Below are 52,701 nucleotides of genomic sequence, written 5' to 3' on the forward strand. Positions count from 1 at the left end.
TCCTTTCCTCGGTCGTTCCGAACAGACATTGCCGCTTCCCCAACCGCTCGGCGACGATTTGCGAAATGACACCCGACTCGGAGATCTCCTGCCCATCCATCAGGAGCGTCGGAAGCTTGTGCGAATGAACCACGCCGTGTTCACGCATTTGCGGGCCGTATGGTTCGCCAGGCCGCAGCATACAGACCTCGAAATCGATGTCGCCAAGCTCCTCGAGCAGCCAGATGCATCGAAACGCCCGGGATTGCGCAAACCCCGGAACGGTAACGTGGAACAGTCGGGGTGGCGATGCCATTCGCGCCTTCCTTCAGAAACAGGATGGCAGGCTAATCGGCGACGTCGCTGCGGGACAACCCGTCCGGACACGCGCGTTTGGAATATCGCCTAGTCCAAACTCTCATGGACGATGGGGTGCCTTGGCCCGGCCCGCCGCCTTCAGCGCAGCTCCCGGATCACGTGCAGCGCCCCCATCACGTCGTCGCGCGTGCAATCCCAAGTCCCGCAAGTGAAGCGGATGACGAACCGGCCCGCGTGTTTCGTTTGCGTCAGGTAGATGCGCCCATCCGCGTTGATCCGTGTCAGCAGGGCTTCGGTCGCTGCATCCCCCTCGGTCAGCGCGAAGGTGAACAGCGACAGGCGCGGCTCGGTCACGATGTCGATGCCCGCCTCGGCGCGCAGCATTTCGCATAACTCCCGCGTCCAGGCGACGTGATTGCGGATCCGCGACCGCACCCCGTCCAGCCCATGCGCCCGCAGAACGAACCACAGTTTCAGCGCCCGCATCCGGCGACCCAGCGGCACCGTCCATTCGTTAAAATTGACGACCTCCTCGGCCTCCAACGTCTCCAGAAACGACGGGCGCAGTCCCATCGTGCGGATCTGGTCCACGGGGTCGCGGATGAACTGAACCGCGCAGTCGAACTGGGCACCCATCCACTTGTGCGGATTGAAGACGAGCGAGTCGCACGCTTCCGCGCCCGCCATAAGGGGGTGAAACTCGGGGCAGACCATGGCAGACCCGGCCCAGGCGGCGTCCACATGCGTCATCAGGTCGTGCGCACGCGCCACGGGCAGACAGGCCGCGATGTCGTCAAAGGCCCCGACCGCAGTGCCGCCCGAACAGAACACGATGCCTGCGGGCACATACCCCGCGCTCAGGTCGGCCTCGATGGCCGAGCGGAGCGCCTTCGGATCCATCGACAGATCGTCGCGGGTCCCGACCTTGACCAGATTGTCCTGCCCGATGCCTGCCAGTCGCACGGCCTTGTCGACCGACGTGTGGGTCTGTGCGCTGGCATAGATCCGTAGGCGGGGCTGCCCCGACAGACCCTCGGTCAGGCCCGCGAAGTTCAACGCCCGTTCCCGCATGGTCAGCACGGCCGACAGGGTTGCGGTTGTCGCGCTGTCGTGGATCGTGCCGGTCCAACCCTGGGGCATGTCCAGCGCGCGCAGCAACCAGCGGATCATGCCCTGCTCAAGTTCGGTCGCGGCGGGCGACGTCTGCCAAAGCATGCCCTGCGCCCCGATTCCCGAGATCAACTGCTCGGCCAGTATCGAGGCGGGTGCCGCGTTGGCAGGAAAATAGGCAAAGAAGCGGGGGTGCTGCCAGTGGGTCAGCGCGCCGGGGATCAGGGCCTCGAAATCGGCGAAGATCGTCTCGGGCGGCTCGGGCGCGTCGGGGGCCGCCTGAGGCAGTTGCGCCAGAACCTCGCCCGGCACGACGGGCGCACGCACCGGCCTGTCACGAAGCCCGGCGTGATAGACCGTGATCCAGTCGGCAGCGCGCTTGGACCAGTGGTTCAGATCATCGTGGTTCATTTCACCCCTACCTTGCACCGTCTTCCAGATAGCCGTCCACTTCACCGCTGCCGATGCCGCCAAGTTTGGTAAAGTTGCCCGCGCCGAACATGTCGTGCGCGGCATCGCGGATCGTCTGGTGCGTCGCCCGCGCCAATGCGGACCCCAAGGAAATGCGCGCAACACCGGCGGCGGCGAATTCGTCGCGCGTGGTCTGCGTCCAGGGTCCGGCGGCCAGCGCGTTCACTGGGGCGGTGACAGCGGCGCAGATCCGCGTCAGCCCCTCAAGTGTTTCAGGCATCGGTACATAGAGGACGTCCGCCCCCGCCGCTTCGAACGCTTGAATGCGGGCAATCGCCTCTTCGATGTCATACGCCCCGGTCATCACCCCGTCGGCGCGGGCGCAGAAGACGAAATCATGGTTTGCCCGCCGCGCCTCGGCCACTGCTGCTTTCACCCGCGCAACGCTTACCGTCAGGCCATAGGCCGCGCCGTCCGCGTCCACATCCTCGATACAGCACCCGGCCAGTCCCGCACGCGCGGCTTCAGCAACGGTGTCGGCGGCATCCGACGGCTCGGGGCCGAAGCCATCCTCAAGATCGGCGGAGACCGGGCACTTCAGATGATTGGCCAGATCCTTGGCATGCGCTATCGCTTCCGTTCGGGACACGCGCCCACCGTCAGGTAGGCCCCGTGTGAAGGCAAATCCGGCCGAAGATGTGGCGATTGCCTGCGCCCCAAGCGCCCGCAGCATCCGGGCCGACCCGACGTCCCATGCGTTGGCAAGAATGAACGGATTGCCGGGTTGGTGCAGGGCACGGAAGTCACTCATGTCGTCGTCTCCTTGGCGAAGGTCAGAAGGGTGTCGAGGGCGATCAGCAGTTCGTCGCCGGGCCGGGTCAGGGCAAGCCGGACATGACCGGTCGCCGCCTCGCCGAAACTCTCGCCCGGCATGACAGCGATGCGGTGCCGATCCAGCAAGGCGCGCGCAAAGGCGGTCCCAGTCATGCCGCAGGCGCGGACGTCCAGTATCAGGTACATCGCCCCGCCGGACGGTATCACGCCCACGGTCTGTTGTCGCGCCAACCGCGCCAGGCAGGCATCCCGACGGTGGCGGAAGGGCGCGGCGATCCGCGCTTCGAACGCATCGCCCAAGGCTAGCGCGTGCAATGCCGCGCCCTGTATGTAGCCGGGCGGCCCATAAGTCGTCGTGTTGCACAGGTCCGCAGCCCCGGCGATGGCATCGACCGGCCCTACCAGCCATCCCAGACGGCTGCCCGTCATTGCATGACCCTTGGACATCGACCCCACTACCAGCCTACGCGCCGCCATATCCGGCAAGGCACGCGGGCTAAGGTGCGGGCCGGTCCAGACCTGTGCGTCATACACCTCGTCGGAAATGAGCCAGAGGTCGCGCGTGCGGGCCAGGTCGGCGGCACGCGGCTGAAACCCATCCTCGGGGCGCGCGCGCACCGGAACCGGAACCAGGCCCGCAGCACGAGCGGTCGCTGGGTTGGAGGTATAGAAAGGATCGGGAAACAGGACATGCGCCCCCGGATCGGCGATCGTCATGCAGGTGGCGAACAGCGCGAACTGCCCGCCCATCGTGAGGGCCACGTTGTCGCGCGTGGTTGTCACACCGGTCCGGGCCTGCACCCGCGCCGCGATCGCATCGCGCAGGGCAGGTGTCCCCGTCAGGGGCGCGTAACCGGTGTGGCCCGCCCGCGCCGACGCCGCCAGCGCGTCCAGGATCACCGGATTCGTCCCCGTGTCATGTTGCCCCACAGTCATGTCGATCACGGCCGCGCCTGCATCGCGCAGCGCACGGGCGGCGGAATAGATGGCCCAGCCGTCCCGGGTCTGGGCGATGCTGCGAACGCGGGTGGACGTCATGCTCATGGCCAGCATGGGGACACGGGCGCGCGGTGACTGTCAAACCCTGAACGCCTCGTTCTGGGAGGCCGCGCTCTTGGCAGGGTCTGAGGGGCGTGCTAGGGCGCGCCCATGGGTATCACGAACTGCATTATCTGCACGCACCGAACCCGCTGAACTGATTTCGGCGGGCCGCGGGCCTGCCGTGTCGAACCGGCTGCCCCTCCGCCACTGACAGGAGCCGCGCCGATGAACGCGCCGACCACCATGCCCACGATCCGCCTACGCAATTCCCTGACCCGCGAGGTCGAGGATTTCGCACCGCTTGATGCGTCGAACGTGCGCCTCTACCTCTGCGGGCCGACGGTCTATGACCGCGCGCATCTGGGCAATGCGCGCAACGTGATCCTATTCGACCTGCTCACGCGCCTTTTGCGCCATGACTACGGTGCCGACGCTGTCACCTATGTGCGCAACGTCACCGACGTCGAAGACAAGATCAACGACCGCGCCGCCGAAACGGGCCGCGAAATCCGCGACATCACCGACGAGACGCTGGGCTGGTTTCACGATGACATGGGCGCCCTGGGCAACCTGCCGCCCGACTTTGAGCCCCGCGCGACCGAATACATCGGCGAGATGGTGGAGATGATCGAAGGGTTGATCGCATCGGGCCACGCCTATGCTGCGGAAGGCCACGTGCTCTTCTCGGTCGCGTCCTACGACGGCTACGGCAAGCTCTCGGGCAGGTCCGTCGATGACATGATCGCCGGTGCGCGCGTCGAGGTGGCCCCCTACAAGCGCGACCCGATGGATTTTGTATTGTGGAAACCCTCCGGCGACGATGAGCCGGGGTGGGAAACGTCGCTGGGCTACGGTCGTCCCGGCTGGCACATCGAATGCTCCGCCATGTCCAAAGCGCTGCTGGGCACCTCCTTTGACATCCATGGCGGCGGTAACGACCTGATGTTTCCGCACCACGAGAACGAGCGCGCGCAATCGTGCTGCGCCGATCCCGGCGCGGGCTTCGCGCAGGTCTGGCTCCACAACGAGATGCTGCTGGTCGAGGGCAAGAAAATGTCCAAGTCCCTCGGCAATTTCTTCACTGTGCGTGATCTGCTCGACAAGGGGGTGCCGGGCGAAGTGATCCGCTTCGTGTTCCTGTCGTCGCACTATACTAAGCCGATGGACTGGACCGAGGAAAAGGCACGCGAGGCCGAAGTCACGCTGCGCAAATGGCACGCCATCGCTGAACCCGGTGGCACGCCCGATGCCGCCGTTTTGGCGGCGCTGCGCGACGACCTGAATGCGCCGGGTGCCATCGCGGAGCTGCACCGCATCGCCAAGGCCGGTGACGGCGCGACGCTGATGGCGTCGGCGGCGCTTCTGGGGTTGCTGGAAGACGGGATGGGCGATTGGCTCGACACGGGCGACGATACGCTGGTCGAGGCGGTACTCGCCGCGCGGCTTGCCGCGCGCGCTGAAAAGGACTGGGCCCGCGCCGACGCGCTGCGCGACGCGCTGCTGGCTGCGGGCGTCGTGGTAACCGACGGCAAGGGCAAGGGTTGGGAGGCCGGGCCGGGCTTCGACCCCGCGAAATTGGAGGGTCTGGTATGATCACACCAACGTCCGACGTGGATCACCCGTGGATCACCCGTTCTGAACACCTCGGCGGATCGGCGCTATGACGGAACGGCTCTACCTTTACGACACCACCCTTCGCGACGGTCAACAGACGCAAGGCGTTCAATTCTCGGCCAGCGAAAAGGTCGAGATCGCGAAGATGCTCGATGCGCTGGGCGTCGATCATATCGAAGGGGGGTGGCCCGGTGCGAACCCCACGGACAGCGATTTTTTCGCCGCTGCGCCAGAGACTTCCGCGACGATGACGGCCTTCGGCATGACCAAGCGCGTGGGCCGTTCTGCGGAAAACGACGACGTCCTCGCCGCCGTGATCAACGCGGGCACGCCCGCCGTCTGCCTTGTCGGCAAGACGCATCCCTTCCACGTCCGCACAGCGCTGGGCGTGACGCTGGAGGAAAACCTGGGTGCCATCCGCGCCTCCATAGAACACCTCGTAACCAAGCGACGCGAAGCGCTTTTTGACTGCGAACACTTCTTTGACGGATACAACGAAGACCCCGATTACGCTGTCGCCTGCGCCAAGGCCGCCCTTGATGCCGGGGCACGTTGGGTCGTGCTGTGCGATACCAACGGCGGCACGATGCCCGCCCGCATCGCTGAAGTGGTGCGCGCCGTGATTTCCGCCGGAATTCCCGGGGATAGGCTGGGTATCCATACGCACAACGATACCGAACAGGCGGTCGCCGCATCGCTCGCCGCGATCGAGGCGGGCGCGCGGCAGGTGCAGGGCACGCTGAACGGCCTGGGCGAGCGCTGCGGCAACGCAAACCTCATGTCGCTGATCCCGACACTGCTCCTTAAGGAGCCGTTCGCCAGCCGCTATGAGACTGGTGTGAATAGGGAAAACCTTCCCCACCTGATGAAGGTCTCGCAGCGGCTTGACGATATTCTGAACCGCGTGCCACGGCGCGAAGCGGCCTATGTCGGGGCTTCGGCCTTCGCGCACAAGGCGGGGCTGCACGCGAGTGCGATTTTGAAGGACCCGACCACCTACGAACACGTCCCGCCCGAGGCGGTCGGCAACGCGCGCATCGTTCCAATGTCGAACCAGGCGGGCCTGTCAAACTTGCGGAAAAGACTGACCGATCTAGGGCTTGATGGTGCCCCGGATCAGTTGCGCCGTATCCTGGAGGTCGTAAAGGCGCGGGAAGATGCGGGCTACGCCTACGACATCGCACCCGCCAGTTTCGAACTGATCGCACGGGAAGAGCTGGGCCTGATGGTCGAGGCCTTTGAGGTCAAACGTTACCGCGTCACCGTGGAGCGGCGGAAGAACAAGTACGACCAGATGGTCACCGTCTCGGAGGCGGTCGTGGTGGTGAAGGTTGACGGCGAGAAGCGCCTGTCGGTCTCGGAATCGATGGACGAAACCGGAAGCGATCGTGGCCCGGTCAACGCTCTGTCCAAGGCGCTGGCCAAAGACCTTGGGCCATTGCAGGAGCGTATTGCCGACATGCGCCTTAAGGATTTCCGCGTGCGTATCATGCAGGGCGGAACCGAGGCCGTAACCCGCGTCATCATTGATCATGAAGACGACGCGGGCCGCCGCTGGTCCACCGTGGGTGTATCGCCGAACATTGTGGACGCCAGTTTCGAGGCGCTGCTGGATGCGGTGCGCTGGAAGTTGTGCCAGCCGGACTAGGTCAGGATCATGGATATTGACGAACAGATTTCCGCCTGTGCCGGACTGGTCCAGCGCGGCGACCCGGACCGGTTTCGCGCCGTCATGGCGGCACCCGTCGGGCTGCGCCGGATGCTTTTCCCGCTTTACGCATTCAATCTGGAAGTAGCTCGCGCACCGTGGGTCACGAAAGAGCCGCTGATCGCGGAGATGCGTCTGCAGTGGTGGCGCGATGCGCTGGGCGAGATTGCGGGCGGCGGCAACGTGCGGCGTCATGAGGTTGTCACACCGCTCGCACAAGCGCTGGACCCGCGAGCGGCGCGAGATCTGGATGGTCTGATAGACGCGCGGCGCAAAGATATCGAAGGTCGCCCCCCCGCGTCCGTCGATGACCTGACCCGCTATCTGGACCGCACGGCGGGCACCTTGCTGTGGACCGCTGCCCGCTTGGCCGGAGCGGCGGATGCGCCCGCGATCAGGGATGCCGGGCTGGCTTACGGTATGGCCGCCTGGTTGAAGGCCGTGCCCGGTCTTGTCGAAAAAGGTCGCCAACCGCTGCCCCCCGGAGAGCCGCACGACGTAATATCCGGGTTGGCGAAAGCGGCACTGGACGCCCTGGATCGCTTTGCCCAGTCAAAGGTCGAAAAACCCGCGCGCGCGGTCCTTCTGGTGCTGAGCGATACACGGGCAGAATTACGCGCCTTTGCCGCCCATCCCGGCCAGACGCCGCAGATAAATCCTGCGATCAGCCGGATCAGGCTGGGGTGGCACGCAGTGCGGACCTGACTTCCCGTAGTCCGCCAACCGCTTGTGGCAGGGACGGCTTGTTCAGGCGGGATGGGTCTTGAGGTAGGATCGCATGCCGTAGATCAGCGGCGCGCCTTCCTCCGAGACCTGAACCGCCCGGACCGAGCCGATGATGACGTGGTGCGTGCCCACCAGACTTGTTGACTGAACCTCGCAATCGAAGCTTGCCAGCGCGTCCAGTACCGGCGCGCCTGTCACGAGGCCGCGCCACTGGCCCACGGCGAACTTGTCGTCCCCCGGCGCACCAACGCGACCGGCGAAGATGTCGGCCACCTTTTGCTGCTCGCTGGTCAACACGTTCACGGCGAACCGCCCGTTGGCCAGGATCGGGTCAGCGGCCGAAGCCCCCTTGTTTACGCAGATCAGGATCGTGGGCGTGTCGCCGTCGGCGGATACGCTGGTCATGGCGGACACGGTCACGCCTGCGCGCCCGGCTGGGCCGTCGGTGGTCACGACGCTGACCGTCGCGGCGGCGCGGCTCATGGCGTGGACGAAATCGGAGCGGAGCTGTGTATCTGGCATTATGCGTCACCTAAACCATGCGCGCCCCGTGTCGAGAGGCTTTCGTCCGCCGCGACATCATGGTCAGGTCAGGCAACACAACGGAGGCGAAGATGGCACTACAGGATGCGCGCGATCAGGTGGACGGGGCGGTAACGCGAAGCGATCCGCGGGGATTGAACTTCGAGAACGCCTTTGGCGGCGCAACCTCGGCGTTTCGGCGCCAATACACCAAGGACCTGGCGGGTTTTGACCTAGCTATCACGGGCGTGCCGTTCGATCAGGCGGTGACACACCGCCCCGGCACCCGCTTCGGTCCTCGCGCCATCCGGGAGGCGAGCAGCCTGCAAGTCTTCGATCCGCCATATTACTGGGATTTCTCGCCCCTCGATGCCTTCGCCATCGCGGATTACGGCGACGTGGGGTTCGACTATGCCAAGGTCTCGGATTTTCCAGCTGCGCTCAAGGCGCATATCGCGGGCATCCTTGGGCAGGGGGCGGGTTGCATCGCGATGGGGGGCGACCACTACATCAGCTTTCCGATCCTTCAGGCCCACGCCGAGAAATACGGCCCCCTCTCGCTGATCCAGTTCGACGCCCATTCCGATACCTGGCCTGATGACGACATGAGCCGCGTGGATCACGGCACGATGTTCTACAAGGCGGTGAAGACGGGGATCATCGACCCCACGACAAGCGTTCAGGTCGGCATCCGCACGGTAAATCCCGACACGCTGGGCGTGACCACGATCGACGCGCGCGCCGTGCACGAAGCCGCCCCGGGCGAAGTGGCGCGGCGGATCAAGGCAATCGTCGGCGACCGTCCGACATATGTGACCTTCGACATTGATGCGCTGGATCCGGCCTTTGCGCCCGGCACTGGCACGCCGGTCTGGGGCGGTTTGTCCAGCGGGCAGGCGGCGGCCATCCTGCGGGATCTTGCGGGTATCAACATGATCGGCGGCGATGTGGTCGAAGTCTCGCCACCCTATGACACCACCGGGGCTACGGCGATCGCGGGCGCGCATGTGGTGATGGAGTTGATGTGCCTTTGGGGGTTCACCCGGCGCTAGGGGTGATACATCAGACACTTGGCCGCGACGGGCAGGCGCGGAACGCTTCCACCTTTGCTGCTGCCTTCGACAGATCGATGGCAAGGGACGTCTGCCCGAGGATCGCAGTTGCGGTCTGGTTCGACTCCAGCCCTGCCAGGACGTTGCCGAACCCGCGATCCGTGACGGTCAGGCGCGTACCCTCGATTCGGTGTCGGGTGGTCGAAATGGTCAGCGGGACAGGGCCGTTGAACTGCAGCACGAAAACCGGGAACGCGCGCCAACCTGCGGCGCGGTCGATGTGCAGCGAATAGATCTGGCTATCCGGGTCGAATGTCACCTGAATTGTCGACTTGCCCCGTATCTGCTCCATCGTGCAGATCGGCACAGGCGAAAAGGTCCAGGCTAGGGCGGGCCAAGGCAGGGTGCAGAGACAAAGGGAGATACGCAATATCATGCTTCCAACCTATCGCGAGTGCCGGGCAAATCCAGTTTTGGTTTGCATCCTGCGCATAGCCCCCTGCGGCCCCGCGCCACTGGCGCTGCCAATGCATATCGCTTACATCGTGGGAAACAGCCTTCGGAGGCAAAGACATGCGCGACCTAAAAATCCCCGCTGAACGCCATCCCGAAAAGGCGCGGCGCCCAGATAACCCGCAGCCGAAAAAACCGTCGTGGATCCGGGTGAAGGCCCCGGTCGGCGAAGGCTACAAGCAGACGGCCAAGATCATGCGCGACCACAAACTGGTCACCGTGTGCGAGGAGGCGGGCTGTCCCAACGTCGGCGAATGCTGGTCGCAGGGGCATGCCACGATGATGATCATGGGCGAGGTTTGCACCCGTGCGTGCACCTTCTGCAACATCGCCACCGGCAAGCCACCAGAAGCGCTCGATGTGTTCGAGCCGGGGCGCGTGGCGGACGCGGTTCAAAAGCTGGGGCTGAACCACGTGGTCATCACGTCGGTCGATCGCGACGATGTAGAGGACGGCGGTGCAGAGCATTTCGCCCAGACGATCCGCGCCATCCGCAAACGATCCCCCGACACCACGATCGAGATCCTGACGCCCGACTTCATTAAATGCGCGCCCGAAGCGCTGGAAGTCGTCGTCGCGGCCCGGCCGGACGTGTTCAATCACAATCTGGAAACCGTGCCGGGCCTGTACCCCGAAGTGCGGCCCGGCGCGCGGTACTTCCATTCGCTGCGACTGCTGCAACGGGTAAAGGAGCTGGACCCGACGATGTTCACCAAGTCTGGCATCATGGTGGGTCTTGGAGAGAACCGGCAATCGGTCGTGCAGGTCATGGATGACATGCGGGCCGCCGACATCGATTTCCTGACGATCGGGCAGTACCTGCAACCGACGCCCAAGCATCATGCGGTTGACCGTTTCGTGACGCCCGAAGAGTTCTCGGCCTACGAGAAGTCGGCCTACGGCAAGGGCTTCCTTATGGTCTCCGCCACGCCGCTGACCCGGTCATCGTACCACGCGGGCGACGATTTCGCCCGTCTTCGGGACGCGCGGATGAAAAAGCTCGGCCAAGGGTGAAGGCAGAACGGATCAGACGGCGATCCTGGCGGCGGCAGACGAAATTTCTCCGGGATATCCGAGCAGATATCCTTGGCCGTAGTCGATTCCTAGCTGGCGCAACATGTCCCGCTCTTCCGGGCGTTCGATACCTTCTGCGGTCAGGCGCGAATTGGTCTCGGATGCGAAATGAACAAGCGCGGCGGCGAGAGATCGTCGCGCCGGGTCAAGATCGAGGTTGCGGACAAGCGACATGTCGAGCTTGAGGATATCCGGGCGTAGTTTCAGGATTTGCTGCAAGCCGGCGTAGCCCGCACCGACGTCGTCGATCGCGATGAGTGCACCGGTTGCCCGTACATTTGCGACGGCGCGGGCGAGGGCGGCGAAATCGCTGGAAGATTGATGCTCCGTGACTTCCAGGGTCAAGCGATGACCGCCTGCTGCTCCAAAGAGAGGCAGAAGCCGGCCGCTTGCGACAGTATCGGGCGAGGCATTGACCGACATGCGCAGGTTCGGGGGCAAATCCTTAAGCCTTGTCAATGCCGCTTCGACGGCGCAGGTCTCCGCCTCGGCAAGCCGGCCCGCAGTCTCCGCGTCGGCAAACCACTTGTCGGGCGTGCGGTAGGGGTCGGACCGAAAGCGTGCCAACGCCTCGAAACTGGAAAGCGCGCCATCCGTGAGGCGGTAGATCGGCTGATAGGCGATGTCGAACGCCCGGTCGCGCAGCGCCGCGGCGATCCGCGCGGCGGCGGCCGATGTGTCCCCGTCCGCGACCAGTCTTGCGCGTACCTGCTCGGCCGCAAGATTGGCAAACAGGCGCATGACCTTCAGGTCCCGGTCGTTCAGGCTGGGCTTGGGGGTGGGGGAGAGGCAGCAGAACATGCCGTAGACCGACCCATCCTCCCGATGGATGGGCATGCTGACGTGACTGCCGATCGGGGCGATTTGGGTGATCGGCATGTCGCGCGCCAGTGGAATGGTGGAGGTATCCGCAATCAGTTCGGGCAGTTCACCGCTTAGGATGAGGCGGCAATACACCTCGTCCAAGGAGCGGCTGGCCCCGGGGCGGATCAGATCTTCAAGGCCGGGGGCGCTGACGTGCCGGAAGATCGTCTCCTCGCCGACGAACTCAGACAGGTAGGAGATCGGCATATCGAGGTGTTCGCGCACGGCCGCGAGCGCACGGTCGATCGTGTCTTCCAAAGTGGTGCCGTTCACGGCGATCGCGCTCTTGGTGTCGACTTTCTTCTGATGCATCTCTGTCTCCGGTTTACATCGGATGTGTCGCACCCAAACATTAACAGAAAGAAGCACGCTCTCCGGCTGAATACTGAAAAATCAAATGATCCCGGTCTCCGGGATTGGCGCGTAGCGCATGCAATCATTCAGGAGTCAAAGGTGTTGTCAGGAAATCAGGGCTGCGCCGATTTCGGGCTTGGCAGCGCCTTGAGGTAGGCGGCAATGGCTGCGCGGTCCGTTTCGGCCAATTGCGCGGTATTGGCTATGACCTCCACCATGGACCCGCCCGTGCTATCGTAATCGGGCGTGAAGCCGTCAGTCAGGTAGGCGGCGATTTCTTGGGCGGACCATGTCATTCGATCCGGCGTGAGCGCGGGGATGGTGCCCTTGCCCGACGGATTCGGGGCCCCGGCCAGCCACCGGTCCCGATCCAATCCGCCGAGCGCGTCGCGTGGCGTATGGCATTCGGCGCAATGGCCGAGCGCCTGAACAAGGTATTGGCCGCGCAACACCTCGGAATCGCCCTCGATGGCCGGTGAAAACGCATTCGGCATATAGAGCGCTTTCCACAGGCCGAGCCCGCGCCGGATGGCAAAGGGAAAGCCCAGGTCGTGCGACGCGCTTGCGGCGTCGGACGGCGGAAGGCTCTGCCAGTAGGCCCAGAGGTCAGCGATGTCCTGCGGGTCGGCCAGCGTGTACGCGGCATAGGGGAAAACGGGGTAGTAGTGCGCCCCGTCCGGCGAAACACCACGCTGTGTTGCATTGGCGAAGTCCTGCATCGTCCAGGCCCCGATGCCTGCGGTTGGATGCGGCGAGACATTGGGTGCCAGGAAGGTTCCGAAGTCCGTCACGAAACGCTGCCCGCCCGACAGGATCAGACGGGCTTCGCCCTCCGCCCCCGGTGCGGCATGGCACGCGGCGCAACCGGCTGCATGGAACACCGTCTCACCAGCGATCGCATCGCCGGTGAGAGCGGCGAAAACATCTTCGGAAATGCGGGTCGGGGCCGTCAGCCAAAGGCCGGCGGGGAGAGAAATTGCCCCAAGCAGTCCGATAATGATCGCGAACCGCCGCATCCGGGGTCAACGCGTCAGGCGGTAATCATCGTGGCAGGCCTTACAGACCTGGCCAAGTTCTCCGACGGCACCGCCAAGTCCTTCGATACCGCCCCCGGCAACCGCCTGAAGACCGGCGGCGGCGGTGTCGAAACGATCCCAGATAGCAAGGAAGCCAGCGCGATCCTCGCCGATCTCGGTCAGGGCGCGACTGCCGTCGATGCCAAGTGTCGGTTCTGGCCAAAGGTTGTCGTGCTGGATCATGCCCACGCCGACCAGACTGTCGGCGGCAGCCTGCGCGGTGGCGGCGTCATAGTCGTCTTTGCCGCGCACCATGTCTCCGATTGTGCCGAAGTTGATCGAGATGATGTTCATCAGGCCCTGGCGGGCTTTGACCTCTCGCGGGGTTTCGGCGTGGCTGGCGGCAAATGCCACCGAGACGGTCACGGTTGCGACGATGGCAAGAGTCGGAATGGTACGGCGCATGGCATTCTCCGGGATGGGTTGAAACGGGTGTTTTAACCGTGCAAGTCGAATCTGTTTCGGTCAACAGCGTAACGGGCGTGCCGCGCGTCGTCGGCAGAAAGTCCGCGCCGGGCGGGGTTGGCCGCGCGCAGTCAGGCCCCGCGTGCCGCTAGCCACGCGGCCCAGGCCTCGGGCGTGTCAAGGTCGGTCGTCGCGGCCTTGCCCGGTAGGGGGCAGTTTTCCACATCGTGCCGGGCAATGATGTCGCGCGCGCCGATATCGCCGGTCAGGGCCAACAGCTCGGGGAACAGGTCGCGGTGAAAGATGACCGGCTGTCCGGCCGTGCCGTCCGCATCGGTGGCCCGGAGGATCGGCGCGCTGCCTTCCATCCACGCGGTGGAGAGTTTGGCCAGGGCGCGTGCGTCGATCTCGGGCATGTCGGCGAGGTGGATCAGGACAGCCTCAGCGTCACAGGCCGCGACGCCCGCCCGGATAGATGCGGACATCGCGCGATCCGGTACCTCGACGATGCGGGCGGCCGTGTCGCCCAGCCACGCCCGTCGATCGGAATTCGGGGGCAGGGCAAGTATGACATCGCCTGTCACGCCAAGTGCCGCCCGCGTCGCGCGCAGGATCAGCGGCGTCCCGTCGATCTCCACAAGCAACTTGTCGGTGCCGCGCATCCGGGAGGAGGATCCTGCGGCCAGGATCAGGATCGCGGGGGGTGCGCGCATCAGGACTCCCCTAGATAGGTTTCAATGCGGGCGACCTCCTGGGCCGAGCCGAAGATAAGCGGCGTTTTGGCGTGGATGTCGTCCGGCGTCAGGTCGAGGATCGGTCGCGTCCCGTCCGTCGCTGCCCCGCCAGCCTGTGCCATCAGGAAGGCGGCCGGGAAGGCTTCATAGAGCAGGCGCAAGTGCCCGTCGGCGTATCCCGGCCGCGTGTCGGCAGGATAGAGGAACACGCCGCCCTGCATCAGGATCCGATGGAGGTCGCCCACGGCGGCGGCGATCCAGCGCATGTTCGTGTTCGACCCGCGCGGCCCGTCTTCGCCAAGCTGCGTATGGGTCAGGTAGCTTTGAAGGCCTTTCGACATGTTGCGCATGTTCGAAGCGTTGAAGGCGATAAGCTTGGTCGTTTGTGGCACGGTGACGTTTTCGCGCGCGACGCGCCAGCTCTGGTCGCGCGGGTCCAGCGTGAAGATCGTCACGCCCCGGCCCAACGATAGTCCCATGTCGATACTGTGCCCGAAGTTGATGTAGCCCGCCGCGACGATTTCGGTGCCCTTGCGGCGTTGGTCGGCGGCGGCGGGAAAGATCGCGAACAGCAGGCCAAGGGGCGCACCTATGCCGATGCTGCCAGAGCCGTCGATTGGGTCGATGGCAAGATCGTAGGCTGCCCCTTCGGTCATCCGGATCGGCTCTACTGCTTCCTCGGACACGAGGGTCGCGATCGCGCAGTCGCGCAGCGCCGCGAGGATGTGGTCGTGCGCGGCCATGTCCAATGCCTTCTGCCGGTCACCGCTGTCGTTCGTGCCCACGACGGCCGCCGGGTCGCCCGGAAGGCCCGACAGCGCCAGCCGCCCGGCTAGCGGAAGCGCGGCGGCGGCGATGGCGCTGACGATCTGGGCAAGCGCGGGGTCTGAAGGTTGCGCGGCGGCCCAATCGTTCAGGGTCGGGATCGCGTGCGTGGGTGTGTCGCCGGGCAGAGTCATGCAATCGGTCATCACGTATCCTTGGCTGCGGTCCGGTGACCGGGGGCATTACCTGTTACGATCACCAGCGAAAAATCACAACATCATGTCACAATGTCACAAATGTCATGTTGAATATCTCACGCAGTCGATTACAAATAACACAGTGGGCCGGGAGAGTCCCGAAAGGATAACAAGTGAAGCCGGAAGACCGCCGCCACGACATCATCGAATTGCTTGTCGACGTCGGCTCGGCGACATTGGAAGACTTGGCGCAGCGGTTCGGCGTGTCGCGCATGACGGTCCACCGGGATCTGGACGAGCTGGAGGAGGAGGGTCTTCTGCGCAAGGTGCGCGGCGGGGCCACGATCGAGGCGTCCGGACAGTTCGAGAGCGACTTTCGATATCGCGCGCGCCTCGCCACCGATGAGAAGCGTCTTATCGCCGAACGCGCGGCAATGTTCCTGACCCCCGGAACCAGCATTATCATTGACGACGGCTCCACGTCGCAGATGCTGATGCCCCATTTATTAGACAAGCGGCCGCTGACGGTAATCACCAACAATCAGGCAGTAATCGAAACGGCGGCACAGGTTTCTGGAATCGATCTGATCGCGCTTGGGGGAACTTATTCACGAAAGTTCAATGGGTTCTTCGGTGTTCTCACGTTGCAGGCGCTGTCGAACCTGCGGGTCGACATGGCGTTCCTGTCGACCTCGGCCATCCAGGGCACCAGCGCGTTTCACCAGGATCAGGAGGTACTGGAGGTCAAGCGCCGCATGATCTCGTCTGCGGCGCGAAAATACCTGATGGTCGATCATCGCAAGTTCGGGCGGCCCGCTTTGCACTACATGACCGACCTGGATGTCTTCGACGGGATCGTCACCACGCGTGACCTTGATCCGCGAACGGCGTCCGATCTGCGTGCGCAGGGCGTCGAAGTGCATTTCCCCGAGGAGAGCGAGACATGACAAGCAATCCTAAGGCCTGGATCGGGACCAGTTGGAAAATGAACAAGACACTGGGCGAGGCGATTGGCTTTGCCGGTGGCCTCAAGGCGGCAGTTGCCCCCGATGGGGCGCAGCGTTTCGTAATTCCACCGTTCACCGCAGTTCGGCAGGTCAAGGTCGCGCTGGCCGGGACGGACGTGCTGGTGGGCGCGCAGAACATGCATTGGGACGATGCGGGGGCCTGGACGGGCGAAATTTCCCCGATGATGCTTACGGACTGTGGGCTGGATATCGTCGAGCTGGGCCATTCCGAGCGTCGCGCGCATTTCGGCGAAACCGACGAGACCGTGGGCCGCAAGGTGCAGGCGGCTGTGCGTCATGGGCTGACCCCGCTGATCTGCATCGGGGAAAGCGGTGCCGACAAGGACGCGGGGCGCGCCGCCGAAGTGCTCTCGGGCCAGGTGCGAACGGCCTTGGCGCGACTATCGGAAGACCAGAAGGCGGCCCCGATCCTGCTTGCGTATGAGCCGGTCTGGGCCATCGGCACCGGTGGCACGCCCGCAACGCCAGATTATGCCGACGCGCGTCAGGCCGAAATCGCCGCCGTTGCGACGAAGATGCTGGGGCGAAAAATACCCTGCCTCTATGGCGGCAGCGTGAACCCCGAAAATTGTACCGATCTGATCCAATGCCCGCATATCGACGGGCTGTTCATCGGGCGTTCGGCCTGGGACGTCGGAGGATACCTCGACATCCTGGACCGCTGCGCCGACCACATCTGAGAGGAGACCAAGATGAAAATCGCGATCGCCGGCGACAGTGCCGGAAAACCTCTGGCTGACGCATTGGTCGACCATCTGGGTAAAACCTATGACGTGACGGACCTCAGCTCGCCCCCGGACGGCACGTCGGAGTATTATGCCAACCTCGCCGACCGGGTCTGCCAGCAAATCCTCGACGGTACCTTCGATCGCGCGCTTCTGTTTTGCGGCACCGGGATCGGAGTATGCCTATCGGCCAACAAGGTGCCGGGCATTCGCGCGGCACAGGCCCACGACACCTATTCCGCGGGCAAGGCGGCGACATCCAACAATGCGCAGGTTATCACTATGGGCGCGCGCGTGGTTGGGGCGGAACTGGCGAAGGAAATCGCCGAGGCCTTCCTGACACGCTCCTTCGACAGCAACGGTCCAAGCGCGGGCAATGTGGCGGCCATCGACGCGCTGGACGGGAAGTACGCCGCCACCTGATCCCACCGCTTGACGATTTGCGGCCCGGCCTTCACAGGGGCTGGGCCATTTTCTTGAGCCCAACGCCGGAGCCCGCTGCCGTGACCGACCTGACCATCGCCTTCATTCGCGCCCGCTGGCACGCAGATATCGTGGACCGCGCGCACGAGGGGTTCATGGCCGCCATGGCCGAGAGCGGACGCGACGTTGCGGTGAAGGTTTACGATGTTCCGGGGGCCTTCGAGATGCCCCTGCTGGCCAAACGACTGGGCGAGACGGGCCGGTTTGACGCGATCGTCGGGGCCGCTTTGGTCGTGGACGGTGGGATCTACCGGCACGACTTCGTGGCGCAGGCGGTCGTGACAGGCCTTATGGATGCGCAGATGACAACGGGCGTGCCGACCTTCTCGGTCAGCCTGACGCCGCACCAGTTTCAGGAAACGGCCTCGCACGAGGCCTTTTTTGGCGCGCATTTTGTTGGCAAGGGGCGGGAGGCTGCGGCGGCCGTTCTCGCCATCGCGGACCTCGAACTCTAGAGGCGCATGAGATTTCGGTCGCGCAGCACCTGTTCCGCCCCGGCGGTCTGACCCGCCGTCTCACCGGCGTCCCAGCCGAGCACTGCGCCGACAATACCGGCGATTGTTTCAATGTCGTCGGACGTCAGCCGCCCTGTGACCGCAAGCGTGGTCCGGCGTAGCAGGACATCCTCAAGCGCGGTGACCGCTTCGTTCCGGGCAATCCATTCGATCTCGGCGGTTGTTGTATCCGGGTCTCCGATCAGCGGCGTTGCCGGGCCGAGTGCCTCGTATTCGGCAATAGCCTCGGCCGTCGACCCGTAGCGATCCAGCAGAACCCGGCAGCGGTCAGGCGTCAGATCGGTGGAATGTGCCATGTTCGCGACCCATGCGTCGGCCTCAGGGCCCTTGGGGCAGTCGCGCCCGCCGCCGATCGGCAGCGCGCGGGTCGAGATGCGGCGTGGGCGGTCCAGCCTTTGCAGGATATCGTCGGCCACCTCCTCGGCGAAACCCCGGAATGTGGTCCACTTGCCGCCCACCAGCGACAGGATCGGGAAGGGCCGGCTGGGGTCGCCATCAATTACCGGCACGGAATGATCGCGGGAAATCAGGCCCGCCGCCGTGCCGTCGGACCGGGGCAGGGGGCGGATGCCGGAATAGGCATAGACGATCTGATCGCGGTCGAACGTCAGGCCGGGCAACAGGGCGCGCAGGCTGTCCAGGAAATAGCCGATTTCGGCATCTTCGCAGCGCACGTCGTCGGGATCGTCGGCCTTGATGTCGGTTGACCCGACCAGCGCGCGGCCAAGGTAGTCGAACACCAGACAGATGCGCCCGTCGTCGGCCTCGAAATAGATCATCCGTCCGTCGAGTTCCCTGATCAACGCGGGGTGATCCAGCAGGATATGGCTGCCCTTGGTGCCGCCGATGAACTGCGACGGGGTGCCCAACGTGGCGTTCACCCGGTCGATCCAGGGCCCGGCGGCGTTCACGGTTATCCGCGGACGGATGTGGTGCGCGGTGCCCGTGTGGTCAGTCATGTGCAAGACGCCGCCCTCTTGCCCGACCAGCGTGGTGGCGTTCAGGGCGACCGCCTCGGGGTTGGCGCGCAGCCCGTCAGCCACCAGTTCCCACACCAGCCGTTCGGGGGCCGTGACGGTCGCGTCGTAATAGGTGCCGGCGGCCACGATGCGTGGGGTGAGCGATGGCAGCTTGCGCAGGGCTTCGGCCCGTTTCCACAGGCGATGGTTGGGCATGACACGGGTTTTGCGGCTGTAGAAGTCGTACATCATCAGGCCCAGCTTTATGATGATCGCGCCGCGCGACCTTGGCGCGCGGGTCGATCCCACAAGCGTACGCAACGCGGCCCCGACCCCCTTGGTCCAGCTAAAGATGGGAACTACGGTAGGCAGCGGATGCACCAGGTGCGGCGCGTTGCGCAGCAGTAGGTTCCGCTCCTGCGTGGATTGCGCGACCAGGCTGAATTCGCCGGTTTCAAGATACTTGATGCCCCCGTGGATCAACCGGCTTGGTGCGGCGGAGGTGCCGGAGCCATAGTCAGTCTTCTCGACCAAAAGGGTCTTTATCCCCTGTTCGCACAGATCGCGGAACAGGCCCGCGCCGTTGATGCCACCGCCCAGAATGACGACGTCGACGTCCTGCGGTTGGGTCATGGTGCGGCCCCCAACCTTTGCAGGTCGGGCCAGATGGGGGCGAGGGCATCGGCGACCCCGCAAAAGGTGGCGTAGCGGTATTCGTTGCGCGCGACACGGGACGGATCCGGTTCGAACGCGCGCGAAAGGGCAGGGAGGTCGCGCGGGTCGTCGAAGGGCGTGGACCACAGGCCGGCCCCGGAGCCTGCGCAGAGTGCTGCGCCCCATGCAGCTGCTTCACCCGTTGCGCTGACCACAACGCGAAGGCCGGTGACATCGGCCATCAACTGCGCAAACCGTGGATTGCGAGATACGCCCCCGGTCAGGCGCATCAGGTCGAACGGACCGACGCCGCGCAGGGCATCAATGTGGTGGCGGTGTGTGAAGGCGATACCCTCCAGCACGGCGCGAAGAACGTCGGAGCGGTCGTGCCAGCCTTGTAAGCCGGTCAGCGACCCGCTGGCCCCCGCCCCGAACGGCGACCCAAAGAGATAGGGATGGAACAGGACAGACGACGGGCGGTCAAGCGCGCGGGAGAGGTCTTTGGCCAGCCGGTCATGCAGCCCCGGTGATGGCTCCCCCTGACAGAACGTCCCGATGAACCAGTCGTAGTTCGTGGTTGAGGTTGGCGAGATGGACATGGCGTTCCACTGGCCCGCGCGGATGCCGTTGCGACAAAACCAGGCCGCGCCACGTGTTGGTGCGTCGGTGACCATTTCATTGATGGAGTAGGTGCCCGCGACGACATCGACGGCTCCCGCGCGCTGCCCTCCGATGCCGAGGCCGCTGGCTGTGACGTCATGCAACCCGGCCATGACCGGAGTGCCCGCGACAAGCCCGGTGCGCGCGGCCGCCGCCTTGGTCACATGTCCCACAAAGGCGTCGGAATCGGCCATGGCGGGCAGGGCGTGCGTCAACTCGGCAAGGCCATAAAGCGCCAGCGCGGCCTGCGTATAGTTCTGGGTTTCTACGTCGGTGAACGCCGTGCTGGCTTCGGTCCTATCCGTGCCAATCGTTCCGGTCAGGCAGGTGCGCAGCCAGTCCTTGCACGACAGCACATGGCCGATGGCGGCAAAGCGGTCCGGGTCGGTGTCCCGGATATGGGCCAGGATTGCCGAGGGTGCGCTGGCATGGGGCACCTGACCTGTCAGGTCGAGGGCGTCGTGGAACAGGCCGTCTGCCTGCCACCGGTCCACGACGCCCTGTGCCCGACTGTCGAGCGACAGGATGCCAGGACCGAGCGGTTGCGCGCTCCGGTCCAGCAGGTATAGCCCGTCGCCATGTGCCGTGGCCGCGATGCCGATGACGTCTGAGGCGGGACGACCGCAGGCATCCAGCGCCTCGGCAATCGCGTCGCAGGTGGCGGACCACAGGCCCACCATGTCCCGTTCGACATGGTGAGCTTCCGGGATCGACTGGGGCAACCGGCGGCGCGCCACGGCCACCTCCTGCCCGGTCTCGTCAAAGAGGACGGCCTTTGTGACCGTCAACCCACTGTCGATACCAAGAAGCAGTGGCATGCGCGCCTCCGATCAGATCAGGCTGGGGGCGACGATGACATTGATCCCCTTGTCGCGCATCCGCGCTACCTCGGCGGTGGGCGTGGCCTCGTCGGTGATGACTGCGTCGAAATCGGACAGGGCCCGCATTGCGTAGAGGGCTCGACGACCGAACTTCGTGTGATCCGCCAGCAGGATGCGCTTTCCTGCTGCGTCGAACATGGCACGCTTGGTTTCGACCATCTCAGGCGATTGGTGAAAGGCCGTATCGTCAGTGACGGCAGCCATCGACATGAACAGCGTGTCAGCGCGCAACCGGCCAACTTCGTTCGTGGTCATGCGGCCCATGAAGGCGTTGCACCACGCGTGAAATTGCCCGCCCAGCCCCAGAATGGTGATGTCGCGCACCCTCTTGAGCTCATTCATCATTAGCAAGGAGTTCGTGATGACCGTCAGGGGCGTCTTCTGCGCCAGCAGGGGGGTCATCTGCATCACGGAGGTGGAATCGTCGAGAAATATCGAGTGCCCCGGTTCCACGAACCGCATCGCCGCGGTTGCGATGGCCGCTTTTTCGTTGGCCTGATGCACCTTGCGATAGCTATCGCTCGCCTCAACCAGGGAGGTGGGGGCGGTGGTCACTATTCCGCGCGATTTGCGCAGGACGCCGCGGTCGACCAGGTCGTCCAGATCCCGGTGTGCTGTCATCAGGCTGATGCCGAAACGATCGACAAGATCCTCGATCCGCATGGAGCCTTCGGACATGACCACTTCCGCGATCTCCTGCCGACGGATTAGCTGACGGGCCTGACGGCTGTCGCTGGGCACCTTCTCGGACAGTAGGGCTGTCAGGGCGGCTGGTTCGGGGGTGTCATTCATCAGGGCGGCATCCGGACGGTCTGGTGTGGATCGGGCACAAGGCGCGCCCGATCCGATATCGCGTCTGGGCGACTTAGCCCAGAACGAAGGGCGCTGAGTAGTCGCCCACGTTGTCCGGCGTGATCAGCAGGCAGTCGAACAGCTGCTTCTCGGTATCGACCATCGGCGTGCCGTTCTGGATGTAGTGATCGGCTTGTTGTACCGCCGCGGCCGAGAAGACGGCGACCGGCTGAAGCACGGTGTAGGCCATCTCGCCGGCCTTGATCGCATCAACCGCGTCAGGTGATCCGTCGAAGCCGCCGACGATCGTACCTTCCAGCTTGCCCGCCTCTTTCAGCGCAGCAATGGCACCCAGGGCCATTTCGTCGTTGCCCGAGATGACGGCGTCGATCACGGGCTGTGCCTGAATGATCGACTGCATCTTGGTGTAGCCTTGGGTGCGGTCCCAGTTCGCCACTTCCTCGGCTACCTTCTCCAGATCCGGGTACTGCGACAGGACGGTCTCGTAACCGTTGGAGCGGGTGGCGGCGTTGTTGTCGGCGGGGTTGCCAAAGAACTCCACGTACTTGGCGGTGTCGCCGACCGCTTCGACCCAGGCCTGCGCGCCAAGGGCGGCCCCTTGGGCGTTATTCGACACCAGCTGGCCGATGGCGAGACCTGCCTGGTTGATCTCGGCGTTGACCAGGAACACGGGGATGCCCGCGTCCACGGCCTTCTGGATCGCGCCGACCGAGCCATCGGCGTTCGCCGGGTCAAGGATGATCGCCTTGGACTGGTTGGTGATCGCGGTGTCGATCAGGCGACTTTCGGTGTTGGTGTCACCCTTGTGGTCGGAGACGTTGGCCGTATAGCCCAGCTCTTCGGCGGTGGCCTTGGCGACCTGGCCTTCGGTGAACCAGTAGGGGTTGGACGGGTCGGTCACGATGATCGAGATCAGGCCCTTGTCCTGTGCGAGTGCGGGCGTGCCGAGCGCGGCCGTCGCGGCCAATGCGGTGCCCATCCGAAGCGTCTGTCTTCTGGTAAACATTTTGGTCTCTCCCTTTTGGTTGTCATGCCGGTTGCCCGACGGTTTTCTGCGCTCAGGCCTTGGTGGCCTTGGGCGTAGACTTGGTCGGGGCGGGGGCTTTGCGCCGCCCCGAATATTGAACGGAATTCAGCAGCACGGCGAGGACGATGACTCCGCCGGTGAATACGGTTTGCCAATAGGACGACACCCCGATGATCACGAGGCCGTCGGACAGAAAGCCGATCACGAAGGCCCCCAGCAGCGTGCCGCGCACACCGCCGCGCCCGCCGGTCAGGGCCGCGCCGCCGATGACGACTGCCGCAATGGCCGTCAACTCGTACGTGGTACCTGCGGTGGGGCCGGCGGATGTCAGCTGCGACGACAGGACGAGGCCCGCGATGGCCGCGCAGACGCCGGACAGGACATAGACGATGACGGTAACATACTTGACCGGTACGCCCGATAATTCCGCGGCGCGCGCATTGCCCCCCGTGGAATAGATCCAGCGACCAAGCGCCGAACGATTCAGCATCAGCGACGCGACGATGGCCACCGCGATCATGACCCAGACTGATACGGGCACGGTGAACAAACGGTTGAACCCCAGCCATTCAAACCCCGTGTTGCCTAGGGCCTCGTCGCCCGCCAGATCGTTCAGCGTCAAACCGTTCGTCAGCAGCAGCGCCACGCCCCGCGCAACGTAGAGCAGGCCCAGCGTCGCAACGAAGGCGGGTACCTTGAAGTAGGCGATCAGCACACCGTTGATCAGGCCCACGAAGGCTCCGACAAGGCAGGTCAGGATAACCACGACCCAGACCGGCGGGTAGACAATGATGCCAAACCATTCCAGCGGGATGCCCTGCATCATGAAGCCCGCGCAAACCCCGGCCAGCGCCAGCGTCGAGCCGACGGACAAGTCGATGCCCCCCGTCAGAATCACCAGCATCATGCCGATACCGAGAAGTCCGAAGATGGCCACGTGGCTGGACATGATCAGGAAGTTGCCCTTGGACAGATAGACCGGGGACAGGATCGAGAAGACCACGATAATCGCGATCAGGGCGAAGAACGCCCGACCTTCAAGAAGGACTTTCACGAGACTGAAATCCCCGCCGAACGGTCCGGCCTTGGGGGCGGCGGTATCGCTGGTGCTGTCGGTCATTTCACGGTCCTGATGTTCGAGAGCATGGGGTTCATGTCAGTCCGCCGCCTCACCCGAGGCGGCCATGATCTGCTCTTTGGTGACGGTGTGGTCGAATTCGGCCGATATCCGACCGCGCCGCATGACGATGATGCGGTGGGCGATCGAAAGACATTCGTTGACCTCTGATGTGGAGAAAAGCACGGCGAGGCCCTTGTCCCGCGCCCCTTTGGCCAGCAGGCTGAATACCTCGGCCTTGGCCCCGATGTCGATGCCACGCGACGGTTCGTCCAACATGACAACACGCGGGTTCGTGGCCAGCATCTTGCCGATGACGACTTTCTGCTGATTGCCGCCCGACAGCGAGCCGATGGGCGCGTCGCCTCCGTCGGTCTTGACGGTGACTTCGCGGATCGAGCGGTCGATCAATTCTTTTTCATCGCTCTTGGAGGTGAACAGCCCGCGCGTGAACGCCCCGATGGAGGCGAGCGACAGGTTCTGCCCCACGCTCATCGTCTGGACCAAGCCATCGCGCTGCCGGTCTTCGGGGACAAGGACCAATCCGCGGTCGATACGCTGGGCGATGGTCAGGCCGATCATGTCCTGCCCGTCGAGCATCACGCTGCCGCTGGTCGGGGTCAGCCGCCCTGCCGCGGTCTCTAGCATTTCTGTCCGACCCGCCCCCATGAGCCCGTAGATGCAGACAATCTCGCCCGCGCGAACCTCCAGCGACACGCCATCGACGACGTTGCGCAGGGTGTGGCCCGTGTCGGGCAAAGTCAGGTCGCGGATCGTCAGGGCGGGCGCGCCCAGGTCATAACCGGTGGGCGGGGTGCCAAGGTCGAAATTGTCGCCCACCATCGACCGCACGATCCATTCAAGGTCAATCTCGGCGCGCGGGGCTCGCGCTGTCATCTCTCCGTCGCGCAGGACGACGGCGTGGTCGGTGATCTGCAACGCCTCCTCCAGGTGGTGAGAGATGTAAACGATGGAGACGCCGCGCGCCTTGAGGTCGCGGATGACTTTGAACAGGACCTCCACTTCGCTGGCCGAAAGGGCCGAAGTCGGCTCGTCCATGATCAGGATGCGTGACTTGACCGACAAGGCGCGGGCGATCTCGACCAACTGCTGCTGACCCAGGCGCAGATCTTCTACGGGGGTCAGCGGGTCGATCTCCTCCTCCAGCTCGGCCATCAGGGCGGCGGTCTGGCGGGCTTCCTCGGCGTAATCCACGCCGGTCGCCCCCATGATCTCTCGCCCCATGAAGATGTTGTCGCGCACGTTCATGTTGGGGGCCAGGCTGAGTTCCTGATGGATTATCGAAATCCCCCGCGCCGTCGCGTCGGACGCGCGGGAGAAATGCACAGGCTGACCATCCAGGATGATGTCGCCCGAGGTGGGCTGGATCACGCCCGACAAGATCTTCATCAACGTCGACTTGCCCGCGCCATTCTCGCCAAAAAGCGTTGTCACGCTGCCCTTGTGGACGTCGAAGTTCACCCCTTTCAGCGCCTGTACGTTGCCGTAGGACTTGGCCACGTTCAACGCGGACAGGACGACGGTGTCATCAGCGTGGATTGGGCTGTGCCGGGTCATTTCACCTCCAGCGTGACCGGCGTGATCAACCAGTTTTTGGGGTTGATCAGGCGGAAAGCGCCGGTGACGGTTATCGTCTTCCCGCCCAGCGTCGCAGTGTCCACGTCGGCCAGCACATCGACTTTCATCTGATTGTTCAGGGCCGCGCCCGCGTCCTGGTACTCGATCTGGTTGGTGAACTGGCCGAAGACGATCTCGCCGGTGACGTCGCGCAATTCGGTGCCGTTGATTGCGGGCCCGGTTTGTACGCGAACTGTAATTTCTTCTGGGATACCGGCGACGGCGAGCGTGTAGATTCCGGAGCGCACGTCACCCGCTACGCCGGTTACGGTGACGGGCATCACGGCCCCCACGCTTCCGGGCGTTCCGAATTCCTCGGCCGCCGCTGCCTTGTCCGCCATTACCGCCGGGGCCAGCGTCGCGGCATCTACGGCATTGGTCACAATGTAATCACGTACACCTGGGAACATTTCCGCACCGAAGCGGTCGGGGTTGAACACGTCTTCCTGAACGTCTTCGGCTGACCCCATGACGACGATCCTCGTATCCAGAACCATCGCTCCTATCAAAATGATTGCGGCGACCGGCATGCCGTATTTGCGCCAAGCGGGCGGACCTGCGGGGGGGATCGTCTCGGTCGTCATCAGTGGGCCTCTCGCTCGGTGATTTGGTAATGCGTCAATGTGTTCGTGCGATAAGTGTGAGGTTATTTGTTACGATGATGTGATATATCGCAGTCTGTCAATCCCATCTTTCGGATGGGTAGGGCGTGGTCGCGGCTCCGCTGAGGATTTCTGCGAGTCGATGCTGCAGTGCCGAAACGCGCCATCGCGATGCCGGACTGCAATTTATATTGGTTTAAAGGTCTTTTTTCTGCACCTGCGAGGGGAACCAAAGGAATCTTTCTTCCAGTTTCGGTTCTTCATTTTGACTGCAAGTTGAGGCGGGCTGGGCCGCGATTCGGTCGATGTCACGTATGTGAATTTCTTGCGGTGGTGTGATTTGTTTGACAAATGATACAGGATCGCATGTTATTTCTATCATTGAATTTAATTTCGCAGCCGGAGCCGATGCCCATGCATCCACGCGAATCCGAAGACAGCCTGGCCGTCCGTGCCGCTTGGATGCACCACGTCGGTGGCATGACGCAGGCGCAGGTCGCGACGCGGCTGGGCATCTCGGGTGTCAAGGCGCACCGGCTTGTGGCACACGCCAATCGCATCGGTGCCATCCGCGTCACCGTGGAGGGAGACATCCTGTCCTGTCTGGAGGCGGAGCAGGCGCTGGCGCAGCGTTTCGGCCTGACTGAATGTCGTGTCGTTCCCGATTTGCATGAGACGGGCCTGCCGCTTCGCGCCTTGGGCCAAGCGGGTGCGCAGTTTCTGGAGGAAGAGATGCGATCCCAGCCCGAGGCGACGATCGGGGTGGGTCACGGGCGCACCTTGGGCGCTGTCGTCTCGGCCTTGCCGCAGATGGATGCTGCGCGCCTGCGCTTTGTATCGCTGTTGGGCGGGCTGACCCGGACCTACGCGGCGAACCCACACGATGTGATGCATCGCCTCACGGAGCGGACCGGGGCCGAGGCCTATGTCCTGCCGGTGCCATTTTTCGCCAATTCGACGGCAGACCGCGATGTCTTTTTGGGTCAGCGCGGTGTCGGGGATGTTGTGGCAATGGGATTGGGAGCGCGACTGATGATTGCCGGGATCGGCACCGTTCAGCCTGACGCGCAGATCATTGCCTCGCGTCTGGTGGAAGCCGCCGAAGTGACCGAGGTCATGGCGCGAGGCGGGCAGGGCGAATTGTTGGGCCATTTCTTCGACGCGGCAGGGCAGTCGGTCGAAACCGGCCTGACCGCCCGGACCCTGTCGCCCGACCTTGCGCATCTGCGGGAGCGTCGGATCGTGGCCATCGCGGGGGGAGAAACCAAGGTCGCCGCCATCCGCGCCGTTCTTCAGAGTGGATTGCTCAGCGGTTTGATTGCCGACGAGCGCACGGCACAGAGCCTGATCGGAGATGTCGATGGCACAAGCTGATTTGATCGTGGGCATCGATGCAGGTACTTCCGTCGTGAAGGCGGTGGCCTTTACCCTCGCGGGCCGACAGTTGGCGAGCGCATCTGTGCCGAACACCTATGTCACCGGGGAGGACGGGTCGGCGACGCAGGATATGGGTCGCACTTGGGCGGACTGCGCGGCGGCGGTGCGGGGCCTTGGGGAGAAGGTTCAAGATCTGGCTGGGCGATGCGCGGCGCTGTCGGTAACAGCGCAGGGCGATGGCACTTGGCTGGTCGGGGCAGGCGACGCGCCGGTTGGTGATGCCTGGATCTGGCTCGATGCACGTGCAGCCCCCGCTGTGTACCGATTGACCGGCAGCCCGCTCGAACGGACCCGGTTCGAGGCGACGGGCACCGGCCTCAATACCTGTCAGCAGGGTGCGCAGATGGCGCATATGGATGCGACGGATCCCGCGCTGCTGGACCGGGCAGAGGTGGCGCTGCATTGCAAGGATTGGCTCTACCTGTGCCTGACGGGGGTACGCGCGACCGACCCGTCGGAGGCGAGCTTTACCTTCGGGAACTTCCGGTCGCGGGCCTATGACGACGATGTTCTTGCGGCGCTCGGGTTGGAACACCGACGCGGATTGCTGCCCGAGATTATCGACGGATCGCAAGTGACTCATCCGCTCTCGCCCGAGGCGGCACTCGCCACGGGTCTGCGCGCGGGAACGCCGGTCTCGCTGGGCTATGTCGATATGGTGATGACGGCACTGGGCGCGGGCGTACACACCGGCGATGCAGGCGCTGCCTGCTCGGTGCTGGGATCGACTGGCGTTCACCTGCGCGCCGTCAGGGCCGGGGATGTCCATCTGAACGACGCGAACACCGGATACGTCATGTGCCTTCCGGTGCCGGGCGTCGTCACGCAGATGCAATCGAACATGGCGGCTACGTTGAATATCGATTGGCTGCTGGCGGTTGCGGCGGACCTGATGGCCGACTGCGGCCAAACGGTCAGCCGGGCCGATCTTGTCGCCCGGATCGACGACTGGGTTGCTCGGGCAAAGCCGGGGCAGGTGCTCTACCATCCCTATGTATCCGCCGCGGGCGAACGCGGTCCCTTCATCGACGCGCGCGCGCGCGCCAGCTTTCAGGGCCTGTCTGCCCACCACCGCTTTCCCGACCTGATGCGCGGCGTTATCGAGGGCTTGGGTCTGGCCGCGCGCGACTGTTACGCCGCGATGGGGGCGATGCCGGAAGAACTGCGGTTGACCGGCGGGGCCGCCCGGTCCGACGCTTTGCGCAAAATTCTCTCTGCGGCGGTCGAGGCCCCGGTCCGCGTCTCGCGGCGGGACGAGGCGGGGGCGGCGGGGTGCGCCATGATGGCCGCGGTCGCCATCGGTGCCTACGCCGACATGGACGCCTGCGTCGCGGACTGGGTCACGCCGCTGTTGGGCGCGCCCGAGGCCCCCGATCCGCAACTTGCCGCCACATACCGCCGCCTGTTCCCCACCTACATCGCCGCGCGCACTGCGGCGGACCCGCTTTGGGCCGCGTTGGCCCATGCGCATCAACCCGCCGAGGGAGACTGACATGACCGACACCGTGGACCTTTTCGTCATCGGAGGGGGCATCAACGGCGCGGGCATCGCGCGTGATGCGGCAGGCCGGGGGCTTTCTGTTGTTCTGTGCGAGAAGGACGACCTGGCCGAGGGCACGTCTTCGCGCTCGGGCAAATTGGTTCATGGGGGACTGCGATACCTGGAGTACTACGAGTTTCGGCTGGTGCGAGAGGCGCTGATCGAGCGGGAAGTCCTGATGAGCGCCGCCCCGCACATCATCTGGCCGCTGCGCTTCGTGCTGCCCCATTCGCCGTTGGACCGACCCGCATGGCTCGTCCGGCTGGGGCTTTTCCTTTATGACAACCTCGGCGGGCGAAAAAAGCTGCCGGGGACGCGCACGCTGGACCTGCGGCGCGACCCTGAAGGTGCGCCGCTCCTCGACAAGTATCGGAAAGGGTTCGAATATTCAGACTGCTGGGTGGACGATGCGCGGCTGGTCACGTTGAACGCGGTCGATGCGGCCGAGCGGGGCGCGACGGTCCTGACGCGCACGGCCTGCACTTCGGCCCGGCGGGAAGACGGGGCCTGGGCCGTCACGACCACAAACAGTCGTACCGGAGAGACGCGGGAGTTTCGCGCCCGCGTTATCGTCAACGCCGCCGGCCCTTGGGTCAGCGACGTGATTCAGCGGGTCGCGGGGGCCAATTCCAGCCGCAACGTCAGATTGGTCAAGGGTAGCCACATCATCGTGCCCAAGTTCTGGAGCGGGCCGCAGTGCTACCTGCTGCAGAACCACGATAAGCGCGTGATCTTCGTAAACAGCTACGAAGGTGACAAGGCCCTGATCGGCACCACCGATATCGCCTGGGAAGGGCGCGCGGAGGACGTCGAGGCCGATCCGTCGGAAGTGGAATACCTGCTGGATGCCGTGAATCGCTACTTCAAGGAAAAGCTGCGCCCGGAGGACGTGGTGCAGACCTTCTCGGGGGTGCGCGCGCTGTTCGATGATGGTCAGGGGAACCCTTCGGCCGTGACCCGCGACTATGTTTTCGACCTGGACGAGACGGGCGGTGCACCGATCCTCAATGTCTTTGGTGGCAAGATCACGACGTTTCGGGAACTTGCCGAGCGGGGCATTCACAAGCTCAAGCATCTCTTTCCGGATATGGGCCGCGACTGGACCCACAAGGCTGCGCTGCCGGGTGGTGATATCCCCAAGGCCGACTACGATGCGTTCCGCGACCAGTTGAAGACCGATTATCCGTGGATGTCCCGCGACCTGCGCGAACATTACGGGCGGCTATATGGCGCGCGTACGGCGATGATCGTGGGCGATGCGAAATCGCTGGACGGTCTGGGGCGGCATTTCGGCGGGACGCTGTTCGAGGCGGAAGCGCGGTATTTGAGCGCGCATGAATGGGCGCAGACGGCAGAGGATATCCTCTGGCGGCGCACCAAGCACCGGCTGCACCTGAGCAAGGCCGAGCAGGCCGCCTTCGCCGCTTGGTACGACGACACGCTGGCCAAGGTTGCCTGAGATGGGTCTGACGCTTTCACTGAACACCAATCCACTGGTCAATCGCTTTGCGGAGCCGAACGACTTGATCGAAACGGTGGCACGCGACCTGCGCATTCGCGACCTGCAATTGACGCACGAGTTCATCAACCCGTCGTGGGAGGCATCGACCATCCGCCGCCTGACCCGCGATATGGCGCGGGCGCTGAACCGAACCGGCGTTCGGGTGACATCCGGCATGACGGGGCCCTATGGCCGGCTCAATCACTTCGGCCATCCCGACCGGGACGTGCGACGGCATTACGTCAACTGGTTCAAGACTTTCGCGGATATCATCGGGGACCTCGGCGGTACGTCCATCGGCACGCAATTCGCAATTTTCACCTATCGCGATTTCGACGATGCGGCGCGGCGTGAGGATCTGATCCGCACCGCGATCGATTGCTGGGCCGAAGTGGCGGAGCATGCCAAGGGGGCCGGGCTTGACTACGTATTCTGGGAACCGATGAGCGTCGGTCGAGAATTCGGCGAGACGATCCAATCCTGCATCGACCTTCAGGATCGGCTGACCGCGACCGATACGGCCATCCCGATGTGGATGATGGCGGATATCGACCACGGCGACGTCACCAGCGCGAACCCCGACGATTTCGACCCTTATGCCTGGGCACGCGCCGTGCCGCGCGTCAGCCCGATCATCCACATCAAGCAAAGCCTGATGGACAAGGGTGGGCACCGACCTTTTACCGCCGACTTCAACGCGAACGGACGGATACAGCCAGCTCCCCTGCTCGCGGCCTTTGCCGAGGGCGGGGCGGTGGACAACGAAATCTGCCTTGAACTTTCCTTCAAGGAGCGGGAGCCGAACGACCGGGAGGTGATCCCCCAGATCGCCGAGTCCGTCGCCTTCTGGGCCCCGCACATCGATACAGGGGCGGGCGACCTGAAAGTCTGACCTTTCCGACGTGCGCGCCCGTGCGGTCCGCGATATATCCGGCATAAATCGCACCCGGAGACCCGCATGACCCTGCCCGTGAAAGACCGTTTCGACCTGCCCGAGGGGATGATCTACCTTGACGGTAACTCGCTTGGCCCGCTGCCCAAGGGCGTCGGCGCGGCGGTGCAGAAGGTGATCGCGGATGAATGGGGTCAACAGCTGATCAAGGGCTGGAACGTCTGCGACTGGATGGATCAGCCCGCGCGCGTCGGCAACATGGTCGGTCGGCTGATCGGGGCACAGGACGGATCGGTGGTGATGGGCGACACGCTCTCGATCAAGGTGTTTCAGGCACTGGCCGCAGGTCTGGAGATGCGCCCCGATCGCCGGGTTATCCTGTCGGACAGCGGAAACTTCCCGTCCGATCTGTACATGGCCGAAGGACTGGTGGCGCTGAAGAACGCGGGGTTCGAGTTGCGCGTCGCAGACCCGGAAGACGTGGCGGATGCGATCAATGACGAGATCGCCGTCGTCATGTTGACCGAAGTGGATTACCGCACGGGCCGGATGCACGACATGGGGGCGATCACCGGGCTGGCCCACGCGGCCGGGGCCGTGATGGTCTGGGATCTGGCTCATTCCGCGGGCGCGGTTGAGGTCGACGTCGCGGCATCCAATTGCGAATTCGCAGTTGGCTGCACTTACAAATATCTGAACGGCGGACCCGGTGCGCCGGCCTTTATCTATGTCCGCCCGGACCTAGCCCAGACGGCGACGCCTGCGCTTTCGGGATGGCTGGGACATGCGGCACCGTTCGCCTTCGATCCCAGCTATACCCCAGCCCCCAGTGTCGAGCGGATGCGCGTCGGCACGCCGCCTGTGCTGCAACTGGCGGCGCTGGAGCAGGCGATGACTGCATGGGACGGGATCACCATGGCCGAGGTGAGCCAAGCCTCCCTTCGGCTGTCGGAGCGTTTCATCGCCGAGGTCGAGGCGCGGTGCCCGCAATTGATCCTTTTGTCCCCGCGTGACGGATCGGTGCGCGGCTCACAGGTCAGCTTTGGGTTCGATCACGGCTACGCCGCCATGCAGGCCCTGATTGCGCGGGGGGTCATCGGTGACTTTCGCGCGCCGAACGTGATGCGTTTCGGGTTCACGCCGCTTTATCTGGACGAAGGCGACGTCTTGGCTGCGGTCGATATCCTGCAGAATGTGCTCGACAACCGCCGTTGGGATGCGCCCGAGTACCGCGCCGTCAGTCGCGTGACCTGAGACGCGGAGGGCAACGGACCATGTGGCCGGGTGCAAACTCCGCCAAGTCGGGCCGGGCTGTGCCGCAGGCGGCCTCTGCGATCGGGCACCGGGTGACGAAAGGGCAGCCCGTCGGCGGGTCAAGAGGGCTGGGCATGTCGCCTTCCAGCACGATCCGCTTGCGCGTGTCACGCAGCTTAGGATCGGGCAAGGGGATCGCCGATAGCAATGCTTCCGTATAGGGGTGCATGGGGTTGGCGAAGACCTCCGATGCCGGGCCTTCCTCCACAACGACGCCGAGGTACATGACGGCGACCCGGTCGGCGATATGGCGCACCACGCTCAAGTCGTGGGCGATGAAGAGATAGCTGAGCCCCAACTCCCTTTGAAGGCGCATCAGCAGGTTGAGGATCTGGCTCTGGATCGACACGTCGAGCGCGCTGACGGGTTCATCACAGATGATCAGGCGCGGGTTGAGCGCCAGCGCGCGGGCGATGACAACGCGCTGCCGTTGCCCGCCGGACAGGGCACCGGGGCGTCGGTCGCGTTGATCCGGGTTCAGGCCGACCAGGTCCATCAACTCGTCCACGCGGGCGGCGATCTGATCCTTGGGGTGGCGATGGATGACCAGCGGCTCGCCGATTGACTGCGCTATGGTGCGACGCGGGTTAAGGGCGCTGACCGGGTCCTGGAACACCACCTGCATCTCGCGCCAGACGTGGCGGCGCTCCGCTTCGGACAGGGTGGCGATGTCGCGATCGTCGAATGTGATGCGGCCCGCAGTGATCGGGGCCAGACCAAGCACCGCGTTTCCGGTCGTGGATTTGCCGCAGCCGCTCTCGCCCACGACGGCCACGGTTTCATTGACGTTCACGGTCAGGGAAACCCCGTCTACGGCCTTCACTAGACCCTTGCCGCCGCCGAAGCGACCGGTGCGGACTGGGAAGTGTACCTTGAGGTCCTCGATACGCAGCAGGGTCATTCCATGCCCTCAACCGGGTGGAAACAGGCGATGCGATGGGGACCATCGGTCAGTATAGGGCGCGCGGTGCAGGCATCGGTGGCGCGGTCGCAGCGGGTCCGGAAGCGGCATCCCTCGGGCCAGTCGCGCGGGCTGGGCACGTTGCCCTTGATGGCGAACAATTCGCCCTTGGGGGGCTCATCCAAACGCGGAATCGTGCGCAGCAGCATTCGGGTATAAGGGTGACGCGGACTCGCGAACAGCGGATCGACGGGGGCCTGTTCGACCACGCGCCCACCGTACATGACGCAGACGCGATCCGCCAATTCGGCAACGACGCCCATGTCATGGGTGATCAGCAGGATCGCGGTGCCAACCTCGGCCGCCAGATCGCGCATCAGGGCCAGGATTTGCGCTTGAATGGTCACATCGAGCGCGGTCGTCGGTTCGTCCGCGATCAACAGACGGGGCTTGGAGATGAGCGCGGCGGCGATCATGACACGCTGGCACATGCCGCCCGAGAGTTCCGTCGGCAACTGCATCGCCCGGCGCGCGGGTTCGGGAATGCCCACGCGGCGCAGCATGTCGATGGCCTGTTTCATGGCCTCGACGGGGCTGGCGCGGTCGTGAACGAACAGGCTCTCGGCGACCTGCGCACCAACGGGCACCAGCGGGTTCAGCGACGATACCGGCTCCTGAAAGATCATCGCAAGGTCCGCCCCGCGCAGGTTGCGCAACTCGGAGTCCGGCAAGGCAGTCAGGTCGGTGTCATCGAACACGACCCGACCCCGCCCCACCGTCAGGCCCTCACCCAGAAGGCCCATGACGGCAAGCGCGGTCAGGGATTTACCCGACCCGCTTTCACCAACCAGGGCCACCACCTCGCCCGGTGCCACATCCAGCGTTACTCCATCGACGAGCGACAGCGGACCGGCATCGATGGCCAAATCCTCGATCGAGAGCAGGGTCATTCAGAGACGGCCTTGGTCCAGGGATTGTTGGGGTGTACCGCCCCGCAGTTTGGCATGCCGCCCCGCCCCGCCTGCACAAGCGAGGGAATGGCGAACTGCACGGGATAAAGGCTGTCCTCCGTGATCTGAACGGGGTGGTTGGCGGCAATCGCGCTGGCGGTGTCGGGTGATGCGACCCGATTGACCAGAACCGTTGGCGCGCTTGCATCGATGCGCGGCGCGTGAAGCGCCTGCTCGGGTGAGGCCCCGTGGTCGATGATCTGCGACAGAAGCTGCACGATTGCCGGGAAGATCTGCCGGCCACCTGCGGCCCCGACGGCAATGTCTGGGGTGCCGTCTCGGGTGGTGATCACGGGTGCCATGTTCGCCAGCGGCACGGCACCGGGGGCAATGGAATTGGGTTGATCGGGACGGGGGTCGAACCACATCATCCCGTTGTTCATCGTCAGGCCCAGACTGGGAGCCACGACCTTCGAGCCGAAGCGCGACAACAGCGTGTTCGTTAGCGAGACCATGTTGCCCTGCCTGTCGATCACCGAAAGGTGGCTGGTGCAATCGCGCCCCGCCGCCGCGTGGCCCATCGTCTTGAGGCGCGCCTGGTAGGTGGCGCGGATGGCGTTCGCATGGTGTGCGGCGAAGTCCGCGTCCGAAGCTCCGGCCATATCCTGCCCGGTCAGTCGCATTAGCGTGTCCAGAAGGCTGGGCCCGCCGGACAAACCAGGAATCGTATGAACGATCCGGTCGCGGTAATGGCCGCTGGCGGGCCTGTTCCATGTTGGACGGTAGCGGGAAAAATCATCGGCCGCGAGTTTTGATCCCTTGGCCTGAAGGTCGGCGACGAGCGTTGCGGCGGTCTCGCCCTCGTAGAAGTCGCGCGCACCATTCTGTGCCAAGCGGCGCAGCATCGTGGCTTTCAACGGCATCGGCAGCAACCGGGCGGTCGGGTCGGTTGGATCGGGCGTGCGGACCCTTGGGTCGAGGAACAGTGCGGCCGCATCCGCATCGCGCGACAGGCCGGGCGCGTCGATGGCGAAGGCCAGCTCTGCGAACCAATCGACACGCATCCCACGCTCCGCCAGGCCAATCGCGGGGGCGAGCGCGTCTGCCCAGGGCAGTGTGCCGTGTTTCTCCAGCGCCTCAGCCAATCCGGCGACCGCGCCGGGCACGCAGATCGACATGGGCCCGATCAGGTTGCGATCGTCCTGCACCGACGGCCAGTTGAACCAGTCACCGCCAGCGCCCCCGACCAGGGGAAAATCCGCGGGATCGGCGGCCAAAGGTGCGCGCAGGTTGAAGTCCAGCGCTTCGACCGTGCCGTCCGCGCTGGCATGCAGCAGAAAGCCGCCACCGCCCAGACCCGACAGCCAGGGTTCCACCACCGAAAGGGCCAATGCGGTCGTTACGGCGGCGTCCATCGCATTCCCGCCAGCCGCCAGAACATCTGCCCCGATCTGCGCCGCTTCGTGGTGCTGTGCGGCGACGATGCCACCGTGGCTTTCGACCTGTGGTTTGCTCACTGCCCAAGTCTGGTGTGACACGGGCGGGGTTAGTGACGGCTTGGCATGGCTGCGCTCATCCATGTGGGTGCTCCCTTTCATCGACGGGCGTGATCGGGTCCAGCGTCACATCCAAGCCGGAGCCAAGGCCACGATGGTGCTCCGCCAACTCTCCGCAGGTGGCGACCCAGACTTTCGGGCTGTCGACCAGCGGCCGCAGCAGATGCTCCAGCATTTCGACCCTTGCGGCCCGTCCCGAAATCCAGTCGTGCACGGTCAGCATGAACAACCCGCCATCGCGGATTTGCGCGTCGGCGTCGGTGCGCCATTGTTCGGCGACTTCGCGATCGGGGCGGGGGGATTTGTCGCCGGCACCAAGAAACTTGAAGAAGATGGCATCATCGTTGTCCCACCGGACCGGGATCTGCGTGACGCCGTTGATGGTATAGGGCACGTCGTGGCCCATCAGGCTGGAATCCCAGAGGTCATGGCGGTCCAACTCGCGCAGCATGTGGGGCGTCATCTCCCACGCCGGGGAGCGGAAGCCGGAGGGCGTCATGCCCGTCTGTTCAACGAAGAGGGCTATCGCCGCCTCCAACGCCTCGGTGAAACGGTGGTCGGAGACATCGCTGACCAACTCGTGAAAATAGCCATGCAGGCCGATCTCGTGGCCGCGCTCTATCAAGCCCGGCAAGAGGTCGGGGTTTTCCTCGGCAACAACGGCAGGCACGAAGAAGCTCCCTCGGACGCCGATCCGGTCCAGCATCGCGACCATCCGTGCCAGGCCCGCTCGCATGCCATAGCTCCGGTGCTCCAACGCGGCGAGGGCTTGGGGCAGCCCTCTGCGGTGCTGCCAGAGATGGGGGGACGTCGCATCGACATCGACGCTGAAGCATGCGGCGGCGGTAAGGCCCTTGGGCCAAGGGTAGGCTTGGGGATCCCAGATCACAACGCGCTCTTCTTCGCTTGGTAGACGTCCATGGTTCCCGCCGAATTGCCGCCGTCGACGGCCAAGGATGTCCCGGTGATGTTCTTTGCCGCCGATGATGCGAGGTACAGCGCCGCTTGCCCGACATCCTCGGCCCCGGTTTCCGTTCCAAGCGGGATGGCGGCCATCACCCGGTCGATGTGTTCCTGGGTCAGGGTGCTGACGGCACTGCCGGAGGCGAAGCCCGGCTCCAGGCAGTTCGCCCGGATGCCGTATTCCGCCAATTCCAGCGCGAAGCCCTTGGTCATTCGGTCCAGCGCGGTCTTGGACATGCAGTAGGTCACCGCCGTGCGCCGCATCTTGCGCGCCGCCCCGGAAGAGATATTGACGAAATTGCCCCGCACCCCTGCCGCGATCATCTGGAGCGCGAAGCCCCGCATCAACACGAAGGGCGCGCGGACGTTGACGCCCATGATCCGATCCCAGTCGGCGATCTCCATGTCCAGCAGAAAGGATGACGGATAGAGCGCGGCATTGTTCACGACCACGTCGGGCGCGCCCCATTTATCTTTCACCGCGTCCATCAGGTGCTGCAATCCGGCGTCCGAGGTCAGGTCGGCGGCCACGGCGAAATCGGACAGGCCATCGGTCGCGGTGTCGGTTGAGCAGACCTCTGCGCCCGCTTGCCTGAAATGGTGGACCAACGCGCGCCCCATTATCCCGGCAGCCCCGGTGATTACGACGCGCTTGCCTTTGAACTCGTCTCCAAAATCCATCTTACCGTCCTTTTCCCATGCGATCGCCAAGGCGGTCGCCAATAAGGTTCGCGCTGAGCACCAGTGCGAAGAGAGCAAAGCCGGGGAAGGTGGCGATCCACCAGGCCGACCCGACGTAGTTCCGCCCCGTTGAAAGCATGGATCCCCAGCTGGCGGTCGGGGGCTGAACACCGAGTCCCAGGAACGACAGGCCCGCTTCGAACAGGACCATCAGGCCGAACTCCAGCGTTGCCACCACGAGCAGAGGGCCAATGATGTTTGGCAGAATGTGCAGCGCCAGAACGCGGGTGGGGGACGCCCCCATGGCGCGGGCAAGCGTGACGAAGGGGCGGTCCGCGATGGCAAGTGTCTGTCCATATGCGACCCGCGCGTATCGGGGCCAGCGGGTCAGCGCCAGCACCAGGATAACGTTGATGAAGCCCGGTCCCAGCACGGCGACAGTGATGATCGCCAGCAGGATCGCCGGAATCGACAGGAAGATATCGACAAGCCGCATCAGGATCGTCTCGGCCCAACCCCGAAGATACCCGGCAGCCATACCGACGGTCACGCCCAAGACCCCTGACAGCAGCACCGATAGCACGGCGACCGAGAGCGAGACCTGCGCCCCGTAGATCAGGCGGCTGAGGACGTCGCGCCCCAGCTCATCCGAGCCGAGCCAGAACGTCACGCCGCGCGCCTCGAACCCCGGAGCTTTCAGGCGGGCCAGCAGGTTCTGTCGATCGGGGTCCAACGGCGCAATCCAAGGCGCGAAGATTGCGGCCAGCGTCAGTGCCGCCAAGAGCCAGGCTGGCCACCACGCGAGGGCCCTGCGGATGTGGGAGGGGGCGGCGAGGGTCGCCATCACTTGCCCCCTAACCGGACGCGAGGATCGACGACAGAATAGAGGATGTCAGCGGCCAGGTTGGCAAAGATGGTTACGAAAGCACCAAGCAGCACGACCGCCTGCACGATGACGAAGTCGCGGGCGGCGATGCTCTGCACCGTCAACAGGCCAAGGCCCGGCCACGCGAAGACCGTCTCGACGATGACCGCCCCGGCCAGCAATTGCGAGATTTCGAGCGCGGTGATGGAGATGATGGGGATCAGGGAGTTCCGCATCAGGTGTTTGGATACAAGACGCCCGGTACCCACGCCCCGCGCGCGGGCGGATCGGACGTAATCCTTGCCCAGCTCGTCTACCACGGCAGCTCGTGTGATACGTGCATAGGTGGCTAATGACAGCAGTCCGAGCGCGATGGACGGCATGATCAGATGGGCCAGCGTGCCCGTACCCGACGATGGCAGCCAGCGAAGCCAGACACCGAACACCAAGATCATCATAATCCCCGACCAGAATGTCGGCATCGATTGGCAGGCGAGGACCAGTCCCATGATCCAGCGGGAGATGGCCTTGCCGCGGGTCAATGCCATCACGAGACCCAGAGGCAATCCGATCAGCAAAGCCACAGCCAGTGCCCCCCCGGCCAGTTGCAGGGTCTGAGGGATGCGCGATGCGATGATCGTCCAGACCGGCGCGTTCTGCACGAAACTGCGCCCCAGATCGAAGGTCAGCATGTCGCCGAGGAAGTCGACATATTGCACCCAGAGGGCGCGATCGAGGCCAAGCGTGGCACGCATGGCCTCGATATCCGCCTGCGTCGCGGTTTCGGGCAGCAGGAGCGCGGTCGGGTCGCCGGTAAGGCGCTGGATGAAGAACACCAGCGTCACCACCCCGAAAGCCGCGATCAGCGCCTGTCCACCGCGATGCAGGAGGAAGCGGAGCATTATTCGGAAATGCTCATGCGGTTGAGGAACATGCTCTCGTTCGCAGTCGGCTCGAACGCGATGTCGTCGGACGCGCCGTACAGCACCGCGGCCTGGTAGAGGGGCAGTACGTAGTAATTCTCGCGCACGATCTCATGCACGCGTGCATAGGCTTCTTGGCGGACGGCTTCGTCCAGCGAAACGCGCGCGGTCTGAAGCAGCTCGTCCAGTTCCGGCACGTTCACGCGGCTCCAGCTCGACGACGAATGCAGCAGCGGATAGGCGATGCCGTCCGCATCCTGACACGCGCAGGACCAACGCCCGAAGCTGAGTTCAGGCCGCTCCGGCCGGTCGGGATTGCGCGCCGAGGCGAGATAGGTCGGCATGTCGGTGATCGAGATCTCGATGTCGAAGCCCACATCGTTGAGCATCTGCTGCAAGGCCTGCACGATCCGTTGATCGAAAACCGGTGCTGTGCCGAAAGTTGCCGGCGTCGCAGCAAGGTCGGGGTTCGCGGACGTGATCTCGCGGGCCGCATCGGGATCGTATTCAAACGGCATAATCCCCTCGGCATAGCCGAAGTGCGCGGGGCTGGAGAGTTGCGCCATCGGCATTTCGCCGGCACCCAGCAAGCCTTGCGTGATGCCCTCGATATCAATGGCGAGGGAGGCCGCGCGCCGCATGTCCGGGTCGTTGAACGGCGGCACGTCCAGGTTCAGGCCAAGGAAGGCCACCCTCTCGGTCGGTGCGGACAGAACCTGCAGGTCGGGGTTTGATTGCAGCTGCATCGCGGCGTCGCTGTCGATGCTGACGACCAGATCGGCATTCCCCGCCTGAAGGTCGGCCACGCGTGTCGCGGCATCGGGGACGGCGCGGAAGATCGCGGCCTCGAACGGCCCGGCCTCGCCCCAGTAGTCTTCGTTACGCGTCAGTGTGACCGACACGCCGCGGTTCCAATTGCTGAAGGCATAGGGGCCGGAGCCGACAGGCGCGTTGTTGAACGCATCGGCCCCGACCTCCTCCACGACGTGCTGCGGCACGATGGACAGTTTGACCAACTGCGCAAGCAGGGCCGGGTAGGGGCCGTCGGTCGTCAGGGTGACGACGTTGCCCTCGGCGGTGGCGTCGATGATCTGGTTGAATTGACCCAATTGCGGTGATCCGAACTCTGGGTCGATAATGCGCTTGACCGAGTAGAGGACATCGTTGGCGGTCAGGGGGGCACCATCGTGAAAGGTGATCCCGTCCCGGATGGTGAATGTCATCTCGGTGTCCGAGACCTGCTGCCAGTCGGATGCAACCTGCGCAACGATATCACCTTCGTTGTTCCGGGTGACCAAGTTGTCGAAGATGTTGCGATAGACGTAGTAGCTGTCGGGGTTCCACTGCATGTGCGGATCCAAGGATGACGGCTCCCCTGCCAGGTCGACAGTGATGTCACGCGCGAACGCGGCTGTGGTCAGTGCAGGCGTAGCGAGGACCGCAAGGGCTACCCCGGCCAACAGGCCTTTGATGGAATGCTTCATGTCTCTCTCCGGTTGTTGGCAGCTTGGTTTACGTGCCCCGTAAGTCCGCTGCCTGGAGTCAGGGGGGCATCGCTGTGCAGCAGTTGGCGCAGGAAGAACGCCTGCTGCGCGTCGATCAGGTTGGTCCGGGCGGCATGGATGGCCGCGCCATCCTCAGCCAGTGCGGCCCGGATCAGGTTGGGCGCATCAGTACGGTGAAACAGGCGGCCCCGTACCGGATCTTCCAGAAACCGGGTGATGCGGGCCGTATGATGCCACAGCTTGCGCAAATGGCGCGCGGTAAACGGGTTCAACGCCCCAAGCAGGATGCCGTCGACCCGGTCGATGTAGTGCCGGAAGGATGCGATGGCCCCCGCCTCGGGGCGGTCGTGGAGCGGTGTCAGAACGGCGGCGATCTGGCTTAATTCGGTGCGGGCCGCATCCAGCAGTTTCACGTCGTTCAACGCGACCTCCGCCACGCGCCGCGCGTCCAGAACGTCGCCGATCAGCGCACCAGTCACCGGCAGAATACGCCAGCCGGTGCGCGGTTGCGGCGTGGCCCAGCCGTCATAACCAAGCCGCGTCAGACCGGCGCGGGCGGCGGCACGGGTAAGGCCGAACCGGTCCATTGCGTCGGCTTCGGTCACGGTGTTTCCGGGCGCGATTTCGCACCAGATCACGGCGTCGAGCAGACGGTCTTCCGCAAACCGTGCCTTGGCTTCGGGTGCGGGGGCTGCGCCGCCGGACGTGGCCGGTCGCAGGAGGGGGGAGCTTGGATCGTACATTGAACCTCAGTGGCTATGCTCTGACATGTTGAACGGGGTATTTTAACATGTCAAAGTAAAATCGTGGTCGCCACCGTCGAAAGATGAGCTTGCTTGAATGTCGGGTTCGCTGGGCTGAAAGAGGCTAAGCCGCTTGGATGCTGACCCTGCGAACGGGAAGCGCGAAATTTGGATCGACTGGGTAAGATTTGCACCCAACAGGCACCCACCCACCTCGGCTTCGCATGACGGCACGGCAAGTTGCGGCCCGGTCAGATGTGGACGCCGTTCATTGCGGTTATTTTGCCTGCTGAAAGGGTACGTGTCCAAGTTTGGCGAATTCCTCGGACGGGTCGCGCAGGCCCTGCGCACCATTTTTCAACGAAATCCCATTTGCGTTTCGCAGCGGCCCTGAGGGGCGGTTATCGGCTGTCTGCCGGCCTGGTTGCAGCGCTGGCGATGCGCGGCTCGTGCCTTGCTTGGACGGGCGAGCATCGCTTCAATCCGCCCTTGGGGCGTGGCTAGGCCGCGCCTATGAACATACCGATGGCAAAGACCAGCGCGCCGCCCAGCGTGACCTGAAACATCGCGCGGGGCCACGGAGTCTCCATATAGCGGTGCTGAATCCAGGTGATCGCCAGCAACTCCACAACTACGACCACGATGGCGGTGATCGTCGCGATCCAAAAATCGGGGATGAGGTAAGGCAGCGCGTGGCCAAGGCCGCCCAAGGTCGTCATCACGCCCGCCGACAACCCGCGCTTGAGCGGTGAGCCGCGCCCCGAAATCACACCATCGTCCGACGCGATCTCGGTAAATCCCATCGACACACCCGCGCCAAGGGCGGCGGCAAGGCCCACAAGGAAAGTCTGCCAAGTGTCCCCCGTCGCAAAGGCTGCCGCGAAGACAGGTGCAAGGGTCGAGACGGACCCGTCCATCAGGCCCGCAAGCCCCGGTTGCACCCATGTCAGGACAAAACGTCGATGCGCGGATTTGTCTTCCTCCTCGATTGCATCGGGCGAGAGATGCTCCTCCGCCAATCGTTGTGCGACGTCGCTGTGGCCCCGCTCGGCCTGGGCCAGGTCGCCCAGAAGCTTGCGCGTGCCCGGATCGGTCGTGCGCGCGGCGGCTGCGTCATAGAACCGGGCGGCCTGCTGCTCCATCGCTTCGGCCTCCCCGCGAATCTTGTCGATGGGCAGGTTCGCGCGCAGCCAGTCCGGCTTGCGGGCGTAGAACCCGCGCACGTGTTCCCGGCGGATCAGCGGGATATGGTCGCCAAACCTTGCCGCGTAGTGGTCGATCAGGCGGCGGCGATGTTCGTTTTCTTCTTCGGCCATGCCCTCGAACACAGCTGCCGATGCCGGATGCTCCGCGCGCAGCCCATCGGCGTAGTCGAGATAGATGCGCCCGTCCTCCTCCTCCGCCGAGATGGCGAGTGCGAGAACTTCCCGCTCGCTTAGCGAGGCGAAATCACGGGCACCACTGCGGGTGAAAGATCCGAATAGGTTCATTGCAAACACCCCGTCAATTTCTTTGGTCGTTGAAGTCCAGGAATTCTGCCGTTCCGACACCTTGGCTGTCTAGCGCAATCCGGTCGGGTTTGGAGATTGAAGCCCACAATGAAAAGGCCAGCGTCACTAACATGTGCTGCGGGGTGTCTTCCCACTTGTTTCAGAGCGACCGGATGGACCCGAGCGATGGAAATCAACGCGCAGGTTGTTGCAGCAACTCCCGCAGGCTTCGAGTCTGGACGGGACGTTCCCGTAGGTCGAGCGCCGAATTCAGGTCGACCAGGTGGCTGCGCATCAGGTCCTCTGCATTCTGTTCGTCCGCATCGGCAATCGCCTGGACGAGGGCGTGATGCGCGTGGCTTTCGCATAGCGCGCTCTCGCGTCTCCAATACAGCGCGATGATCAGCGATGATCGGGCGATCAAGGTTTCGATGAACCGTCCGATCGTTTCCTGATCGGCGATCCGCGCAATCTCGATATGAAACAGCCCGGACAGGTTGACGGCGCGACCATTGTCGCCGTCCGCCATGGCCGCATGCTCCTCGGTGACGTGCTGCCTGAGGATGTTGATGTCCCGCCCGGTCGCCCGCGTCGCGGCCGATCGGGCCGTGCGCGGCTCCAGCAAGGCGCGTGCTTCGAAGACTTCACGGGCTTCGCGCGGGCTGGGGTGCGCAACAAAGGCCCCCTTATGGCGCTGAATCTCGACCAGTTGGACATGTGCAAGGGACTGAAGCGCCGCCCGAACGACGGTTCGCGAGACGCTGTAAACGTCCCCGATCTCATCCTCGCCCAGTTTTGTGCCAGGCGCGAGCCGATGTTCGTGGATCGCCAAGGACAGGGCATTCGCCACCATCTCGGTCGCATCCGTCGGCTTGGGGGGTGGCTTTTGCATGATGGGTATCGCTGTTTTCCGGCAGAATCACAGATGACCGACCTGACCTGTCGGAACAAGGTGCACCAAGGTTGCGCGCAATGTCTGTCGGAATTGTATACAACATTGTGTTCAGAGCTTAAGCGGCGGCGTCAGATTCCGATGAAATACGCGCCGTTTTCAAGCCGGGGGACAGCGAGCCGCAACTTTCATTTGAATTAGGAGCATCCTGCCCGCCCAGTCGGAAGGACTGGTTGGGGGCCTGAATGACGACTGCAAAACAAGATCTGGAACTGGTCGCCGTCACCAAGCGGTATGGCAACACCGTTGCGGTCGACGCGATCCAGCACAGGTTCAAGCCCGGATCCTATGCGTGCCTTTTGGGGCCTTCCGGTTGTGGAAAGTCCTCAACCCTGCGGATGATCGCCGGGCACGAAAGCGTAACCGACGGGTCGATCCTCTTGGGTGGGCGCGATATTTCCGGCTTAGCCCCGGCGCAGCGCGGCACGGCCATGATGTTTCAGAACTACGCCCTGTTTCCGCATCTCAGCGTTATCGAAAATGTGGCATTCAGCCTCAAGATGAAGGGGGTAGACGCCCCGCAGCGCCGTAAAAAAGCCGGTGAGATGCTTGAGTTGGTCGATCTGACCGCGCTGAGTGATCGTCTGCCGGATCAGTTGTCCGGAGGTCAGCAACAGCGGGTCGCGCTGGCCCGTGCATTGATCACGCGGCCAGAAGTCCTGCTGTTGGACGAGCCGCTCTCTGCGCTGGACCCATTCTTGCGGGTTCGGATGCGCAGCGAGCTCAAGAAGCTCCAGAAGGAACTCGGGATCAGTTTTATCCATGTCACCCACGGCCAGGACGAGGCCTTGGCTTTGGCCGACGAGATCGTGGTGATGAATAACGCAGTGATAGAGCAGGCGGGCCCCGCCCGCGAAGTGTTCAACGCACCGAGGACCCGTTTCGTGGCGCAATTCATGGGTGGCCACAACGTAATCGCCTTGCCCGAGGGGCATTACGCGATCCGATCGGATGCCATCAATGTCACCGCGCCCGAGGCGGGTCTTCTTGATGGGTGCGTCACCGCCGTCGAATATCAGGGCACACACGTGTCGATTATTTCACGGATCGTGGGGGACGAAGAGATCACTGCCCTGGTTCCTGACAACCTATTCTTTTCCACCCCGCATCATCCCGGCGACCGCATCGGTCTGCGTTGGGACGCCGAAAACTTGCACCAACTGACTGCATAACAAGGAGCCACGAACATGATCGACAAGACGCAAAAGATTTCCCGCCGCAACGTGCTGAAGGGCGCGACGGCGACCGCGGCCTTCGCTGGCGGCACCACCCTGGGCGCGCCGATGATCTGGGCGCAGAACATCAAGGACATCACCCTGCGCCAGTTCGGGACCGGTGTGTCGAACCTGAACGAGGTTGCGGCCAAGGTGAAGGAAGATCTGGGTTTCAACCTTGAGATGACCGCCCTTGATACCGACAGCGTGACGCAGCGGGCCGCCACCCAGCCCAACAGCTTCGACATTGCCGACATCGAATACTTTATCTGCAAGAAGGTCTGGGCCGCAGGCAACCTTCAGGCCATGGATACGACCAAGCTGGACAATTACGACAAGATCGTGGGCATCTTCCGGAACGGCAAGCTGACGCCCGAAAGCACTATCGCCCAAGGCACGGCACCCCACACCGTCGGCTTTACCAGCGGCCAGAACGGCACCGACTTCGTACAGGAAGAGTCGGGTTGGATGACCTTGATTCCGACGATTTACAACGCCGACACGCTGGGCATCCGCCCCGACCTGATCGGGCGTCCGATCTCGAACTGGTCGGAGCTTCTGAACCCGGAGTTCAAGGGCAAGGCCTCGATCCTCGACATCTCGTCTATAGGGATCATGGACATGGCGATGGTCGTTGAGTCGATGGGCGAATACACCTACCCCGACAAGGGAAACATGACCCGTGAAGAGATCGATATGACGATCGGAATCTTCACCGAGGCCAAGAAGAACGGCCAGTTCCGTGCCTTCTGGAAGTCCTTCGACGAGAGCGTCAACCTGATGGCCTCGGGTGAGGTCGTGATCCAGTCGATGTGGTCGCCCGCCATCACCGCCGTCAAGTCGCGGGGGATTCCATGCGTCTACCAACCCTTGGAAGAGGGCTACCGCAGCTGGGGCGGTGGTCTGGGTATCTCGGCGGCTTTGTCGGGGCTCGAGCTGGAAGCGGCCTATGAGTACATCAACTGGTACCTGTCGGGTTGGGTCGGCGGCTTCCTGATGCGCCAGGGCTACTACTCGGCCGTGCCGGAAACCTCCAAGGCGTTCATGTCCGCGGACGAGTGGGGCTACTGGTTCGAAGGCAAGGAAGCCGCAGGCGACATCACCTCGCCCTTCGGTGACAAACTGGCCGGTTCAGGCGACACACGCGATGGCGGATCCTTCGAGGAGCGCATGGGTGCGGTCGCCTGCTGGAACTCTGTCATGGACGAGAATCAGTACATGGTCCGCAAATGGAACGAATTCGTCGCCGCGTGACGAATACGCTGGCGCGCGTGGCTTTCACGCGCGCCGCACATCAAGTGAAAGACCTCAGATGCGCGAACGCCCGAACCTGATCGGCTGGCTCATGGTGTCGCCCCTGGCGGCCGTGTTGTTGATCTTCCTGATCCTGCCGATCGTGATGATCGTGATCGTCAGCTTTTGGACCGCTACCGAATTCTCCATCATCCCGGCATTCTCATGGGAGAATTACGAGTTCCTCTTCGGCTCCTCGGTGACGTTCCGCGTGTTCATGAACACGTTCAAATACGCCGTGCTGACCTGGGCCTTCACGTTCGTGATCGGGTTCACCGTCGCCTACTATCTGGCTTTCCACATCCGCACCCAGACATGGCAAATCGCGCTGTTCCTGCTGTGCACGATTCCTTTCTGGACCTCCAACATCATCCGCATGATTTCCTGGATTCCGTTTCTGGGACGGAACGGAATTGCGAATTCGACGCTTATCTCATGGGGCGTGATTGATCAGCCTGTCGAATGGCTGCTGTTCTCGGATTTTGCCGTGGTCCTGGCCTTCGTCCACCTTTACACGTTGTTCATGGTTGTCCCGATCTTCAACACGATGATGCGGATCGACAAATCCTTGGTGGAGGCGGCACGTGATGCTGGGGCCAATGGCATCCAGATCCTGTGGAACGTGATCCTGCCGCTAACGAAACCGGGCATCATGATCGGCACGATCTTCGTGGTTACGCTGGTGATGGGTGATTTCATCACGGTCCGTTTCATGTCGGGGTCGCAGTCGGCGAACGTCGGCCGGCTCATCTCCAACGACATCGCGCTGCTGCAATACCCCTCGGCCTCGGCCACGGCGATTGTCCTGCTGCTGACGGTGCTGATCGTGATCGGCATCCTGTTGCGCTTCGTCGACATTCGCAAGGAGTTGTAATGGAACCGCGTTCCCGGTCTTTCTGGCTGCTCACAGCGTTCTTCGCGCTGTTTCTGCTGTTTCTTTACGGCCCCACGATCACCATCGGCATCCTGTCGTTTCAGGGGGAAGGCGGCGGTCTGACGTTCCCCATGCGCGGTGTCTCGCTCTACTGGTTCCGGGATCTGTTCGAGGAGCAGGCCGTCGGCGACATCTGGGGCAGTTTCAGCCGCAGCCTGATCCTGGGGTTGATGGTCATGGTGACGACGATCGTCGTCTCGGTCATGGGCGGCCTCGCCTTTCGCAAGCGTTTCGCGGGGTCGGCCGTTTTGTTCTACCTGATCATCACGGCGCTGGTGATCCCATCCATCCTGATTTCCCTTGGGGTCGGCCTATTGTTCTCTCAATCGGGTTTGACCGTCCACTGGTCAACGTCGGGGTTCGGGGCGCAGTTGACATGGACGTTGCCCTTCGGCCTGTTAATCATGTTTGCCGTCTTCAATCGGTTCGACAAAAGCTATGAGGAGGCGGCGCGTGATTTGGGGGCCACGCCGTGGCAGACGATCCGTCATGTCGTTCTGCCGATCATCGCGCCGTCGCTTATCGGCGTGGCATTGTTCGGCTTCACGCTCAGCTATGACGAGTTTGCGCGCACCTTACTGACGGCCGGCAGTTACAACACGCTACCGCTGGAAATCTACGGCATGACCACCAACGTGACTTCGCCGGTCCTTTACGCCCTAGGCACACTGACGACGGTCTTCTCGCTGATCATCATCGCGGTCTTTCTGTGCATCGCGCTGCTGAGCAACCGGCGCAAGGCAAAGGCCGCCAACGATGCGGGCAAGGGGATGATATGATCGTTCTCATCAACCCCAACAGCACCGAGTCCATGACCACCGAGATGGTCGCAACCGCGACCGAACTTGGCGTGTCTGTTGAAGGCTGGACGTCCCATGGTGGACCTGCCGCAATTCAGGGTCCTGACGACGGGAAAGCCTGTGTTCCACCGTTGCTGAAACTGGTGCAGAAGGCGTCGGACTCCGGCGCGACAGCGATCATCATCGGGTGTTTTGATGACACCGGTCTCGGTCCCGCCCGCGAAATCGCCGACTGTCCGGTGATTGGAGTTGGTCAGGCCGCGTATCACATGGCGATACTTGCCGGGCGACGGTTTTCGGTCGTGACGACGTTGAAGGTTTCCGTGCCGGTTTTGACGCAGAACATCCAGGCCTATGGATTCGACCGCCATTTGGGCCGCGTACGTTCCAGCGGGGTTCCCGTCCTTGCGCTTGAGGCCGATCCTGTCGGTGCCGGTGCCAAGGTCATCGCCGAGATTGACCGTGCCGCCGCCGAAGACGCCGTCGACAGCGTGGTACTCGGCTGTGCCGGGATGGTCGGAATACCCGACCTCTATGGCAAGGGGCGGAAGATACGTCTGATCGATGGCGTCAAATCGGCCGTGCGGATCGCGGCGCATTTGCAGACCGTATAAGATGGCCGCGAATTGAGGGGAACGACGCGTGTCGTTTTCCATATGATTACTGCGTCTGTGGCCTGATCCACAAAGCGAATGGCCGCACAGCTCGTGCCATTGTCGCTGCGGTGGCGTAGGCCGGGAGCATTGGCGGGACCGCCGGATCATCGTTTGATATGCAACCGAGCAGCGATTGACCATGATGCGAACTGGCCCAACCTTCGTCAGCGGTGAATGAGATTTCCGAGACTGCGCCCGGAGTATGATCCTGTCATCCGTGAGTCACGCGTTCATTAACGTGCGTTAATGCCCCGGCCCTAACCTTCGTGAATGTTCGGCACTTGGAGTCATAGGTACGGAAATGAGGGTATGATGCATCGTCTTCATGCCTTTCCGACCTTGGTGCCTGAGCCGGTTGTTCGGTCGTGGCAAGCCGGGATTTCGTGGCGAAGATAATCTGGCTCATTGGAGAGCCGAAAACGGGAATCTTGGATACCTCAAAATAGCGTTCTGTCATGCAATTGCGATACGGGCCCGGCCAATACGAAATTCTTCATAGGCAGGCTATCGGCCATGAACGGCGGCCTTCGCATGGGCTTGGCCGCGCGGAACCGTGGCGCGACAGGATGAAGGCGAATATGGAAATGACGAAAACCAATACCCTCAGTGAGGTGCCGAAATCGTCGTCGGCGCAGTCCTTAGACGATGCTTCGGATCCTGAGGGGGTCCCAAATTGCGAGGATCGGGCCGGGCTGGATGCAGGGCCGCCAGAGTTCACGCGGAAAGCCCCGTTTGAGGCACCGGACCGCTACAGCACGAAAAGCATGGATCAGGCGGCTGACGCATACCTCGCGCGGTTCACATTGGGCATATCACCCTATGGTCTGGCATCGACCTTCTTCACTTGGGCGGTGCATCTGATGGGGGCCCCCGGCAAGCAGGTCCAACTGGTCGAGAAGGCATCCCGCAAAGCTGCCCGGCTGGCCGTCTATGCCGTGACCGCGGCGCGAGACCCCGACTGCCAACCCTGTATCGAGCCACTTGCCCATGATCGCCGATTTGACGACGGTGGCTGGAAACGCTGGCCATACAATTTGCTTTCGCAGAATTTTCTGCTCACTCAGCAATGGTGGTACAACGCCGCGCGCGGCGTCGATGGGGTGTCGGACCGCGAAGAACAGGTTGTGTCCTTTGTCAGCCGCCAGATGCTCGACTTGATGTCACCTTCGAACTTTATCGCGACAAATCCCGAAGTCGCGACCCAAACTCTGCGCCAGGGTGGGGCCAATCTGCTGCACGGCTGGCAGAACTTTCTTGAAGATTGGGAGCGGGCGGTCTCCGGCAAGTTGCCGGTTGGGACGGAAAATTTCGTTCCCGGTCGTGACGTGGCGGTGACCCCCGGCAAGGTCGTGTTCCGCAACCGTCTTCTGGAGCTGATCCAGTATGCTCCTTCGACAGAATCCGTGAAGGCCGAGCCGATCCTGATCATTCCGGCCTGGATCATGAAGTACTATATTCTTGATCTCAGTCCTGAGAACTCGCTCGTGCGCTTCCTTGTCGACCAGGGGCACACGGTTTTCATCGCCTCATGGCGCAACCCCACGGCCGAGGACCGCGAACAGGGGATGGCTGACTATCTTCAGGCAGTTGACGAGGCGATGGGCGCGGTTGGCTCAATCGTACCCAAGCGTAAGATACACGCTATGGGCTATTGCCTGGGCGGCACGCTGCTGGCGGCCAAGGCCGCTCAGATGGCCCGCGACGGTGATGATCGGCTTGCCACGGTCACGTTGTTGGCCACGCAGACTGATTTCGAGGAACCCGGCGAACTTCAGCTGTTCATCAGTGAAAGCGAGGTGTCGTTTCTCGAGAACATGATGTGGGATCAGGGTTATCTGGACACCAAGCAAATGGCAGGTGCCTTTCAGCTGCTGCGCTCGGTCGATCTGATCTGGTCTCGGTACGTGCATGAATATCTCATGGGTCGACGGCCGGAGATGTTCGATCTGATGGCGTGGAACGCAGACGCCACGCGGATGCCTTACAAGATGCACAGCGAATATCTGCGCCATCTTTTCCTGAACAACGAGTTGGCCCAAGGGAAATTCCTGGTCGGCGGCAAGGAGGTGGCGATCAGCGACATCGACGTGCCGGTCTTCTGCGTCTCGACCACGTCCGATCACGTCGCCCCATGGCGCTCGGTCTACAAACTGCATCTGCTGGCCGATACTGACATCACGTTTGTCCTGACGAATGGCGGGCATAACGCGGGGATTGTCAGTGAGCCGGGGCATGAGGGGCGCGCTTATCGTATCCGTACGATCGGTAAAGACGAGCCCTATCAATCGGCGGACGACTGGGCAGCGGCGGTGGATGCGCACGATGGATCCTGGTGGTCGGCGTTTGTCGCGTGGCTGGCCGACCAGTCCAGCGGCGAAAGCGAGCCGCCGAGCCTTGGCGCATGGTCAGGTCGTTACAAGGCGGAGGATGACGCGCCGGGGACTTATGTTTTTCAACTTTGACACCCTTCGGAATTCTCAATTGAAGTCGTCGCGAATCCGATAACCGCTCATTAATTGCGGCCTGATCATTTGGCGCGCCTTAAAAGATGGGGGCGATGCTTGGAAATGTGTCGGTCGTGGTTGTCCGGGCGGCAGGCGTGCCCAGTTTTGGCGGCACGGAAAATAGCGAGGCAAACAGCTTGTAGCAGTTTGACCCGTGGTGCCCGAGCGCATCATTCCTTAGGGCTTGCCGCTTCGTAGCCCGCGACGATATCAAGGAGTTCGCGGGTATTGCTCTCTTGTCTCTTCTGCCGGAACGCCCCGGTAAGATCTTCTCGACGCTCCTCTATATTTCGGTCGGCGCTTTGCATGGTGGCCGGCCGGGACGCGTGTTCACTTGCCAAGGCTTCAGCCAGAGAGCGGTATAGCGTCACGAATAGACGTTCGCGGACAAGCCATAACAACAACGCGTCGCGTTCCATTCGAAAGAAGGGCAGCCCGCGAGCGGGCCAGGTGGTATTTGCAGCCTTGTCAAAGTCATCTTCCGGGATCGGAAGCGGTTGGCGGACTTTGGGCTGTGCTGCGTTTTGCGCGGTGCGACAGTTGTGTGCGACGCGAACGCGCGACACACCATTCTTGGTGGTCCACCCGTCGATCTGTCCGTCGTCAGGGATTTTGGGCCAGTGGGCTGCCCGATCCAAGGGAGGGTCTGGCTCATTTTGTTGTTCGGATTATGCGACGGCTTTGCGGT

General features: G+C 63.5%; 50 protein-coding genes (1 of these 50 running past the window's edge). 20 read left to right on the plus strand and 30 right to left on the minus strand.

The window, feature by feature from the left end:
• The 4 genes from BLV27_RS06935 to BLV27_RS06950 all read right to left on the minus strand — a co-directional run.
• On the minus strand, positions 1-295 hold the start of the coding sequence (locus BLV27_RS06935; RefSeq protein ID WP_092644254.1) for a glutathione S-transferase family protein. The gene continues 407 nt to the left of window position 1, outside the view; 295 of the gene's 702 nt are visible here — the first part of the coding sequence; its start codon is at positions 293-295; the stop codon falls past the left edge of the window.
• 140 nt (positions 296-435) lie between these two features.
• The gene (locus BLV27_RS06940; RefSeq protein ID WP_092644256.1) at positions 436-1,818 is read right to left on the minus strand and encodes a pyridoxal phosphate-dependent decarboxylase family protein; all 1,383 of its coding nucleotides are present in this window, start codon (positions 1,816-1,818) and stop codon (positions 436-438) included.
• A gap of 7 nt (positions 1,819-1,825) precedes the next feature.
• Positions 1,826-2,629, minus strand: coding sequence for an isocitrate lyase/PEP mutase family protein (locus tag BLV27_RS06945; RefSeq protein WP_092644258.1), 804 nt, complete (start codon positions 2,627-2,629; stop codon positions 1,826-1,828).
• Complete coding sequence (locus BLV27_RS06950) at positions 2,626-3,696, minus strand: pyridoxal phosphate-dependent aminotransferase (protein WP_092644382.1); 1,071 nt, start codon at positions 3,694-3,696, stop codon at positions 2,626-2,628. The genes BLV27_RS06945 and BLV27_RS06950 overlap by 4 nt, the downstream gene beginning before the upstream one ends.
• 240 nt (positions 3,697-3,936) lie before the next feature.
• Here BLV27_RS06950 and cysS point away from each other — a divergent pair, with 240 nt between their 5' ends.
• The 3 genes from cysS (at position 3,937) to BLV27_RS06965 (ending at position 7,720) form a co-directional block, all read left to right on the plus strand.
• Positions 3,937-5,286 (plus strand): cysteine--tRNA ligase, encoded by a 1,350-nt coding sequence (gene cysS / locus BLV27_RS06955; RefSeq protein ID WP_092644384.1) that lies wholly within the window; start codon positions 3,937-3,939, stop codon positions 5,284-5,286.
• A gap of 67 nt (positions 5,287-5,353) precedes the next feature.
• Positions 5,354-6,955 carry a citramalate synthase gene (gene cimA, locus BLV27_RS06960; RefSeq protein ID WP_092644261.1) on the plus strand — a complete coding sequence of 534 codons (1,602 nt, stop codon included), beginning with the start codon at positions 5,354-5,356 and terminating at the stop codon, positions 6,953-6,955.
• Positions 6,956-6,964: 9 nt separating this feature from the next.
• On the plus strand, positions 6,965-7,720 hold the full coding sequence (locus BLV27_RS06965; protein ID WP_092644263.1) for a squalene/phytoene synthase family protein: 756 nt from the start codon (positions 6,965-6,967) through the stop codon (positions 7,718-7,720).
• 42 nt (positions 7,721-7,762) lie between these two features.
• On the opposite strand, the gene BLV27_RS06970 is transcribed toward BLV27_RS06965, so the two are convergent.
• Positions 7,763-8,263: a flavin reductase family protein gene (locus BLV27_RS06970; RefSeq protein WP_092644265.1), complete on the minus strand. Its 501-nt coding sequence runs from the start codon at positions 8,261-8,263 to the stop codon at positions 7,763-7,765.
• Between the two features lie 92 nt (positions 8,264-8,355).
• Here BLV27_RS06970 and speB point away from each other — a divergent pair, with 92 nt between their 5' ends.
• Complete coding sequence (gene speB / locus BLV27_RS06975) at positions 8,356-9,315, plus strand: agmatinase (RefSeq protein WP_092644267.1); 960 nt, start codon at positions 8,356-8,358, stop codon at positions 9,313-9,315.
• A gap of 10 nt (positions 9,316-9,325) precedes the next feature.
• Here speB and BLV27_RS06980 read toward each other — a convergent pair whose 3' ends face one another.
• Entirely contained in the window at positions 9,326-9,745 is a 420-nt protein-coding gene (locus BLV27_RS06980; RefSeq protein ID WP_211605488.1) for a hypothetical protein, read from the minus strand.
• Between the two features lie 143 nt (positions 9,746-9,888).
• Between BLV27_RS06980 and lipA the strand changes: the two genes are divergently transcribed.
• Entirely contained in the window at positions 9,889-10,842 is a 954-nt protein-coding gene (gene lipA / locus BLV27_RS06985; protein ID WP_092644271.1) for a lipoyl synthase, read from the plus strand.
• A gap of 12 nt (positions 10,843-10,854) precedes the next feature.
• Here lipA and BLV27_RS06990 read toward each other — a convergent pair whose 3' ends face one another.
• From BLV27_RS06990 to BLV27_RS07010, 5 genes are all read right to left on the minus strand, one after another.
• Positions 10,855-12,078, minus strand: coding sequence for a sensor domain-containing phosphodiesterase (locus BLV27_RS06990; RefSeq protein WP_092644273.1), 1,224 nt, complete (start codon positions 12,076-12,078; stop codon positions 10,855-10,857).
• Positions 12,079-12,233: 155 nt separating this feature from the next.
• Positions 12,234-13,136 carry a c-type cytochrome gene (locus BLV27_RS06995; protein ID WP_092644275.1) on the minus strand — a complete coding sequence of 301 codons (903 nt, stop codon included), beginning with the start codon at positions 13,134-13,136 and terminating at the stop codon, positions 12,234-12,236.
• A 6-nt stretch (positions 13,137-13,142) separates the two neighbouring features.
• Positions 13,143-13,601 (minus strand): c-type cytochrome, encoded by a 459-nt coding sequence (locus BLV27_RS07000; protein WP_092644277.1) that lies wholly within the window; start codon positions 13,599-13,601, stop codon positions 13,143-13,145.
• Positions 13,602-13,732: 131 nt separating this feature from the next.
• Complete coding sequence (locus BLV27_RS07005) at positions 13,733-14,314, minus strand: nucleotidyltransferase family protein (protein ID WP_092644279.1); 582 nt, start codon at positions 14,312-14,314, stop codon at positions 13,733-13,735.
• Entirely contained in the window at positions 14,314-15,306 is a 993-nt protein-coding gene (locus tag BLV27_RS07010) for a class 1 fructose-bisphosphatase (protein WP_244504575.1), read from the minus strand. Before BLV27_RS07010 ends, BLV27_RS07005 begins: the two co-directional genes overlap by 1 nt.
• 164 nt (positions 15,307-15,470) lie before the next feature.
• Here BLV27_RS07010 and BLV27_RS07015 point away from each other — a divergent pair, with 164 nt between their 5' ends.
• From BLV27_RS07015 to BLV27_RS07030, 4 genes are all read left to right on the plus strand, one after another.
• Complete coding sequence (locus BLV27_RS07015; RefSeq protein WP_092644281.1) at positions 15,471-16,244, plus strand: DeoR/GlpR family DNA-binding transcription regulator; 774 nt, start codon at positions 15,471-15,473, stop codon at positions 16,242-16,244.
• Positions 16,241-17,005 (plus strand): triose-phosphate isomerase, encoded by a 765-nt coding sequence (locus BLV27_RS07020; protein ID WP_092644283.1) that lies wholly within the window; start codon positions 16,241-16,243, stop codon positions 17,003-17,005. Before BLV27_RS07015 ends, BLV27_RS07020 begins: the two co-directional genes overlap by 4 nt.
• Positions 17,006-17,017: 12 nt before the next feature.
• Positions 17,018-17,473 carry a D-erythrulose-4-phosphate isomerase gene (gene derI / locus BLV27_RS07025; RefSeq protein ID WP_092644285.1) on the plus strand — a complete coding sequence of 152 codons (456 nt, stop codon included), beginning with the start codon at positions 17,018-17,020 and terminating at the stop codon, positions 17,471-17,473.
• 80 nt (positions 17,474-17,553) lie between these two features.
• A complete protein-coding gene (locus BLV27_RS07030; RefSeq protein WP_092644287.1) occupies positions 17,554-17,988 on the plus strand; it encodes a 6,7-dimethyl-8-ribityllumazine synthase in 435 nt (144 codons plus the stop codon).
• On the opposite strand, the gene BLV27_RS07035 is transcribed toward BLV27_RS07030, so the two are convergent.
• The 7 genes from BLV27_RS07035 to BLV27_RS07065 all read right to left on the minus strand — a co-directional run bounded on the left by BLV27_RS07035 (position 17,985) and on the right by BLV27_RS07065 (position 26,381).
• Entirely contained in the window at positions 17,985-19,640 is a 1,656-nt protein-coding gene (locus BLV27_RS07035; protein WP_092644289.1) for a glycerol-3-phosphate dehydrogenase/oxidase, read from the minus strand. The two genes, BLV27_RS07030 and BLV27_RS07035, sit on opposite strands and share 4 nt — an antisense overlap.
• Entirely contained in the window at positions 19,637-21,139 is a 1,503-nt protein-coding gene (locus BLV27_RS07040; protein ID WP_092644291.1) for an FGGY-family carbohydrate kinase, read from the minus strand. The genes BLV27_RS07035 and BLV27_RS07040 overlap by 4 nt, the downstream gene beginning before the upstream one ends.
• Before the next feature lie 12 nt (positions 21,140-21,151).
• A complete protein-coding gene (locus BLV27_RS07045; RefSeq protein WP_092644293.1) occupies positions 21,152-21,994 on the minus strand; it encodes a DeoR/GlpR family DNA-binding transcription regulator in 843 nt (280 codons plus the stop codon).
• A 73-nt stretch (positions 21,995-22,067) separates the two neighbouring features.
• Positions 22,068-23,021 carry a D-ribose ABC transporter substrate-binding protein gene (locus BLV27_RS07050; protein ID WP_092644295.1) on the minus strand — a complete coding sequence of 318 codons (954 nt, stop codon included), beginning with the start codon at positions 23,019-23,021 and terminating at the stop codon, positions 22,068-22,070.
• Between the two features lie 52 nt (positions 23,022-23,073).
• A complete protein-coding gene (locus BLV27_RS07055) occupies positions 23,074-24,162 on the minus strand; it encodes an ABC transporter permease (RefSeq protein ID WP_092644297.1) in 1,089 nt (362 codons plus the stop codon).
• 36 nt (positions 24,163-24,198) lie between these two features.
• The gene (locus BLV27_RS07060) at positions 24,199-25,737 is read right to left on the minus strand and encodes a sugar ABC transporter ATP-binding protein (protein WP_092644299.1); all 1,539 of its coding nucleotides are present in this window, start codon (positions 25,735-25,737) and stop codon (positions 24,199-24,201) included.
• Entirely contained in the window at positions 25,734-26,381 is a 648-nt protein-coding gene (locus BLV27_RS07065) for a DUF2291 family protein (RefSeq protein ID WP_092644301.1), read from the minus strand. The genes BLV27_RS07060 and BLV27_RS07065 overlap by 4 nt, the downstream gene beginning before the upstream one ends.
• 432 nt (positions 26,382-26,813) lie before the next feature.
• On the opposite strand from BLV27_RS07065, the gene BLV27_RS07070 reads away from it, so the two are divergent.
• The 5 genes from BLV27_RS07070 (at position 26,814) to kynU (ending at position 33,023) form a co-directional block, all read left to right on the plus strand.
• Entirely contained in the window at positions 26,814-27,773 is a 960-nt protein-coding gene (locus tag BLV27_RS07070) for a sugar-binding transcriptional regulator (protein WP_092644303.1), read from the plus strand.
• Positions 27,760-29,328 (plus strand): FGGY-family carbohydrate kinase, encoded by a 1,569-nt coding sequence (locus tag BLV27_RS07075; RefSeq protein WP_092644305.1) that lies wholly within the window; start codon positions 27,760-27,762, stop codon positions 29,326-29,328. Before BLV27_RS07070 ends, BLV27_RS07075 begins: the two co-directional genes overlap by 14 nt.
• 1 nt (position 29,329) lies before the next feature.
• A complete protein-coding gene (locus BLV27_RS07080) occupies positions 29,330-30,835 on the plus strand; it encodes a glycerol-3-phosphate dehydrogenase (protein ID WP_092644307.1) in 1,506 nt (501 codons plus the stop codon).
• Between the two features lies 1 nt (position 30,836).
• On the plus strand, positions 30,837-31,769 hold the full coding sequence (locus BLV27_RS07085; RefSeq protein WP_092644309.1) for a TIM barrel protein: 933 nt from the start codon (positions 30,837-30,839) through the stop codon (positions 31,767-31,769).
• 66 nt (positions 31,770-31,835) lie between these two features.
• Complete coding sequence (gene kynU, locus BLV27_RS07090; protein ID WP_170831379.1) at positions 31,836-33,023, plus strand: kynureninase; 1,188 nt, start codon at positions 31,836-31,838, stop codon at positions 33,021-33,023.
• Here the strand turns inward: kynU and BLV27_RS07095 are convergent.
• From BLV27_RS07095 to BLV27_RS07145, 11 genes are all read right to left on the minus strand, one after another.
• Entirely contained in the window at positions 33,007-33,984 is a 978-nt protein-coding gene (locus tag BLV27_RS07095) for an ABC transporter ATP-binding protein (protein ID WP_092644311.1), read from the minus strand. The genes kynU and BLV27_RS07095 overlap by 17 nt on opposite strands.
• Entirely contained in the window at positions 33,981-34,934 is a 954-nt protein-coding gene (locus BLV27_RS07100; protein ID WP_092644313.1) for an ABC transporter ATP-binding protein, read from the minus strand. Before BLV27_RS07100 ends, BLV27_RS07095 begins: the two co-directional genes overlap by 4 nt.
• Entirely contained in the window at positions 34,931-36,514 is a 1,584-nt protein-coding gene (locus BLV27_RS07105; RefSeq protein ID WP_092644315.1) for a gamma-glutamyltransferase family protein, read from the minus strand. The genes BLV27_RS07100 and BLV27_RS07105 overlap by 4 nt, the downstream gene beginning before the upstream one ends.
• Positions 36,507-37,379, minus strand: coding sequence for a polysaccharide deacetylase family protein (locus tag BLV27_RS07110; RefSeq protein WP_092644316.1), 873 nt, complete (start codon positions 37,377-37,379; stop codon positions 36,507-36,509). Before BLV27_RS07110 ends, BLV27_RS07105 begins: the two co-directional genes overlap by 8 nt.
• Positions 37,376-38,134, minus strand: a complete 759-nt coding sequence (locus BLV27_RS07115) for an SDR family NAD(P)-dependent oxidoreductase (protein ID WP_092644317.1) — start codon at positions 38,132-38,134, stop codon at positions 37,376-37,378. The genes BLV27_RS07110 and BLV27_RS07115 overlap by 4 nt, the downstream gene beginning before the upstream one ends.
• Position 38,135: 1 nt before the next feature.
• The gene (locus BLV27_RS07120) at positions 38,136-38,978 is read right to left on the minus strand and encodes an ABC transporter permease (protein WP_092644318.1); all 843 of its coding nucleotides are present in this window, start codon (positions 38,976-38,978) and stop codon (positions 38,136-38,138) included.
• Positions 38,978-39,901, minus strand: a complete 924-nt coding sequence (locus BLV27_RS07125) for an ABC transporter permease (protein ID WP_092644319.1) — start codon at positions 39,899-39,901, stop codon at positions 38,978-38,980. The genes BLV27_RS07120 and BLV27_RS07125 overlap by 1 nt, the downstream gene beginning before the upstream one ends.
• Positions 39,901-41,406 carry an ABC transporter substrate-binding protein gene (locus BLV27_RS07130; protein WP_092644320.1) on the minus strand — a complete coding sequence of 502 codons (1,506 nt, stop codon included), beginning with the start codon at positions 41,404-41,406 and terminating at the stop codon, positions 39,901-39,903. The genes BLV27_RS07125 and BLV27_RS07130 overlap by 1 nt, the downstream gene beginning before the upstream one ends.
• Positions 41,403-42,170 carry a GntR family transcriptional regulator gene (locus BLV27_RS07135; protein WP_092644322.1) on the minus strand — a complete coding sequence of 256 codons (768 nt, stop codon included), beginning with the start codon at positions 42,168-42,170 and terminating at the stop codon, positions 41,403-41,405. The genes BLV27_RS07130 and BLV27_RS07135 overlap by 4 nt, the downstream gene beginning before the upstream one ends.
• 500 nt (positions 42,171-42,670) lie before the next feature.
• Positions 42,671-43,660 carry an iron exporter MbfA gene (gene mbfA, locus BLV27_RS07140; protein WP_092644324.1) on the minus strand — a complete coding sequence of 330 codons (990 nt, stop codon included), beginning with the start codon at positions 43,658-43,660 and terminating at the stop codon, positions 42,671-42,673.
• 193 nt (positions 43,661-43,853) lie between these two features.
• Positions 43,854-44,552 carry a GntR family transcriptional regulator gene (locus BLV27_RS07145; protein WP_092644326.1) on the minus strand — a complete coding sequence of 233 codons (699 nt, stop codon included), beginning with the start codon at positions 44,550-44,552 and terminating at the stop codon, positions 43,854-43,856.
• 245 nt (positions 44,553-44,797) lie between these two features.
• Here BLV27_RS07145 and BLV27_RS07150 point away from each other — a divergent pair, with 245 nt between their 5' ends.
• The 6 genes from BLV27_RS07150 to BLV27_RS07175 all read left to right on the plus strand — a co-directional run bounded on the left by BLV27_RS07150 (position 44,798) and on the right by BLV27_RS07175 (position 51,971).
• Positions 44,798-45,784 carry an ABC transporter ATP-binding protein gene (locus BLV27_RS07150; protein WP_092644328.1) on the plus strand — a complete coding sequence of 329 codons (987 nt, stop codon included), beginning with the start codon at positions 44,798-44,800 and terminating at the stop codon, positions 45,782-45,784.
• A gap of 15 nt (positions 45,785-45,799) precedes the next feature.
• Positions 45,800-47,080, plus strand: coding sequence for an ABC transporter substrate-binding protein (locus tag BLV27_RS07155; RefSeq protein ID WP_092644331.1), 1,281 nt, complete (start codon positions 45,800-45,802; stop codon positions 47,078-47,080).
• Between the two features lie 58 nt (positions 47,081-47,138).
• Positions 47,139-47,993: an ABC transporter permease gene (locus tag BLV27_RS07160; protein ID WP_092644333.1), complete on the plus strand. Its 855-nt coding sequence runs from the start codon at positions 47,139-47,141 to the stop codon at positions 47,991-47,993.
• On the plus strand, positions 47,993-48,832 hold the full coding sequence (locus tag BLV27_RS07165; protein WP_092644335.1) for an ABC transporter permease: 840 nt from the start codon (positions 47,993-47,995) through the stop codon (positions 48,830-48,832). Before BLV27_RS07160 ends, BLV27_RS07165 begins: the two co-directional genes overlap by 1 nt.
• Positions 48,829-49,467: an aspartate/glutamate racemase family protein gene (locus BLV27_RS07170; protein ID WP_092644337.1), complete on the plus strand. Its 639-nt coding sequence runs from the start codon at positions 48,829-48,831 to the stop codon at positions 49,465-49,467. The genes BLV27_RS07165 and BLV27_RS07170 overlap by 4 nt, the downstream gene beginning before the upstream one ends.
• 806 nt (positions 49,468-50,273) lie before the next feature.
• Positions 50,274-51,971, plus strand: coding sequence for a PHA/PHB synthase family protein (locus BLV27_RS07175; protein WP_244504576.1), 1,698 nt, complete (start codon positions 50,274-50,276; stop codon positions 51,969-51,971).
• A gap of 212 nt (positions 51,972-52,183) precedes the next feature.
• On the opposite strand, the gene BLV27_RS07180 is transcribed toward BLV27_RS07175, so the two are convergent.
• Entirely contained in the window at positions 52,184-52,651 is a 468-nt protein-coding gene (locus BLV27_RS07180; protein ID WP_092644340.1) for a F0F1 ATP synthase subunit gamma, read from the minus strand.
• Positions 52,652-52,701 lie beyond the last annotated feature (50 nt).

This window comes from Jannaschia faecimaris, from assembly GCF_900107415.1.
In the GTDB taxonomy this organism is placed as follows: domain Bacteria; phylum Pseudomonadota; class Alphaproteobacteria; order Rhodobacterales; family Rhodobacteraceae; genus Jannaschia; species Jannaschia faecimaris.

Bases quoted from the DNA above. Each gene is read 5' to 3' on its own strand.
- BLV27_RS07065 (WP_092644301.1), bottom strand. From the start codon at position 26,381: ATGACGACCGAGACGATCCCCCCCGCAGGTCCGCCCGCTTGGCGCAAA.
- BLV27_RS07115 (WP_092644317.1), bottom strand. From the start codon at position 38,134: ATGGATTTTGGAGACGAGTTCAAAGGCAAGCGCGTCGTAATCACCGGG.
- BLV27_RS07010 (WP_244504575.1), bottom strand. From the start codon at position 15,306: ATGACCGATTGCATGACTCTGCCCGGCGACACACCCACGCACGCGATC.
- cimA (WP_092644261.1), top strand. From the start codon at position 5,354: ATGACGGAACGGCTCTACCTTTACGACACCACCCTTCGCGACGGTCAA.
- BLV27_RS07070 (WP_092644303.1), top strand. From the start codon at position 26,814: ATGCATCCACGCGAATCCGAAGACAGCCTGGCCGTCCGTGCCGCTTGG.
- cysS (WP_092644384.1), top strand. From the start codon at position 3,937: ATGCCCACGATCCGCCTACGCAATTCCCTGACCCGCGAGGTCGAGGAT.
- BLV27_RS07080 (WP_092644307.1), top strand. From the start codon at position 29,330: ATGACCGACACCGTGGACCTTTTCGTCATCGGAGGGGGCATCAACGGC.
- BLV27_RS07085 (WP_092644309.1), top strand. From the start codon at position 30,837: ATGGGTCTGACGCTTTCACTGAACACCAATCCACTGGTCAATCGCTTT.
- BLV27_RS07175 (WP_244504576.1), top strand. From the start codon at position 50,274: ATGGATCAGGCGGCTGACGCATACCTCGCGCGGTTCACATTGGGCATA.
- BLV27_RS07100 (WP_092644313.1), bottom strand. From the start codon at position 34,934: ATGACCCTGCTCTCGATCGAGGATTTGGCCATCGATGCCGGTCCGCTG.
- derI (WP_092644285.1), top strand. From the start codon at position 17,018: ATGAAAATCGCGATCGCCGGCGACAGTGCCGGAAAACCTCTGGCTGAC.
- BLV27_RS07125 (WP_092644319.1), bottom strand. From the start codon at position 39,901: ATGCTCCGCTTCCTCCTGCATCGCGGTGGACAGGCGCTGATCGCGGCT.
- BLV27_RS07050 (WP_092644295.1), bottom strand. From the start codon at position 23,021: ATGTTTACCAGAAGACAGACGCTTCGGATGGGCACCGCATTGGCCGCG.
- BLV27_RS07040 (WP_092644291.1), bottom strand. From the start codon at position 21,139: ATGCCACTGCTTCTTGGTATCGACAGTGGGTTGACGGTCACAAAGGCC.
- kynU (WP_170831379.1), top strand. From the start codon at position 31,836: ATGACCCTGCCCGTGAAAGACCGTTTCGACCTGCCCGAGGGGATGATC.
- BLV27_RS06995 (WP_092644275.1), bottom strand. From the start codon at position 13,136: ATGCGGCGGTTCGCGATCATTATCGGACTGCTTGGGGCAATTTCTCTC.
- lipA (WP_092644271.1), top strand. From the start codon at position 9,889: ATGCGCGACCTAAAAATCCCCGCTGAACGCCATCCCGAAAAGGCGCGG.
- BLV27_RS07160 (WP_092644333.1), top strand. From the start codon at position 47,139: ATGCGCGAACGCCCGAACCTGATCGGCTGGCTCATGGTGTCGCCCCTG.
- BLV27_RS07135 (WP_092644322.1), bottom strand. From the start codon at position 42,170: ATGTACGATCCAAGCTCCCCCCTCCTGCGACCGGCCACGTCCGGCGGC.
- BLV27_RS07075 (WP_092644305.1), top strand. From the start codon at position 27,760: ATGGCACAAGCTGATTTGATCGTGGGCATCGATGCAGGTACTTCCGTC.
- BLV27_RS07020 (WP_092644283.1), top strand. From the start codon at position 16,241: ATGACAAGCAATCCTAAGGCCTGGATCGGGACCAGTTGGAAAATGAAC.
- mbfA (WP_092644324.1), bottom strand. From the start codon at position 43,660: ATGAACCTATTCGGATCTTTCACCCGCAGTGGTGCCCGTGATTTCGCC.
- BLV27_RS07000 (WP_092644277.1), bottom strand. From the start codon at position 13,601: ATGCGCCGTACCATTCCGACTCTTGCCATCGTCGCAACCGTGACCGTC.
- BLV27_RS07130 (WP_092644320.1), bottom strand. From the start codon at position 41,406: ATGAAGCATTCCATCAAAGGCCTGTTGGCCGGGGTAGCCCTTGCGGTC.
- speB (WP_092644267.1), top strand. From the start codon at position 8,356: ATGGCACTACAGGATGCGCGCGATCAGGTGGACGGGGCGGTAACGCGA.
- BLV27_RS07170 (WP_092644337.1), top strand. From the start codon at position 48,829: ATGATCGTTCTCATCAACCCCAACAGCACCGAGTCCATGACCACCGAG.
- BLV27_RS06965 (WP_092644263.1), top strand. From the start codon at position 6,965: ATGGATATTGACGAACAGATTTCCGCCTGTGCCGGACTGGTCCAGCGC.
- BLV27_RS07060 (WP_092644299.1), bottom strand. From the start codon at position 25,737: ATGACCCGGCACAGCCCAATCCACGCTGATGACACCGTCGTCCTGTCC.
- BLV27_RS06950 (WP_092644382.1), bottom strand. From the start codon at position 3,696: ATGAGCATGACGTCCACCCGCGTTCGCAGCATCGCCCAGACCCGGGAC.
- BLV27_RS07095 (WP_092644311.1), bottom strand. From the start codon at position 33,984: ATGACCCTGCTGCGTATCGAGGACCTCAAGGTACACTTCCCAGTCCGC.
- BLV27_RS07105 (WP_092644315.1), bottom strand. From the start codon at position 36,514: ATGGATGAGCGCAGCCATGCCAAGCCGTCACTAACCCCGCCCGTGTCA.
- BLV27_RS07005 (WP_092644279.1), bottom strand. From the start codon at position 14,314: ATGCGCGCACCCCCCGCGATCCTGATCCTGGCCGCAGGATCCTCCTCC.
- BLV27_RS06945 (WP_092644258.1), bottom strand. From the start codon at position 2,629: ATGAGTGACTTCCGTGCCCTGCACCAACCCGGCAATCCGTTCATTCTT.
- BLV27_RS07145 (WP_092644326.1), bottom strand. From the start codon at position 44,552: ATGCAAAAGCCACCCCCCAAGCCGACGGATGCGACCGAGATGGTGGCG.
- BLV27_RS07055 (WP_092644297.1), bottom strand. From the start codon at position 24,162: ATGACCGACAGCACCAGCGATACCGCCGCCCCCAAGGCCGGACCGTTC.
- BLV27_RS06970 (WP_092644265.1), bottom strand. From the start codon at position 8,263: ATGCCAGATACACAGCTCCGCTCCGATTTCGTCCACGCCATGAGCCGC.
- BLV27_RS06990 (WP_092644273.1), bottom strand. From the start codon at position 12,078: ATGCATCAGAAGAAAGTCGACACCAAGAGCGCGATCGCCGTGAACGGC.
- BLV27_RS07165 (WP_092644335.1), top strand. From the start codon at position 47,993: ATGGAACCGCGTTCCCGGTCTTTCTGGCTGCTCACAGCGTTCTTCGCG.
- BLV27_RS06940 (WP_092644256.1), bottom strand. From the start codon at position 1,818: ATGAACCACGATGATCTGAACCACTGGTCCAAGCGCGCTGCCGACTGG.
- BLV27_RS07150 (WP_092644328.1), top strand. From the start codon at position 44,798: ATGACGACTGCAAAACAAGATCTGGAACTGGTCGCCGTCACCAAGCGG.
- BLV27_RS07120 (WP_092644318.1), bottom strand. From the start codon at position 38,978: ATGGCGACCCTCGCCGCCCCCTCCCACATCCGCAGGGCCCTCGCGTGG.
- BLV27_RS07045 (WP_092644293.1), bottom strand. From the start codon at position 21,994: ATGAATGACACCCCCGAACCAGCCGCCCTGACAGCCCTACTGTCCGAG.
- BLV27_RS07035 (WP_092644289.1), bottom strand. From the start codon at position 19,640: ATGACCCAACCGCAGGACGTCGACGTCGTCATTCTGGGCGGTGGCATC.
- BLV27_RS07155 (WP_092644331.1), top strand. From the start codon at position 45,800: ATGATCGACAAGACGCAAAAGATTTCCCGCCGCAACGTGCTGAAGGGC.